Source organism: Candidatus Hydrogenedentota bacterium, from assembly GCA_013359265.1.
Classification (GTDB): Bacteria; Hydrogenedentota; Hydrogenedentia; order Hydrogenedentales; family SLHB01; genus JABWCD01.
In genome coordinates this window covers 57226-114896 of record JABWCD010000011.1, presented here as the reverse complement: position 1 = coordinate 114896, position 57671 = coordinate 57226, and the positions used below count along the sequence as shown (strand labels likewise).

Sequence of the window (57671 nt, the reverse complement as noted above, 5' to 3'; positions counted from 1 at the left end):
AAGAAGTTCAAGGGCGTGATTCGTGGAGTCGTTGACGGCGCGGTGAGCGTCGAGTGTGATGGACAGGTATACGCCATCGCGTTTGAGAATGTGCAACGAGCGAACCTGGACCGGTAACGGCCGGGAGCGAGGTAAGTGCCGTGGACCCGAAAGAGTTGAACCTGCAGGCGATTTTGCAGCAGCTCCAGGCGGAGAAAAGCGTGGATCGCGCCACGCTGCTCGAGGCAATCCGCAGCGCGATCGAAACCGCCGCGCGCAAAAGCTTTCCGCCGACGGCGTCCATCGCAGTCGATATCGATCCGAAGACGCTCGCGTGGAAGGTGTTCGAGCTTCGCACGATCGTCGAGACTATCGAGGACCCGGCAAAGGAAATGTCGTTGGCCGAAGGCCAGCAAATGAATCCCGCGGCGCAAGTGGGCGACACGTTGAAGGTGCCCGCGGAAGCGAAGGACTTTGGCCGCATCGCCGCGCAGACGGCGAAGCAGGTGATTATTCAAAAGTTGAAGGACGCCGAGCGCGAAAACGTCTATGACGAGTTTAAGAAGCGCGAGGGCGAGTTGGTTACCGGCATCGTGAAGCGCGTGAGCCACGGAAACGTGATCGTGACCGTGGGCAAGGCGGAGGCGATTCTGCCGCAGAGCCAGCAGTCGCCGCGCGAGAATTTCAAGCCGGGCGACCGCGTGCGCGCGTATCTGCACGAGGTGGACAAGAACGCGCGCGGCCCGCAGGTGGTGCTGTCGCGCACGTCGCCGGAACTGGTGCGCGCGTTGTTCGACATGGAAGTGCCGGAGATTTACGACGGTACGGTCGAGATTCGTGCAATCGCGCGCGAGGCGGGCAGCCGCACGAAGATTGCCGTCGCGTCGAAGGACGCGAACGTCGATCCCGTGGGCGCGTGCGTGGGCATGAAAGGGTCGCGCGTGCGCGCGGTGGTCGAGGAATTGTGCGGCGAGAAGATCGACATCGTGCGCTGGAGCGACGATCCGGTCGAGATGTGCGGCAACGCGCTGAACCCGGCGGACATTCTCGACATCACCGTAGACGAAGAGACGAAGACGATTCTCGTGATTGTCCCCCACGATCAGCTTTCGCTCGCAATCGGCAAGCGCGGGCAGAACGCGCGGCTTGCGTCGCGGCTGATGGGATGGAGCATCGATATCAAGAGCGACGTCGAATTGACCGGCGTCGAAGTGGATGAAAGCGGCGCGCCCGTTGCCGGAGGGGCAGAGGGCGGCGCCGCAACCAGCGAGGCGGAGTGAACCATGCGTTCGCGATGCGCGCGCAAGTGAGTAACCGGGGTCTCGGGAGTAGGACTGAATGCAGACCGTTTCCAGCCTGTGCGATCGGCTCGGCATGTCGCCGGAGTGGGCCGTCGAACAGCTGCGCTACATGTTCATCGAAGTCGATGGACCTGAGTCCAAGATCGACGATGAATCGTGCGATCTGCTGATCGAAGTCTCCGACGACCCTAAGGTCGCGGAAAACATCCGAAAGAAAAAACTCGGCGAGGCGGACAAAGAGAAAGCGAAGGAAGAGAAGCGGCGGGCAGCCGCCAAGAAGGGCGCCGAAACCCGCAAGGCGAAAGCCGAAAAAGAACGCGCCGACAAAAAGGCGGCCGCCGAAGCCGCCAAGGCCCAGGAAGAAGAGCATCACCCCGTCGTCGAGATTGTTCGCGGCGACGCGGCGAACGCGGGCATAGTCCTTCCCGAAGTTAAGGTCCCCGTCGTCAAGAAGCCCGTCGCCAAGCCGGTGCCCGCCCCGAAGAAGAAAGTCGTCGAAAAACCCAAGGGCCCGGAAATCATCATCGGTAGCGCGGTCGATCGCGCGGAACCCGTGGTTGAAATCGTCCGCGCGGACGGAACGCACGTGAAGGTCGACGAGGCGGTCGTCGAGGAAATCCCCACCGGCCCGGTCATTGAAGAGGAAGAGGAAGAAGTCAGCGACGTCCTGGCGGAAGCCGAACGCGTCCAAGAAGAGGAAGAAGAGCGCAAGCTCAAGGCGGCGGCGAAGCCGCTCGCAAAGCCGGACCCCGCGGTCGTCGCGGAGGTGCAACGCAAGGCCGCCGAACTGATGGCCAAGCGCCTCGCGCAGCGCCAACAGGAAGCGCGGCGCGCGGGCACCGGCAAGACGGCGCGCAAGAAGCAGAAACGCGCGGAGAAGCAGCGTGGCGCGGATACCATCCAGCGCGACGCGGCCGCCGCGGTCAGCCAGTACCTTTCGGGCAGCCAGTTCGGCGTGGGCCCGCGCAAACGCAAACGCAAGAAGTTCCGGGCGGACACGGGGGAATACGAAATCGTAGAGGAATTGACCGAGTCGAACGTGATCGAAGTCGAGGAGACCATGTCGGTCGAGGAACTCGCCAACGCCATGGGCGCCGGCGTGAACGATCTGATCCTCGATCTGATGGACCTCAACATCATGGCGACCAAGAACCAGGAACTCGGACTGGACGTAATCAGGAAACTGGCGGAGCCAAAGGGCTTCGAAGTGCAGTCCGTCATTCCCGAGGAAACGGAACTTCTCATCGAGGAGCCGGACAAACCGGAGGACCTGCAGCCGCGCGCGCCGGTCATCACCGTGATGGGCCACGTGGACCACGGCAAGACGACCTTCCTCGATCGCGTGCGCAGCGCCAACGTCGCCGCGGGCGAAGCGGGCGGCATCACGCAGCACATCGCCGCGTACGATGTCCCCATCGGCAATGGCCGCGTCGTGTTTCTCGATACGCCGGGTCACGAAGCCTTTACCGCCATGCGCGCACGCGGCGCACAATGCACGGACATTGTCGTGCTGGTAGTCGCCGCGGACGACGGCGTCATGCCGCAAACGGTCGAGGCCATCGACCACGCAAAGGCCGCGGAAGTGCCCATCGTGGTCGCCGTCAACAAGATCGACAAGCCCGACGCGCAGCCCGACCGCATCCGCCAGGAACTCATCAAGTACGAGTTGACGGACGAAGCGTGGGGCGGCAAGACCATCATGAAGGATATTTCCGCGAAGCAGGGCGTCGGCGTGGACGATCTGCTCGAGCTGCTCGTGCTCCAGGCGGAAATGCTCGAGTTGAAAGCCAATCCGAACAAGAAAGCGCGCGGAACGATTATCGAATCGGAAATCTCGCGCGGGCAGGGCCCCGTGGCGTGGGTGCTGGTGCAGTCCGGCACGCTGCGCGTCGGCGATGTGTTCCTCGCGGGCGAATCGTACGGGCGCGTGCGCTCGATTCACACCGCGCGCGGCCAAAACGTCCTGGAAGCCGGACCGTCGACGCCGGTCGTCGTTACCGGGTTTAGCACGCCGCCGAACGCCGGCGATGCGTTTATCGCCGTCGCGGACGAACGCACCGCGCGCGCCATCGCCGAGAAACGCGCGGACTACGCGCGCCGCAAACAGGGCGCAGGCGCCAAGCGCATCACGCTCGAGGATTTCGCCGAGCAGATGATGGCGGGCGAAAAGAACGTGCTCAACGTCGTGCTGAAGGCGGACGTGCAAGGTTCGGTAGACGTGTTCGAGTCGAGCCTGGCGAAGATCGGTTCGAGCGAAGTGCAGGTGAAAGTCGTGCACAGCGGCGTCGGCGCAATCAACGAATCCGACGTGATGCTCGCCAGCGCGAGCGACGCGGTCATCATCGGCTTCCACGTGGCCGCGAGCCCGAAAGCGCAGAAACTCGCCGAGCAGCACGGCGTCGACATTCGCACCTACCGCATCATTTACGAAGCGATCGAGGAAGTCCGCCTCGCGCTCGAGGGTATGCTTGCGCCTGAATCGAAGGAAGTGGTGACCGGCCACGTCGAAATCCGCCAGGTGTTCCGCTCGTCGGCGCTCGGCAACATTGCCGGGTGCTACGTGCTCGATGGCGAGATCGCGCGCACATCGCTCGTGCGCCTGACGCGCGACGGCGTCGTCGTACACGAAGGCAAGCTGGGATCGCTCAAGCGCATGAAGGACGACGCGCGATCGGTCGCGGCGGGCTTCGAATGCGGCATCAAGCTCGACAACTACGAAGACATCAAGCCCGGCGACGTGATCGAGGCCTACCGCGTGGAGGCCGTGAAACGCACGCTGGAGTAAGGCGCGCGCAGTGACGATCGGTCTACTCACGCTCGACTTGTCGGTCCCCGGGTCCCGCTCGCTGAAGGACAAACGCCGCGTCGTCAAGGGGCTGAAAGAAAAACTGCGGAACCGGTACAATTGTTCCGTGTCGGAAGTCGGCGACAACAAGGACCATTGGGTCTATTGCCAACTCGCCGTATGCGTGGTCGGCGACGACAGCCGGTTTGTGAACACGCAACTCAATGAAATTGCGCACTACGCCGAGAACAATGCAAACGCGATTGTGACCGGCGTGAATATCGAGATGATGTGATGCCCCACGGTAGACCCACCCGCGTCGCGGAAGAGATACGAAAGCTCGTCGCCGAGTTGCTTACGAAGGGCGTGAAAGACCCGCGCATCGGCTTTGTGTCTGTCATGGGGGTGAAGATGTCACCCGATCTCGCGTACGCGGACGTGTTCGTGAGCCTGTTCGGATCGGACCAGGAGAAGAAGAGCTCCCTCGTGGGGTTGCGGCAGGCGTCGGGGTGGATGCGCCGGGAAATCGGCAAGCAGTTGCGCATGCGCGTTACGCCCGAATTGCGATTCACCGAGGACACGACGCTCGACGACGCGTACCGCCTCGAAGAGAAGTTCAAAGAGATTCACGCGGAGCAGAGCGGCCATGACCATCTCGACGCATGAGGCCGAACACGTTATCGGGGCGCTCCGGCAGGGTTCGCGCTTTCTCGTCACCAGCCACATCAGCCCCGACGGCGACGCGATAGGCAGTGTCCTTGCTTTGGCCCACTTGCTGCACGGCATGGGCAAGAGCAGCGTGACATGCGTGCTGGAAGACCCGGTGCCCCGCGTATACACGTGGCTTGACGGCGCCAGCGGGATCGTCGCTCCCGGCGCTGTCGTGGATTCGTACGATACGGCTGTCCTCATCGACGCGCATACCGCGGACCGCAGCGGAAAAGTCGCTCCGCTCCTTGCAAAGGCCGAGCGCTTTGTCGTTGTCGATCATCACCTTGTCGAAAGCGCGGACGGCGTCGTGAAATGGATCGATCCGACGTACGCGGCCGCGGGCGAGATGGTGTACGACCTTTTCATGCGGGGCGGCGTGCCGCTCACGCGGTCCGCGGCGGAGTGCATCTACACCGCGCAGACGACGGACACCGGCAGCTTCCGCTACTCGAACACCACCGCGCGGTCGCACCGCATCGCGTCCGTGCTGATGGACGCCGGAATCAACATTCGCGCGATTACCGAACGCGTGATTGACACGATGTCACGCGGCAAATACGGCCTGTTGCAGCGCGTGCTGGGCCGCATCCAATTTCTCGCGAACGGTACCGTTGCGTTTGCGGACATCTTATCCAACGATCTTGCGGAGACCGGCGCGTTGCCGGAAGACACGGACGGCCTCATCAACTATCTCCGCAACATCGAAGGTGTGCGTGTCGCGATGCTTTTCCGCGAAACCAATGGCGGCAAGACGAAAGTCAGCTTTCGTACGCAGCCGGAATTGAACGCCGCGGAACTGTGCCGCGCGTTTGGCGGGGGCGGTCACGCGGTGGCCGCGGGCGCGACGCTCGAGTGTTCGATCGATGACGCCCGCAAAACGGTGCTCGCGCATCTCCGATCGCATTCCGGTCTCGACCTATGAACGGCATCCTGCTGGTGGACAAACCGGCCGGCATGACATCGCACGATGTCGTCGACCGGATTCGTAAGGCCGCGAAAATGCGGCGCATCGGCCACACCGGCACCCTCGACCCCGCCGCGACGGGCCTGCTCATTCTCTGCCTCGGCAACGCGACGCGCCTGTCCGAATTTCTTACCGGACTCGATAAGGTATACGAAGGCACGATGCGCTTTGGGGTAATCACCGATTCGTACGATTTTGACGGCAAAGTGGTCGAAGAACGCCCTGTACCACCGTTGACGTCCGGCCAGATTCAACAAGCGTTCGACGAATTGACGGGCGATATCATGCAGGTGCCGCCGATGGTCAGCGCGGTCAAGGTGGGCGGCGAACGCCTTTACAAGCTCGCGCGCAAGGGCGAGACGATCGAGCGCGAACCGCGCAAGGTGACAGTCAAAGAATTCACGTTGCTCTCCTATGCCGAGCCGGACGCGGCGTTTCGCGTGCGGTGCACGCGCGGCACCTACGCGCGCACGTTGTGCTACGACGTAGGCGAGAAGCTCGGCTGCGGTGCGACGCTCGCCTCGTTGCGGCGCACGGCCGTGGGCAAGCACACGATCGAGCGGGCGAAACCCGTCGACGCGTTCCAATCGCCGGACGACGTGGCCGCGGCGCTGTTGCCGGTCAACGACGCGCTCGACCTTCCTGCTGTGTGCGTCCGCAATGCGAGCCGCGCCACCGTCGAAACGGGCGGCGCCCTCGAGCGGCGCGATCTGCGCAGCGATTGTCCGGCGGACAGTGGTTGGGTCCAGGTGAAGGCGGAAAACGGCGACCTCCTCGCGCTCGGCGAAGTGCAGTCGAATCTCGGCGTCGTGCGCATTCTGCCGAAACGGGTGTTGAGCGCGCGGTGATGCGCGTCATTCACGACATCCGCGCAACGCGCCTGGACGACTCGAATCCTGTCCTGACGATCGGCAGTTTCGACGGGGTCCACCTCGGCCACCGGGCGATCCTGGATGCGGTTGTCGCGCGTGCGAACGCGAACGGCGGCACCGCCGCAGTGTTGACGCTGCGTCCGCACCCGCGCGAGTTCTTCTCGCCCGGCCACGCGCCAAGCCTGCTTACGCACACCGCGAAAAAGCTCGAACTGTTCGAGCAAGCGGGCATCGAAGCCGTCGTAGTATTAAGGTTCGATGCGGACGTTGCCGCGCTGGAGCCGGAGGACTTCGTCCGCGAGATCATTGCCGATCGCTGCCGCGCGAAAGCCGTAGTCGTCGGCCACGACTTCCGCTTCGGGCGCAACGCGCGCGGCGATTTCGATCTGCTGCGGGAGCTGTCGCAACGGCACGGGTTCGACGTCGAACAGGTTCCGCCGCTACTGATGGACGGCGAGCGCGTGAGCAGCACGCTCATCCGCGAACGTTTGCTGCTCGGCGATCTCGAGAAAGCCGAAGCATTTCTCGGCCGCCCGTACTCGCTGGTCGGCCGGATTGTGCCTGGGCGGCACATTGGATCGACCATCGGCTTTCCCACCGCAAACATCCAGCCGCACCACAGCGCCATCCCCGCGCAGGGCGTCTACATCTGCGAGGCGAAACTCGCCGGCGCGCAATACCCCGCCGCGGTAAACATCGGCGTCGCCCCAACCATTCGCAACGAAGACCTCACCATCGAAGCCTTCCTCCTCGACTTCTCCGGCAACATCGACGGCAGCGAAATCGAACTCGTCTTCCGCCAACGCCTCCGCAGCGAAATCAAGTTCCCCACCGTGCAGGACCTCATCGCCCAAATTCACAAGGACGTCGAAGCGACGCGGGCATTTTTCGTTTCCGCCAGGGCATGATGGAACCGGGCCGTCCTGGAACCGAATACAGCGCACCGTGTTTGACCATAAACGGGCCGTGTGGTAACTTCATTGTGTCTATGGTCTTGGTACAAAACGGGTTCAGAAGTCCATGAAGAAGCGCTGCGTCAATGCACCAAAAGCCCCCGCCGCGGTGGGCCCATATTGTCATGCGACGGTAGCGGGCAACCTCATCTTTTTGTCCGGCCAGGGGCCCATGGCGCCTGACGGCAGCGGCCCGCGCCGGGACTCGTTCGAGGTGGAAGTGCGGCAGACGTTGGACAATATCCGGGCAGTGCTCGAAGGCGCGGGTTCCGGCCTTGAACATGTCGTGAAAACCAACGTCTATTTGTCCGACATGAACAACTTCGCCGAGATGAACGGCATCTACAAAGAGTATTTTCCGAGCGAACCGCCCGCGCGCACGACGATTCAGGCGGGCCGTCTTCCCTTGGATTTTCGAATCGAAATCGACGCCATCGCCATCCTCCCCGAATAGCACGCATGCGGACGTTATCGCCAAGTTGTTTTTGTATTGCCGCGGTCGTGGCGGCAACGATTATCGTTGCCGTGTCGCCCGCGTTCGCGGAATCGTCCGCGGCGGAATACAATGCGCAAGGCGTGCAGGCGTACAACGCGAAGGACTGGGAATCGGCGATCCACTCGTTCGAAAGCGCGTACCGGATGGAGCGCGCGAACCCGACTGTCCGCCGCAATCTGTGCAACGCGCTTCAGGCGCAGGCGAACGAATACGCGCGCGCGGAGGATTTCGACACGGCGACGAAGCTGCTCGCGCAGGCCATCACTGTCGATCCGGAAAATGCGTCGCCGCTGATCCAGTTGGGTTCGTACTATCTTCACGTCGACATGAACGCCGACGCCGCCGCGCGGCTTGCGGAGGCGGTCGAACTCGATCCGGCCAATCTCGACGCGCAGGAGTTGTTGGGCGACGCGTACTACAAACAGAACAACGTCGCCGACGCGGTCGCGCAGTGGGAATACGTGCGCGAAACCGATCCGGGCCGCCGCGGGCTCGACGCGAAGCTCGAGAAGGCGCAGCGCGAAGCGAGCGTCGAGAACTCGTTCAGCAAGTCGGCGTCGTCGCACTTCGAGTACCTGCACAAGCCGAATATTAACGGCGTCGACCTGAACAAGGTGTTGCGCATTCTCGAACGCGCGTACCGCGAGATCGGCGTGAAGACCGGCATGTATCCGCCCGCGCCGATTCAGGTGAGCGTGTACGACGCCGAGGACTTCGAACGTGCAACGCTGCTCGGCGATCACGTCGGCGCGGTGTACGACGGAAAAATCCGCGTGCCGATCCGCGACAAGGCCGGCAACGTCCTGGCGGAAGATGAACTGACGCGCCGCCTGTATCACGAGTACACGCACGTCGTCGTGCGGACGTGGGCGGGAAACAAGGTGCCGTGGTGGTACAACGAAGGCCTCGCCGAAACGTTTTCGAACGACCTCAGCGCGGCGGATTCGGCGCTTCTGCGCGAAGCCAACGCGCAAGGCCTGCTCTTCCCGCTCGCCGATCTCGAACAGGCGCAATTGAAGAAACTCGATCCCGACGCGCTGAACCTCGCATACCGGCAAGCGCACGCGACCGTCGATTTTCTCTGGAAGAAATACGGCGCCCGGGGCATGTCCGCGATGTTGGAAAGTTTGCGCGCAGGCGCCAGTGCGGAGGAATCGCTGATCGAAAGCCACCGCCTCAATTACGACCTGTTGCAGCGCGAAGTCGTGCAAACGATTGGTACCGAACTGGCCCAGCGGTAAGCCACTTCACGTTCCGTAATGTGAGATCTCGTGCTCGTAATCGTAGTCGAGTATTGGGTCCCAGGAATTTCGAGCTAACGCTACTATCTACACGATGAAATCCTTCTGCGATACTATTTCCAACTTCGATTCTCGATCGCGATTACACAAACGATTACGATTGCGAATGAATGCAATTGTCCCGACACTTCTTATTCCCGTCGCGATTCTTCCCATTAGCTGCGCAACCACACCCGATCCAAAGCCCATCGACCTCGCGACGCTCGAATCCGCGCGCGAGGCGGGCGGCGGCGTTGCGGGACCGTGGACTCCGCTCGAGGACGGGATTACCAACCTTGTCCCGGATGGTGTCGAAATCGCGGAAGGCCAAGTGCGCGACGGCACCGGTGTGAGCATCGGCTTGCTGAAGGGGTTCAATGCGCGCAACCTCGCCATCGAGGCGAACGTGAACTACAGCGGCGGCGGCGCGCCGGGATTGATCTTTCGCGCGCAGGAGAAGGACGGCGTGATCACGGACATGTACGCCGCAACGCTTTTCGCGAACGGCGCAAACGTGTGGCGGTTCAGCGGCGGGCGGTGGATGCTGATGTTGACCGAGGCGGCGAAGATTACCCCGCGTGTGCCGCACGCGTTGCGTGTCGAAGCGAAGGGCGATAGAATCCAGGTGTACGTGGACGGCCAACCGCTGTCGGAACTGCGGGACGACAGCCTTACCGCCGCGGGGCGCGCGGGCATCCGTGCGCTCGAGGGTCCCTGCAAGTTTTCCGGTCTGCGCGCGAGCGAACGATAAGCGCCCCGCGCCGCCAGGAGTCAATCACGTGACGCGAGTATCTGCTGCGATCCTGTTGTGTCCCTTTTGGGCCTTCGCGGCAGCCCTGTCCGGCCAGGTCACCGCCCCGGGAAATCAGGGCGTTGCGAACGCGCGCGTGTGGGTCGAGGCGGGCCTCGGCGCGGCGCTGCTGGAAACGCGCACGGATGCAACCGGTTCGTTTTCGTTTGACTCGCTGCCCGCGGGATTGCTGGGCGTGTTCGCATATGCGGATGGTTATGCGTTCAACGGCGCCAGCGTCAACGCGGGGCCCGCCGACGACATCAAGGACGTGCGCATTACGATGCTCGCTCCAGGCACGGTCGGCGGGCGCGTGGTGGACACACGCGGCAAACCGGTCGCGGGCGCGCGCATCACCCGCGTGTTGCTGCAAGGCGACGCAACGGTCGGTGTGCCCTGCGCCAAGCTGGCGCAGTTCGGTTTCGAGGAGCCGGCTTCCGACGCGGAGGGCCGGTTTACGGTTCCCTTGCTCCCTACGGGCGCGAAGGTTGCCTTGAAAGTGGGACATCCCTCGTACGCACAGCAGAGCGTCGGCGATCTCACCGTCGGCGAAACGGCGGCGCGCGTGCAACTGTACGAAGGCGTGCTGCTGCGGGGCAGCGTGCGTTCGCGCAACGGCGGCGCGGCCGTGTCGAACGCGACCATCGTGATCAGCACGGCGCGCGAACCGATCACGACAACCCTCGCGAAGAGCGACATTAGTGGAAACTTCATGGTGCGGCTCAACCCGGGCGCGTACCTGTATCAGTCCGCGAGCATGGAACTGCGCAGTCCCGGTTGGGAGAAGCTGACCGTTTCCGGACAGGAACCCACGCAGGAGGTGGTGCTGCGCGTAGCGGGAACGGGGACCATTCGCGGCGACGTGCGCGACGCCGTCACCTCGTCGCCCATCGCGGGTGCGCGCGTGGCGTTGTCGGCGTTCGGATCGCGCGCGGCCATTGTCACAACAGGCGCATCCGGCACCTTCGAGTTCACCGCGGTCGAAGGCGAAAACACCGTCGAGGTCAAACCCGCGGCGGGATATGTCAAGCCGGAGCGGCCCTACGTTACGCTCAGCGTCAAGCAGGGCGAAACCGCGGTCTTGCCAACGTACTGGCTAAGACCCTTGCCGGCATACCGCGTGGTCGTGGTGGACGCCGATCAGAAACCGGTCCCCGGCGTCATCGTTCGATTGATTCGCCCGATGCAATACCGATGGTACGTGACCGACGACGCCGGAAGCGTTTCGCTCAACGTCGCGAGCGTGCCCGCGAGCGGCAAGATCGTCGGCATGGCCGAACACCCGCAGCGCCGCGAAGGCGCGTTGTTCTCGCTTGATGCGGGCACGGCGAAGGACGCGAAGGTGCAGTTGCTCGCGCTGGGCGCCGTGTCGGGCACCGTCGTCACCGCGAAAGACAAACCGATCGAAGGCGCGATTGTCGGCGGCCTGTTCCAGAGCGACGCGGACGACGAACCCCTGCCGTTGTGGCGTACCACGACCGGCGCGGACGGCCGGTTCGTCTGGAACAATGCAGTGCCGCTGGTTCCCGCGGCGTGCCTCGCGAACGCGGGCAACGACCTGTTTGGCCGATCGATTCCGTTCAACATCGCACCGGCCGCCACACAGGACGTTGGCCGCATCGTCATACGCGAACCAGACGACGCTAAGGACAAGCGCGTTGTAAAGTCCAAAGGATTGGCCGGCAAGAAGCTGGAGTGGTATACCGGCAAGACGGTCTCGGGGACTTTGCCCTCGCCCGACGAATTGCGCGTGGGCCGTGCCGCCGTCGTCGTGTACACCGCGCCCGGCGAAGCCGCGATGGTGATCGATGCACTGTCGTCCGCGCACAGGACGTTGCGCAACTCCGACCTGTTGTGCGTCGCCGTAGTGGACGGTGTGTACTCGGGTGCGGCGCCGGACAACGTCTTGGTCATGCAGGGCAAGTCGCCCGGTCCCGCGACGACATACGTGCTCGATTCAACGGGCCGCGTTGCGGTCGAGACATTGGGCATGCCGCCGGCATCCGCGTTCGTGCCGGCAGGATGATCCAGCAACTCATTTTGGATTTTGGATTTTGAATCTTGGATTAGGTGACAAATCAGCGCATGGCGGTCCAGGGTTTCGGGACCATCGTTTGCGCTTTGTGCTGCGTTCACAACGTATCCAGGCGCCGGCGGCTCGCATTTCAATCCAGAATCCAGAATCCAGAATCCAAAATCTTCCGTCTCGCGCCGCCGCTTACGTCGCGTACCTTTGCCTCAGCCTCGCGCTTACTCTTTCCGTCCCTGCCTACACAATTTCCGGCACGGTCATAGACAACCAGGCGAAACCTGTTCCAAATGCTCTGGTCTGGCTCAATCAGGACCGCACACCCAAAAAAGCGGAGTGTGACGCGAACGGCGCATTTACGTTTCAGGATGTAGCGGTCGGCCCCGTCGAGATCGTCGCGTGGAAGGACGGCTATTCGTGCGGCGGTCTCGACGCCTTGGTGGCGGGCGACGCGGCGATTTCCATTGCGCTTGGCGAGCCGGACACGATCTCAGCGCGCATCATCGAGCGGCGGATCGATCCGCGTACGGCCGCGTCTACTCCTCCATCTCCAATCGTTGGCGCAAGCGTATTGACGATGTACGTTAACGATGCGTTTCACGTCTCGGTCGAGGACCTCTCACGGCTCGGCTTTCCAAACCCGCGCAGCGATGAAACCGGCGAACTGCAAATCGCAATGCTGCCCAAGGGCAGCTACGTGAGCTTCACGATCACGCACCGCGAGTTTGCGGAGCATCGCGTGCCCAGCTATCCCGCCGGCGGGAAGCCGCTGACCCTGCCAATGGTAAAAGGCATCGCGCTTTCCGGCCGCGTGACGAACGATGCGAAGGAAGGTGTCGCGAAGGCGCGCGTATCCATCCTTCGGTCCGGCCCGCCGCCACTGAAGGAATACAAGGAAACGCGCACGGACGCGGACGGGTTCTATCGCGCGCTGGTGGAACCCGGCGACTATTTTGTTGTCGCTCGCTACACGGGTTACGCGAGCGTGACGCCCAAACGCGTCAGCGTCGCACGGGATACGGAAGAAACCGAGTGCGACGTTTCGCTTACAGTTGGCTACCGCATCGCGGGACGCGTGACGGGGAAGGACGACAGTCCGGTCGGCGGCGTGACGGTCCAGTATGTCGCCGAGGACACGGTCTACGATGAATCGATTACCAGCGCGGACGGAGCGTTTACCCTCACGGCGGGCGCGGGCGCGGGCAAAGTACACGTCCAGGCGCCGGAAGGGTACATCGCCGAAAAGGGCACGGACATCGAGATCAAGGTGTTGAGCCAGGACATTACGCTGGCGAACCCGATACGTATCACCGAATTGCCGGAAATCACGGGCACGGTCGTCGACGAAACCGGCGCGCCGCAATCGAACGTCATCGTCTCGTCCATCGATCTCGATCCGCAGGCGTGGACTGTGTCCGGCGCCGACGGAGCGTTTTCGGTGCGGCTCGACGAAGCGCCGCGCGGCGGTACGGCCACGTTCCGCGCGGAGCACACGCGGCGGTTCACGCGCAAAGATTTTACAGTAATGTTTGCCGATCTCCAGCCACAACGGATTGCGTTGGAGGAATTCGAGCCGAACCTCGCGCCGTGCAATCCCGCGCGCGTGACGAACAAACTCGACGGGTTCCGCAATGTTGACGCGCCCGAAATCGACTGCAAGCAGTGGTTCAATCTGGCGTCCGAAGGCGGCGCACCGCCGAAACTCACGATGGAATCGCTGAAAGGCAGTGTCGTCGTGCTGATCTTTTGGGGCGGGTTCGATACGACACCGAAGGGATTATTGCGTCTCACGCAGATGAATACGCTCTACGAGGCCTTTCGCGACGCGGGCGACGTAAAGTTCATCGGCATTCACGACAGCGGCAGCGACTCGAAAGACGTGACCGAGTACATCGGCGCGTACCATGTCGCGTATCCCGTCGGCATCGACAACGAAACAGTAACCTTCGACCTCTACGATATCTTCGCAATCCCGCAGATCGTGCTCATCGACAAGAAAGGTATCCTCCGCTATTACGATGTGGACGGAAGATTGCTCGAACTCATCAAGAGCCTGCGCCGCGAAGCCGGATAGCCGGTACTAGAGAACAGTCTGCTGCGTCTGACCGGTTAGACACGCTCGCGCAATTCAAGTTTGAGCACACTGTCTGTTTCGTGCTCCTGCTCGTGAGTCGTCATCGTACTCGCACTCGATACTCGAAAAGATCGAGTACGATGACGAGCAGGATCCTCCTTCGCCCGATCAGCTTCAGAGGATTAGTCACGAGCACGCGGTGCAGTCGACCTCGAAACGCTCTCGACGCGTGCATTCATCCCCCTTTTGAAGGGGGTGGTCCGCGGTAGCGGACCGGGGGATGTCACTCCCGCTGTTCCTTGATCGCTTCCTTCAACTCAGCCAGCACGGGCAACGTCGCGGCCGGGTCCTCGAAATAGCCCTCGATCCACTTCACCATCGTCTCGACCACGTGCGCGCGCCACCGCACCGCGGGCCGCGCCAACTCGTCGCGCAGATACAGTACGTCGCGCAGGAGACACTTCCGTTCTTCTCCGTCAAGCGGCGAGAAATCCGCTTCCTGCACCAGGCGCTCCATGAGCGACGGCACGTTCGCAAACGTTTCCTCGATGTCTCCCGGCGCGGGCGGGTACTGCAGGTTGAACTCGAACCGGTTCTCGACAAGGTCGATGCCCTTCGCGGTGATGCGCGTTGCCGCGAACCACGGCGGGTTGTACCCCATCATCAGTTCGACGTACCCCTTGTCGCTCAGATAATGAATGTTCGCGAGCAGATCTTCCCGCGGCACCATGCTGTCCGCCAACACGTCCTCCGGCGTCAGCATCTCGAGCGGGTCTTTCAAATAATGTTCGTACAGCACGGTCAACAGCCTGCGCCGCACGGATTTGGGATGAGCAGACATCATGCTCCAAGTATACCAGCGAAACTGGAACGGCGCGCAAAACGCTGCACACCCACCTTCGCGTAGATTTAGTTCTGCCGTCCGGGAGGTGTAAACTGTATGAAGGGTCATGACCAGTACTTATGGGTAAAACCTTACGGAAGGACCACACATAATGAGTCACAAAGCGATAGCCGCTACACTCGTATTGCTCATCTCTCTTGGCCTGGGCTGCGCGACCTCAGGCACGACCGGCGCCTGGATTACTTTGTTCGACGGCAAAACCTTGAACGGGTGGATTCAGAAGAACGGCCTGGCAACGTACCGCGTCGAAGACGGGACGATCGTGGGCCGATCCGAGAAGAACAGCCCGAATTCGTTCCTGTGCACCGAGAAGGACTACGGCGACTTCGAGCTGATGTTCGACGTAAAACTGTTCAACCCCGAACTCAATTCCGGCGTGCAAATTCGCTCGCAGACCAAAGCGCCGGAAGGCGGCGAGAAATTCGGACGCGTGAACGGCCCGCAGGTGGAAATCGCCGCGGGCGGTGCGGACGGCTCCGATTCCGGCTACGTTTACGGCGAAGCGTGCGGCGGATGGATGTCGCCGGACGGCACGCGCGATCTGCACAAGGCCTTCAAAGTAGGCGAATGGAACAGCTACCGCGTCGTCGCGCAGGGCCCGCGCATCCAAACCTGGATTAACGGCCAGCAGATAGAAGACCTCGTCGACGAAGCGAAACTCGCGTCGCACCCGAAAGGCTTCATCGGCCTCCAGGTCCACGGCGTCGGCGACAAGGGGCCCTACGAAGTCGCCTGGCGCAACATCAAAATTAAACCGTTATAGACACAGCATTCGCATTCAATCGAAACGGACGGCGTGACCGCTCTATCGTGCTCGTGCGTTACCAAGTTTCCACCTACATTCTCGTTACCAAATTTCCAATTGGTAACGCGCTCTTGAAAAGCTCTGCTTTGATCCCTCAGGAAATGATCTCCACACTATCACCCACTTGCACCCTACCCCCGTCAACAACCGTCGCGTAGATGCCGAAATTCTGCGCGGCATCGCGGACGATCGATCGCAATATCGACGGGTCCTTCGGCAACCCGTCCTGCGCGTGCATCGTCATCCCGCAACGCACCGTCGGAATTGTGCACTGCAACTCGACGCCGCCGATACGAATCGTGCGGCCGCCCCACTCACGCTCGACAAGCCCCTCAATCCCCGGCGCGGTCTCGATCAATAAATTCGGACGGAACCGGCGGGCGTCCCACGCCGCTTCCGGGTTCACCTTCCTCATCGCATCGAGTGACGCCGTCGTCAGCAGGTGAATCGGAAACGCGTCGAAATACGTCCCCGGCGGCGTTGCAAACTCGAAGAGTTCGCCGGGCAATTCGGCCAAGTCCGGAATCGGTTCGTCCGCTTCCCGGCTGAACTCACCGCGCAACTGCGCGTTCAGCGGCGTATACGGCGCGACCGCCTGCAACACGCGCCGGAACGTCTTCGACCTGCCCATCCATCCCACAACCGACGCGCCCGGCTGTCTGCGCCGGTAATGCGCCTTATCGCTCGCAGGCTGCACCGGCCACAATGACACCCGCGCACCGAGAAACTCCGACAGACGGTCATTCGCGTTTGCATCATCGCTGGCGATCACCGACCCATCCGGAAAGCGAATCGAAACATGATTACTCATGGGGACTGACGCCGACTTTTGCGAAGGCTCTGCGGGCACGGGGACTGACACCGACTTTCGCGGAGGCTCGGCGGGCACGGGGACTGACACCGACTTCTGCGAAGGCTCTGCGGGCACGGGGACTGACACCGACTTTTGCGGAGGCTCGGCGGAGCGAAACTCGGTGTCTGTCCCTTCCACAACGCCTTCCACAACGGAGACCATCACCGCTTCGGTGTCTGTCCCTCCCCCGACGTACCCTGCCTGGCACTGCATCAGCGCCGGCCATTTCTTCCCCCCGCGAATCTCCCGCGATGCCTCATCCCGCAACGCCCATCCCCTATCACCGGCCAATCCGCTTTGCGTGACTTCGCACGCTTCCATCCTCTCGCCACCCATCGACTTCACCGGGTAACGCCACACCTCTCGAACAATGCCCACGTTCATTGGATTCGACCCGCCTCGTGCATATCGCCGCCTCGCTCGGGGCTGAGTATAGCGAACAACTGCAACCTGAGCCTACACTCTGGTTACGATGACATCCGCCCGCCCGCTTTTGTTCGTCTGCGGGATACTCTTTGTAAGTAAACTCCGATTCGGGTTACCAATACATTTGGAACGAGGTGCTGCGTTGCGCGACGAAGACCAAAAGGCCCTGTTCATGAACTGGCTCAACGAACATGGCCCCTCCGTCATGAAGGTCGCGCGCGCCTACACCCTCACCGCCGAGGACTGCCAGGACCTGGCGCAGGAGATTCTGCTCCAGGCGTGGCGCTCCTTACCGACGTTCGAGCACCGCGCAAGCGCGGCGACATGGTTCTATCGCATCGCATTGAACACCGCGATGAATTGGCACAGAAAAGACAAGCCGCGGCGCCTGACTCAGCAACCACTTCTCGAAGTGCACTCGGCAACGGTGGGGTCCAACAGCGCCGATCAAGTTCAGCATCGAGATACCGTCGAGCAGCTCTACAAAGCAATACACCAGCTACCAAAGGCCGATGCTGCGCTGGTGCTGCTGTACCTCGATGACCTGAGTTATCGGGAGATGGCCGAAATATTGGGCATCTCGGAAAGCAACGTCGGGGTGAAGCTGAATCGCGCGAAAAAGGCGCTGAGCGATCTGATGAAGGAGAGCGCACATGTCCCCGGATGAATTTCAGCAGGCCTGGCAGGCGGGAACATCTAAAACGCGCATCAATTTTGATGCCGATACGTTGCTGAAGGAAGTGCAGCGCTCCCAACGCGAATTCCGGACGGCGATCTTGATACGAGACTATCGCGAGGTCGGCGTCGCACTCGTCATGCTGCCGGCATGGGTCATCATGGGTTACGCGCTTTCGCTTCCCTGGACATGGTACCTCGTCATGATCGGAATTGTGTGGGGCATTGTGTTCATCCTCGTGGACCGCTGGCGCCACAAGCACAAACTCCCCGGGCCAAACGAACCCCTGCTCATCAGTGCAAAGGAATCCCTGACGCAGGTCGAGCATCAGATTTGGCTACTCCGAAATATTGTGTGGTGGTATTTGCTGCCTTATGCCCTCCCGATGTTCGTGTTCTTCGTCGATGCATGCAGGTCTACCGGCATGAGTTGGCCGCCTGCGCTCGTGGTTGCGTCGCTTCCGTCGCTCTTTGTAGCACTCCTCTATGCGTTTCTTTATGTTCTGAATCAACGTGAAGTGCGGAAACGTCTGGAACCGCGCCGCCAAGAACTGCTCTCGCTTATTGCCAGCCTCACCGATGAAACGACAGGCGAAGTCAGCGGCGCATATCCGATATTGACGGGCAAGTCTTCCTATAAATCGATTTCGCCGCGCCGGACAATCATCGCAACATTAGTAGCGTTGATACTTTTGGCGATCGGAATTGGCGGCATCTTTGTTTTCGCCAACCTCGACGACGATAGTTATGAGAAGCTCGCGCCCTTTACCGATGTGCGGTGGGCGGAAGACGCTCCCGTGGTCGAAATTGACGGCGAGTGGCATCTGCTTTTTTCCATCGATGGGACGGATGTCAAGGATATCGTGGCTTTCTGCCAGCGCACGTATGGAGACAAGTGGCAGAAACGATTCGGGGAAGACTTGGTTCAGGTCTTGACCGAGATGGGCCAAAAGCCGCGCGACACCGTGAAGTTGGATGTATTGTCAACCGCAACGCCCGTGGCGCGAACTACGAAAGACGTCGCCATGACCTCGGCCAACCGCCGCGCCGTCAGGGCCGCGGCCGAGAAACGTGAGTTTAGTGAGCAACAACTGGAGGAGTTCCGCGCAAAATCCCGCAACGAACCGTTCGTCCCGCTCGCGAAACTAATCCCCACTCTTCGACAAGAAAACAAACTCGTCGGCCTCGCCGCAATGGTCGTAGTCGATGGGAAACTTGTCGGTTCCGCGGTGGACGGGGATCGCAAGGCGCGAAGCGGCGTGCAGCTTTCGATCGGCGATCAATGGCACCTCGGATCCATCACCAAATCGATCACAGCGACCATGATCGCGCGATTGGTCGAAGCGGGCAAGATGCAATGGACCGACACCGTCGGCGCATGTTTTCCGAATGAAGTCATTCACGACGACTGGAAACTGGTCACGCTGCGGCAACTGCTGACGCACACCTCGGGCGCGCCGGCGAACTTCTCCGTGAGCGTCCGCCGGAAGAAACCTGCACTCGGTCCCGAATGCACGCAGGCGCGGCGGGAGGCGGTGCTGAACGTAATGGCCGGGAAACCGGAACACGCGCCGGGCACGGAGTTTGCCTACTCGAACGTCGGCTTCACTATCGCGGGCGCCATGGCTGAGCAGGCGACCGGCGAAACCTGGGAAGACCTCGTAAAACGAGAAGTCTTCGAACCGCTGGCGCTCGAGAGCGCCGGCTTCGGCCCGCCAAAGAGTCTGGACAAAAAACTCGAACAACCGCAGGGCCACACGACGGCATTCGGGTGGAAAGTAGCCGCGGGCGAGGACGCCGACAACACATTCATCATCGGCCCCGCCGGGATCGTGCACATGACGCTCGAAGACCTCTGCACCTACGCAACCGAACACCTGCGCGGCGAACTCGGCCAGGGCACCCTGCTCTCCGCCGAAACCTACAAACTGCTGCACACGCCCGAACTCGACGACTACGCGTGCGGCTGGGTGAAGAAAGGACCCACCGCGAATATCCCGTACGACGTCTACTGGCACAACGGATCGAACACCATGTGGTACGCACTCGTCGCGTTCATCCCCGAAACGAAAACCGTCGTCGCCGTCACCTCAAACGACGGCGACATCGCAAGGGCCGAAGCCGCCGCGTGGCGAATCGTGCAAAACAGCGCGAGGTCCAGCAAGGATGCCGAACAACGGCAGACGAGCAATCCGAGCTAGGCTGTGCCTTGGAGTGCGCCATGACAGCGGCGCTTTTGTTCGATGTGCGCTGTTTACTTCTTAATTAAGCGTGATTGCTCTGGCGGCATTCCCAAGCAGGATCCAGAAACGAGGCCGGGAGCGCGGCGCGACGGCTTCATGCTAGACTTATGCAATGAACACGGACGATACGATTCAGCGGGCGGATAGCCGATCGAAATTGAGCTATGTCGACCGCAAGTATTTGGAAGCCCTTGATCAGCGCCCGCCCTACTTTGCGTTGCTGCAAGTGCAGGACATGATCGACTCGGTCAAGGCGATGTACGCCCTTCAACTTCGTCAGGAAAGCCCATCGTTGAGCGGAAAGGCGCTCCGCATTGCCGTCGCCCGGCGCTTTTACGCGGCTGACCCCGCGGCCCTGCGCATGCTCGATCGGATCGAAGCTGCCGATGGACGACAATAAGATCGGCAAGACGATCCTTCGTATTTCGTCCGCCTTACGCCGTTTGTCGATCAAACATCACGTGACGGGCGGCGTAGTTTCGTCTTACTACGGCGTACCGAGACTCACCATCGACGTTGATTTCTCCGTCATGCTGCCATCCGGTCATCGCGATTTACCCGCCATTGTGGCGGAACTGGAAGACTCGTTCGACATCGATCTCGAATCATCGCGCGGGGCGCTCGCGTCCCATGGAATGTTTCAAGCGCTCGATAAGCAAACGTATTTCAAAGTGGACTTCCACGCAAAGCAGATCGTGCCCGGTGAATTGGAGCGCTGTGTCAAACGGGAGATTTTCCCGGGAGTCGTCGTTCCCATTGCCTCGGTCGAAGATTGCATTATGTCGAAGCTGATCTGGTGGACAATGGGCAGCGAAAAATCGTGGCACGACGCCGTCCACGTACTGCAACGGCAGCGAACGGTTTCCTTGGATCTGCTTGGAGAATTGGCCACTCACCTCCAACTTTCAACCGAGCTAGATATGCTGCTCCAAGAGGCGCTCCGGTAGGTGCGGCAGCACCTCTCCGTTGTCTTGCCCTTCGGCTTCGTTGCCCGGGGTGCAGGTATGGATTGTGTTGGCTATACTGATGGCCAAGTGCGTCCGGGTGTGGACGCTGTGTAACGAGGCTGCGACCAACGATGCGAGTATTTTCAACGCTTGTTGCCGGTGTGTGGATGGTCTTGACGGCTGCCTGGGCGGCGGACGCGCCGCAGGCGAAGCTCGTCGAGGCGGGCAAGGACCACGGGACCGTGTTCGCGGGGACCAAGGTCAAGGGCACGTTCTACGTGGAGAATACGGGGACCGTGCCGTTCACGATTACGGACGCGAAGTCCACGTGCCAATGCACGACGGCGGTTCCCTCAAAGGACCCGATCGCGCCGGGGGCGCGCGGGGAAGTGACGTACGAGGTGTCCGGGACTAGCGCGGGCACGAGCAAGAAGAGCATTCGCATCGTGACGGATCCGCCGTTGGCGGAACCGTTGGTGTTTACGTCGTCGGTCACCTTCGCGCCGTATATCGAAGCGGCCGCCGAGGACCTGGCCGTGGAGATCGGGCAGGGCGACCCGCTCAATGCGCGGATTCCGTTGCGCATCGCCGCGGGGGTCGAAGGCTTAGAGGTGCTGGGCGTCAAAACGCGTACGCGCGATGTCTCTGTCGCGATCGAAGGGCCGGAGAACGGCGCCGACCACGTGTTGGTCGTGCAGTCGACAAACCCGCTGCCTGCGGGCAGGCGGCCCGTGCTCGCGGAGCTTGAATTCGAAAAGGACGGCAAAGGCGTTCAGAACCTGACGGTAACGGTAAACGTGATCCCTGCGATTCAAATCACGCCCGCGCCGATTACCGTAAAGTTCGATCCGGGCAAGGACGAAGCAACCGTGGCCATCACGTTGAAGAGCACCAAGGGCAATCCGTTCACGATCAAGTCGGTCACGCCGAAGGTGTGTACGATTCGCGATGTCGCGCTGCCGAAGGAACCGGCGGCGGAACAGACCTTGTCAGTCACGTTTGTGCGCTCCGCCGACCGGCTGACGATGCGCGGGTTCTTGTCGTTCGAGTTTGACGGAAATCTGGGCAAACAGACCGTGTTCACGATTTATCAGCGCGATTTGGGCGCGGCCAGCGCGGCCGCCGTCTCGAACATCGCCGCACCGTAAATCCATTCAAAACGCAAGGGGGCACGCATGGCGCGGAAGTATGTCTTGGGGTTGGATTATGGGACCGAATCGGCGCGCGCGCTGGTCGTCGCCGTGGACAACGGGGAAGAAGTCGCAACCGCGGTCGAGCGGTATCCCGATGTCGTGATTGACGACACGCTGCCGACCACAGGCAAGAAACTCCCGCCCGACTGGGCGTTGCAGAATCCGCGCGACTACCTCACCGTGATGGAGAAGGTGATTCCGCGCGCATTGAAGGAAGCGGGTGTCAGCGGGGACGACGTGATTGGCATCGGCACGGACTTTACGGCGTGTACGATGTTGCCGATCGACAAGGCTGGCACGCCGCTGTGCATGAAGAAGGAATGGGAGTCCAATCCGCATGCGTGGGTCAAGCTATGGAAACACCACGCCGCCCAGCCGGAAGCGGACAAGGTGAATGAGGTCGCGGCGCTGCGTGGCGAAGACTTCTTGGCGCGGTACGGCGGGAAGATTTCGAGCGAGTGGTTCTTCCCGAAGGCGTTGCAGATATTGGACGAGGCGCCCGAGGTCTACGCGGCAGCGGACCGTTTGATCGAAGCGGGCGACTGGATCGTCCTCCAACTCTGCGGCGAGGAAAAGCGTAACGCATGCGTCGCGGGGTACAAGGCGATGTGGGACGAAGGATACCCCGGCAACGAGTACTTCAAGGCGCTCGACCCGCGCTTCGAGAACATCGTCGCCGAGAAGTTGCGCAGCGACATTTATCCTGCGGGGGTCCGCGCGGGCGGCCTGCTGCCGGAAGTGGCGAAGAAGCTGGGATTGAAACCGGGGACAGCGGTCGCCACGGGTGGCGTCGATGCGCACGTCGCCGTGCCTGCAGCGACCGTTACCGAAGCGGGCAAGATGGTGATGATCATGGGCACGAGCCTGTGTCACATGGTCTGCGGCACGGAGAAGAAGATAGTCGAGGGCATGTGCGGCGTCGTGAAGGACGGAATCCTCCCCGGTTACTACGGATTCGAAGCGGGGCAGAGCGCCGTCGGCGATATCTTTGCGTGGTTTGTGGACAACTGCGTGCCTGCGAGCGTGTACGACGATGCGAAGAAAGCAGGACTCGACGTGCACGGTTACCTCGGCCGGGAAGCGGCGAAGCTGAAGGTTGGTGAGTCAGGCGTGGTGTGTCTCGACTGGTGGAACGGCAACCGCTGCATTCTCGTCGATGCGGATCTCAGCGGCCTGATGATCGGCATGACGCTATCGACAACACCCGCGGAAATGTACCGCGCCATTCTCGAGAGCACCGCGTTCGGCACCTACACGATCATCAAGCAACTCGAAGCCGGCGGCGTACCCATTACGGAGCTGTATGCATGCGGCGGATTGCCCGGAAAGAACCCGCTACTCATGCAGATCTTCGCGGACGTAACGAACCGAGAGATTAAGATCAGCGCAAGCGACCAAACAGTAGCGCTCGGCTCCGCGATGTGGGGCGCCGTGGCGGCCGGCGTCGAAGCCGGCGGTTACGCAGACATCACCGCCGCCGCTAAGAAAATGGCCCGCCTGCGCGACACCGTGTACAAACCCAACAAAGATGCACACGCAGCGTACGAGAAGATCTACGCCATCTACCGTCGCCTGCATGACCTCTTCGGCCTCAAAGGCGGAGACGCCGCGATGAAGGAATTGAAGGCGGTGCGGCACAGCGTGCATGGATGAACAGGTCGCATAGGACTCATCGTAGGTACCAGTCCTACACGTACTAAAGCAATTTGAGATACTACGTAGCTGCGTTTTCGTGCTCGTGCTCGTAATCGTGCTCGTAATCGTAATCGCACACTCGATTTGCACGGAAACCTACGGGACATACCTGCTACGGCATTTCTTAAATTACACTAGCCGTGCTGGTTACTGCGATGCCCATTGTTGAGGGCAGCAGCGACGCCATTTCGAAAATTGTATGTGGCCGCGCAATCGAGCGATCGCCGCAAATAAAGATGCCATTGTAATCATGGTTGGCGTCGTCGGGGCCGGTGTCGTTTTCATCGGCGTAGATGGAATCGTGTCCGACCGTGCCGATGGCGCGCCAGTTGAGATCGTCGGGATAGACAATGAGATCGGGCGCGATGCCGGTGACTTTTCGATAGACTTCCTCTGGTTTCAGCACGATGTTGTGAATCGGCCCGTCATTCTGTCCGGCAATCGAGCGAATGCCTGCCGCGATTTCATCGCGCAAGTTTTCGTAGTCCGATTGCGGGATGCATCCTTCCGGCTCGCGATCTATCACATTCAGGAAGATGCGCGCGTAGTAACCGCCGGAACTCCACGCGCGCGTGTTCGCCCAATCGATCGCGCAATCTTCGAGGCGCGTGCCAGGCGCAACAGGTCCCTTTAACCATAGATAGCCGTTGTCGATGAGCCATTGGTTAATGCGGAGTCCGCCGCGCATTGCCTTCGCGCCGTGATCGGAGACGACGATCGTCGTGACGTTCTCGCCCGCGACGGCGAGCAGTTGGCCGATTTGCGTGTCGACGGCGGAATAGAAATCACGGAACGCGTGTTCGAATGGATTGCCGGGGACGTGCTTCGGGTGCGATGGATCGCAGTACTTCCAGAAACCGTGGTGCAGGCGGTCGACGCCCATCTCGACCATCATGAAAAAATCCCACGGCCTGGCTTTCATCAGGTATCGCGCAACGGCGAAGCGGTTCTCCATAAGCGCGTAGATGCGCGCGAGTAGGCTTGACTTATCGTCGGTGCGGAAGTCGCGCACGTCCGGGATGTACTCGCCGCACGCGCGTTCGATCTCGCGCTTCAACGACTTTGGGTAGGTGTAGTCGACGGTGACGTCGGGCGTGTCGATGCCGGAGACGAGAAAGCCGTTCAACGGTTTGGGCGGATACGTTTGCGGCACGCCCAGGACGATGCACTGTTTGCCGTGCCGCGAGAGGTCGTCCCACACGCGCGGCTCGCGGATCGACGATCCGTTCGCGGTGACCATTTCGTTGTACGAACGATCGACGCGATTGCGAAACCCGTAGCAGCCAAGCTCGCCAGGGTCCCTGCCGGTGGTCATGCAAGCCCACGCAGGCACGGTGATCGGCGGGTGGCAGCTTTCGAGCGGGCCGCAGCAGCCGCGCTCCATGAGCGCGCGGAGGTTCGGGAGATCGAACGCGTCCGGCCCGAAGACAAATCGCGGCGCCGCGCAGTCAAGGCCGATGACAAGGACGCGGGGCGGCATCGTCGCGCTCAGTGCTTTTTCAGCGCCAACACGAAACGATACTCTTTCTCTAGCCCCGTCCAAATGTGGGCCGGAACCTTGAGAATGCTTTCCAGTAAGGCAGCGGTCTCGGCCTCGATTGGCGCACTACCCTCGACAAGCGCATCGAGTCTTGACACAGTCCATCCCATGCGCCGCGCGAGTTCGTGCTTCGTCATCCCCAAGTCACTCAACACTTCATCGACATATTCGCCGGGAGGAACCGCAAGATTGGAATGATACTCAATGTGTTTCATGTGTGAGCTACGCCTTGTTCGATCCGTACCGTCGCGAAAACTCAATACAGGCGAGTAAATCATATCGCTCAAGATCGGGAAAAGTAGCAAGATGAGTTTCGATCTCCTCGCCTCCGCTCAGGTACTCCATTATTGATTCAACGGGATAGCGCATGCCGCGAATACACGGCTTCCCGTGGCAGATTTCCGGGTTATAGGTGGTGCGTGATAACAAGTGCTCAGAAACCATAGAGGAATTTTACGCGCGCCGAGGTTTGCGAGCAATCGATTGCCGGGTATATTTGCGATCAAGGTCGGCTTGCTCAGGAAGAAAAGAAACGCCCGGCACGGAGGCCGGGCGCTACAAGGAGAAATCAGTGAATCGCGGTTACGTGCTCTGCGCCCACTTGATAAGCACCTTGGCGACTTCGGGGCGGCTGAACTCGACAGGGGGCATTTCGCCGGCCTTGAGCATCTCGCGCACCTTCGTGCCGCTGAGGTGCGTGTGATGTTCCTTGTCGTGCGGGCAGGTTTTGATCGATCCCATGTTGCCGCAGGCTTTGCAGTGGAACGTGTGGTCGAAAAACAATGGCGTGATGCCGAGTTCCTTCGCGTCGATCTCGTTGAAGATGTAGTGCGCGTCGTACGTGCCATAGAAGTTTCCGACGCCGGCGTGGTCGCGGCCCACGATGAAATGCGTGCACCCGTAATTCTTCCGGACAATCGCGTGCATGATCGCTTCCTTCGGTCCCGCGTAGCGCATGTTCACGGGCATGATCGACAGGAGCGTGTGCTTCTTCGGGTAATAGAGATCGACGATGGTCTTGTAGCATTCCATACGGACGTCGCCGGGGATGTCGTCGCTCTTGGTGGTGCCCATGAGCGGGTGAATGAGCAGGCCGTCGCACACTTCCAGCGCGCATTTCGTAAGGTACTCGTGCGCGCGGTGGATCGGGTTGCGCGTCTGGAACGCGACGATGCGTTTCCAGCCGTGATGTTCGAACGCCGCGCGGGTTTCCTTCGGCGTGAGGTTATATTCCTGGTGTTCGATGACGCGCGCCTTCAGCACGTCGATATCGCCCGCGAGAAACACGTCGCCGAGGCCGAGCGTGTACGCGACGCCGGGGTGCGATTCGTCCGTCGTGCGATAGACCTTTTCCGCGATCTCCCGGTGGTCTACGTGGAACTTCTCGCTCAGGTGCAGAATGGCGACGATGTCGCCTTCATCGTCCTCGATAGCGACATCCGACTTGACAGGCAGTTTGTCCGCAACTTCCGGCGTCACGGCCAACAGGATTGGAATAGTCCACGGAATTCCGGGGCGCAAGTGCATCGTGTCGATGACGCTTCGGACTTCCGCCTCGCCCATGAAGCCCGTCAGCGGGCTGAAAATGCCTTTTGCGATGCAGTCGATATCGAATGCGCAGTACGAATCCACCTTGATGCGCGGAAGGCCTTTGGCCGCTTCCTTCGCGGCATCGAGCGCGGCGCCAGTCAGAAAGCGGTCCACCAGAGTGCCGCCATGCGGGGGCAACGACATAGTATCTCTCCATCCAATTCCGTTGAGGGTTGCGCGCCCGCACGACGGGGCAAAATCCCACTGGGCACCCATGGGCGCAGAAACAAATAGTATAGAATTCGGCGGGTAGTGGACACAAATTTGGGTAGAGTAGCGAAAACTGAACCGGCCGGAACGGTATTCTGCCGTTCCGGCCGCAAAAAGAATCTGCGTCTATTGCGAGATTACACGCCTTCGACGTTTATACCCGTCGCGCGCCAGACGCCGTCCGCTTCCTTCTCGAGCTTGAATTCAATCGTGGCGGTGCCGAACGACGCGACCATTTCAACCGGATATACGGTCGCCACGCCGTTTTCGATCTTGAGCGTCGCCTTGCTGGCATCGATCTTTGTGCCATCGAGCGTGCCCTGCTCGAATTGCGACTTCAGGAACCCGAGCATCTGCTCCTTGTTGCCCCACTCATAGTGGTTGAACTTGTCGGAAATACCGGCGCCGAGCTTGGCGAGGTCCTTGCCCTCCATGCCGGTCTTCCAGTTTTCCAGCGCGGCCTTCACGCCGTCCTCGTCGCTCGGGCCCTTCTTCGCGGTCGATGCACCGCCGCTCGTGGCGCAACCCGCCAACGCCAACACCATCACCAGCGCACCGCAAATCGAAAATAATGCTGTCTTACGCACGACTCTACCCTCTTGTTCCTGTTTGCCTAAGGTCTTCCACCCAAAAATGTCCGCACCACTTGGGACGGTCGCGTAGTATATCCCTTGATCCGCCGCGCCGCAAGGGGTCCACGAGAATCGGGGTCCCCGGCCATTTAGGGTGCCGAAAACCTGTCGAGCCGGCAGATATTCAACGTGGCCGGAGTTTGGGTTCTCGCGACAGAGCGCCGCGCCGCCTGCCGCATCCCGCTGTACCCGAACCGGTTAGCTCGGTGGAACTCGCGGGCGTGGCTTCGGCACCGTTGTTGCTCATTTCCGGGGCATGGTTACCTGTGAGCACAAGATCGACGGAGAGCGGAACGCCACCATCCATTGGTTCTACACGATGGATCGCGAGGGCGAAACTCCCATGAGCCGCGCATTGAAGAGCGGGCACCGTGGCCTGCAGGAGGTGATGATCCGGCAGGAGTTGGCGGATGCGCCGGACCAGGCCGCCGGAGACACCCTTCTCCAGCGCGCGGCGTATTGGGGCATGGAGAACGCAGTACGAAAGTTGCTCGCGACCGGCGCGAACCCCGGGGAGCGGGACGTGACCGGCGAAACGCCGTTGCACAAGGCGGCGCGCCGCGGACACACAAATTCGGTTCGCGCGTTGATCGAAAACGGCGCAAACGTAAACGAGATGGACAGCCTGGGCATGTCGTGCCTGCATTGGGTTGCGCTGAACGGGCGGACGGACCTCGCAGAACTGTTGTTGAGCGCGGGCGCAGATGTGCACTCGCGCGATAATTCGTACACGAGCATGACGCCATTGGCGGTGGCGTCGATGATGGGCTACGACGAAGTGGCGGAACTGATTGGAGCGTACGGCGGAACGTATTAGTACCGTCTTACCTATAGAGAGCGGTGTTTTGATTAAGCCCGGCGCCCGGTTTCGGGGGCCGGGCTAGCGCAATTCAAGTTTGAGCACACTGTCTGTTTCGTGCTCCTGCTTGTGAGTCGTCATCGTACTCGCACTCGATACTCGAGAAGATCGAGTACGATGACGCGCAGGATCCTCCTTCGCCCGATCGGCTTCGGAGGACAAGTCACGAGCACGCGGTGCAGTCGACCTTGAAACGCTCTAATACTATTTTGGGCTTTCGATTTTGGATTCTTGATCGGTGCGCGCGGCGGTACGCAACGGATCAATCGGAAGGTCCTCGGCCGGACGGTCCGGCGGGGTTTCGGGCTTGATACGCTCCAACAGATCGTCGCGGTACGGGTCCGGCTGCTCCGACTTTACGTGCGGAACCTCGATTCCGCTGGTTGAACTCGCGCAGCCCGGTGCGCAATACAAAGCCAACGCCCCGGCAAGTGCGCCGATCAATATGCGATTCCGATTACGCCACACGCACCCGATCCACGTACTCGAGGTTTGCGTTGATTTCGCCGGGATCGAGCACGCCGATGTTGAGCGCGTCGACGACGCCCGAGGACAACACAAACTGTAGCGACTCCGGAATGCGGTCCTTTGCGGCGCCTTCGCCGGCGATCTTCATGCCGAGCACGCCAACGCCGTTGTCGCGCGCGCGTTTGAGCACGGCTACGACATCGAGCACTTCCTGTTCGTTGAGTACTTCCTTCGTCTTGCCGTCGGGCGTAAGGTTTTTCGCGTCCATTTTAATGCCGAAGGGATTGATGCGCGCGAGGAGCACATCGGTCCATGGCGAGTCCGCGGCGGTTTCCATTGCGCCGAAGTTGTGGCACGAGCAGCCGTGCGCACGGATGAGGCCTTTCGATTTCGCGTCGGCCAGCGCGTCCATGCACGGTTTCAGCTTTTCCGTCCACCCGGGTTCGGTGAGGCAATGCAACAAGACCACGTCGATATAGTCGGTGTCCAACTCGCGCCGGAACCGCTCGAGATCGGCCTTGATCAGGGTGGGATCGCGCGACACCGTCTTCGTGAGGAGCAGAACGTCTTCGCGCTTGACGGTGTTCTTCATTGCATCCTTCATGTAATCGTGCGCGCCATACATGTCGGCGAGATCGAAGTAGGTGACGCCGCTGGCGTGCGCGTGCTCGATAAGCGAGACAAACGCTTTGCGCCCTTTTCGGTTTTGCGCGGAACTGCCGTTCCACGCCTGGGTGCCGGTGCCCATACCAAGGAGTGAGCATTGCACGCCGCACCGGCCGAGCGTGCGTTTCATCGTGCCGGAGAATCTGGTTTCGGCCCCCCAGGCGGGACGCAGCCCCGCCATTGACAAACTCGCCGCGGTGGCCACTGCCGACCGCTTCATGAATTCACGCCGGGTTATCCATCGCATGGGAGAATCCTCCAGAATGCCTTTTCGCGTGGCCGCGGGCCCCTGATCGCCGTTGAAGCCCAACGCCGTCATTGTACACCATCGTTCCGATGACCGATAGATTCTGCTCCGCCCGATATCGAGATACGATTACGATGACGAGCGAGAGCACAAGCGCGAACGTGCAATAGCGATTAGTTTGCGCTTGAGAGTTTCGCGCCTTTCGCCACGCAATACACCCGCGCGGCGGTCCGCAGTATCAGCTTGTCTCCCACAATCGCGGGAGTCGCCATGCCCATATCGTCCTCGGCGAGTTTGTTCTCGCGAAGAATTTCAAACGTATCGCCCGCCTTCACAACATACGTCTTGCCGTCTTCATCAAGGCAGAACACTTTGTCGTTATACGCCCACGGCGAGGTCGTAAAGCCTCCGCCGCCGGGAAGCTTCTGGCGATCGTAGATGGGGGTGCCGTCCTTCGCGTTGTAACAGGACAACTGCGATCGGTCGTAGAGCACGTAGAGGCGATCGCCGTAGACCAGCGTCGAGGGGTTGTATGGAGCGGCGAGAGGCTGCGACCACGCAACGAACTCGTTCGCGGTCTGCCCGTCGGAGAGCGAAATGTCGCCGCTTGCGCCAGGTTTGATCGCATACACCGGCCGGCGCTTGTCCATCACGTAGCCGGAACTGATGTACAGCAGGCCGTGCGCCGCGTAGGGCGTGCCGATGGTGATGCTCGACATTCCGGTGAGCGACCACAGTTCCTTGCCGTCGAGACCGTACGAGCGGACCTGGCCGGAGCCGGGAGTGACGATTTCGGCGCGCTTCTCGTTCACCCACACGAAAGGTGTCGCCCAGTTGGTTTGTTCGTTGCGCGTCACGCGCCAGATTTCCTTGCCCGTCTTCTTGTCGAGCGCGACCAAGTAGGACTGCTCCTCGTTATCGTTGCAGATGTATAGCGCGTTGTCGTGCAGCGCCGGCGACGCGGCGGTGCCCCAGTTGTTGCCGGTTTTCTTCGGCTCGACCGGCACCTTCCAAAGTTCTCTGCCGTTATGATCGAAGCACCAGACGCCGAGATTTCCGAAAAACGCGTAGATGCGCTCGGCGTCGACGACGGGCGTCTCCGACGCATAACTGTTCTTGATATGGCGCGGCGTGACGGGCTTGCCTTCGTGGACCTGCTTTTCCCAAACCACTTTTCCGGATTCGAGATCGAGACAATAGACCTTCCACATGTGGACCATGTCGGGCGCGTTGTCGCGATTGCCGCCGAAGTAGAGGCCTTTCTTTGCGGCCTCGACTTCGCCCTGGCTCACGACGGTCGTAAAGAAGATGCGGTTGCCCCACACCACCGGAGACGACCAGCCGCGGCCGGGGATGTCCGTCTTCCACGCGATGTTTTCCGTTGTGGACCAGGTGTCGGGGAGGTTCGCGCCTTCGGCGACACCGCGGGCTTCCGGGCCGCGGAACTGCGGCCAGTTTGCGTCGGCGTTGGCGATCGAGATGATGAAGAAGACGAGCGCGAAAGATAGTGAACGGGTCGAGATCCTACTGAACATGTACTTGTACTCCCTGGATTACGTCGAGTATTCGATTACGATTACGATTACGATTACGAGCACGAGCACGAGCACGAAGACGTAGAGTCTTCGTGAATTAGCCCGGCAGCTCGAAGCACGCCATTTCCTCCGCGTTGCGCACGAAGAGTTTCCCGTTGGCGACTACCGGATGGTTCCACGTCTTGCCGGTGAGCGCCTGAAACCGCGCGATTTCCTCGAACTCACTCGGGTTCGTGCGCACGAGCGCGAGTTCACCCTTTTCGGACAGAACGATTAACACGTTTGAGTTCTCGATCAGCAGCAACTGCCCGCCATAGCGACCGCCCTTCCAGCGGCGATACCCCGTCGCGGAATCGATGCACATGAGCGTGTTTCCGTCAAATCCGTAGCAGTAGCCCTTGTGGAGGACGTAGTCGTTGAAGTACGGGCGAAACTCGCGCGTCGTCCATTTTTCCGTGACGTTCCATTTGGCCTCGTTTAGCGCGACTTGCAGATACCGTGTGCCTTTTCCTTCGGCCGTACCGACGAGCACGGCGCGGCCGCCATCGACGATCATGGGCTGCACGACGCGCGGGTTCATCCGAATGGGCCATTTGTTTTCCCACAGCAGTGCACCAGTTGTCGGGTCGAACGATTGCACGCCAAACCCGCTGGTCATAACAATCTGCTGCACGCCGCCGAGATCGGCGAGATGGGCCGACGAATACCCGGGCGCGCTTGCGCCACTGCACCACACTTTCGCGCCAGTGGATTTGTCGTACGCAATGACAGCGTCGTTTTCCGCTCCAAATTCCTGTCGGGAATCGCTGACGCCGCCGGTGTACATTACGACAAACTTGTCGGTGACGAGCGGTGAGCTCGAGAATCCCCACTCCGGCACGTTTGCGGTGGTGTCCTTGGCGACGTCCGCTTGCCAAACCTGCTCGCCTGTCGCGGCGTTAAGGCACTGCAGAATCCCCGTGGCGCCCTGCGTGTAGAGCTTGCCGCTGTCAAACGTCGGCGTTGCGCGCGGGCCGGAGCCGACCGCCTCGTCGAAACGCGCCTTCAATCCATTGATCCAAACCTCGTCGCCGCTACCGGCTTCGTAGCACACGACCACTTCGGTGTCACCGCGCTGTTCCTGGGTGAAGACATAGCCGCCAATCGCGCAGAAGGACGAGAAGCCGAGGCCGACGGGATTGCGCCACAGTTCTTTCGGTAGCTGTTCGTTCCAATTCGTCGCGATGGCGACCCCGCGCGCCACGCCGTCGCGTTGCGGGCCTCGGAACGCGGGCCAATCGAGCGGACCCGGCTTTTCGGGCAATGCCGCACTTCCGCCGGGATTGTCAACAGCCAGTTTCGGCGGCGCGCTCCATCGCCACGACATGTTCGGTGCGAGATTGCCGCCCACGTCGTCGATGCGAAACAACGGAAAGATGACGGCGCAGGCGATCATGTACAGCAGCGCTTTTGTGCGTTGCGCAGGCCACGCGGACCACATGGTCGCGGCAAGGACCGCGACGATTCCCGTTGTGAGGACGGGCAGCGAGACGGACAGAATTCTTGCTTGGTACTGCGGCTGCGTCACGACCGTCCACGCCACGACTGCAACGAAAATGCCCAAACCCGCGATTCGGTCGCGCCAGGGCGCGCGGCTAAACCCGAGCCACCAGATGGCGAGCAGCAGCGCCGCCAGGATCGGCATGACGACGATGCCGACCGCGTTCCCGAAGACCGTTGGCAACGTCACCGTGAACGCGAGCACAATCATGTGCGCGGCGACGATGATAACGGCGGGAACGACGTTCAGGCGCACGGGCGCTGATGGAGTCTCCGGGCCGGGTCCTCGCGCGGGCTCCTCCGCAGAGACAGATTCTTCGTGTTCGTCGGTCGGGTCGGACATTCGAGCATTCCTCGCCTTGCACTCGGGAAGCACCAAGATTGACCGTCAACAGCATACAGGACGGAGTTGTAAATAATCGATAAAGTGGTTCGCCAGGGAAAGCCGGGCGTTGATGTCGGAGCCGTTGCGTAGCGCGTTCGAGAGGGTCTTGTCGCGAACCGGTTTCATGGTGTAATACGGCGTTGCGCGGAAACGCCATGCAGTTGAATGGCAAGGATCCCCAAGTGGATCGAGCGTTCCTTGTCGAACATCGGCGTAGTATGCCGAATCGACTCCGGGGCCTGGACATGGGAGCGCGGTCTAGGACTCGCCCGCCTGATTTTCGATTCGGTAGAGGTGCGTCTTTGTGCGCAGGATGAGAGCGCCGCCCGCAACCGCGGGCGACGCCATGAATCCTTCGTCCAATGAGTTCGTCGCAACCACTTCGAGCGCGCGGCCTGCCTTGATCAAAGTCGTCTTGCCCTGCGTGCTGCAACAATAAAGCATGCCGTCGGCCAGAATCGGCGACGCGACGTAATTGCCGCCGATACGATCGGTCCAGATGACCTCGCCCTTCGCCGCGTCGAGACAGGTGACCGTGCCGTTGTTGCTCAAGAGGAAGAGCAGGCCATCAACGAGTACCGGCGAGGGTTCCGTCGGCAACTCCGGCCCCTCGTACTTCCACGCGCGGTGTGATTCGGTTACATCTCCGTTGCCATCCACGCGCACGGCGGACAAGCTTGCCTTGCCTCGGCCGGAAATGATGTAGGCGACGCCGTCCGCATAAACGGGCCGGGCCGCGGGGGTATACCCGTCGTACCGGAGCGCCCACAGTTCCTTGCCGGTCGCCGTGTCGTATGCGAAGGCGCATGCCGAGCCTGGGCTGAGCACTTGCGATTTCCCATTTACGTCAAAGACGATTGGCGTCGAGTAGCCTTTGCGAAAATCGCCTTCGCGGATTAAGTTTCCCTGTTCGTCGTAGTCGGTCCACTTCGTCGACCGATCGGTGCGCCAAACGGTTTCGCCAGTCTTCGTATCGAGTGCCGCCAGGTACTGCTGGTCCACACCGTCGAACGTAAGAAACAGTAGGTTCTTGAACACGATAGGCGACGACCCTGGCCCGCGAAAATGGCGGCATGGCAAGTCTTCCCGTTTCCAGACCGGCTTGCCGGTCGCGGTGTCGAGGCACGCGGTGCCATAGCTCCCAAAGTGCACGTATACGCGCCCGGGTTCGATTACCGGCGAAGGTGAGGCGTAACAGTTCACACCATTGTTGAGCGGCTCCGGATTGTCGCAGTGGAAGAGCTTCTCGTTAATGCGAATCTTCCCGGTCCCCACATCAACACAAATGGCAAAGAAGTCACGGCCATCTTCCGTCGCCGTTGTCAGCCAGATGTCGTTGCCCTGCACAACCGGCGTCGACCAACCGAACGGCGGGATTTCCACCTTCCACACTACGTTCTCGGTCTCGCTCCAGTGCGTCGGCAGGCCGACGGTGTCACCGGCGCCCGCCACGTAACCGTTTCCCCACGGTCCTCGAAATTCCGGCCACCCGGCGTCCGCACCCGCCGCCCAACCGGTCGCAGTAACGGAGATAGAGATGACTAGTGCGGCACATCTCACGCGTGCGTGTGTGCCCGCGCAAGCCATCGGAGCGCACGTACCCATATTGGATTCCTTCGTTGCCAAGACCTCTTGAGAGGATGTCATGTCCACTTGCCGCGCCGCAAGCTTCGCATCGCGTAATGTGCCGGAAGCTCTTCGGCGGAAATATTGTGGTTGCACAGTATCCAAGTTGATTTCCCCCCGACGGTACAATATATTGTGGGAAGCTCGGGTTTTTATTGTTTCGGCGCGATAGCACACTTGGGTCGCTTACGAATGCGTATCACATCGGCGGCGGTCGTCCTCTCCATATTGTTCGTCGGCGCGGCGCCTGTCATTGGTCCGAAAGGAAAAGGAAGCGTCAAAGTCACGCTCAAACCTGCGGACGCGGTCAATGCTGGGGCGCAGTGGCGTGTGGACGGTGGAAATTGGAGGGACAGCGGGGACAAGGTACGCAAGCTGTCGCCGGGCGATCACACGATTTCGTTCGCGCCCATCGATGGTTGGAAAAAGCCGAAGGACAAGACCGTAGCCGTTGTTGCCGGCGAGACCGTATCCGTGCGCGGAAAGTATGTGCAGACCGGCCCGCCGCCGCCGGTTGCGTCCGCGACACCAATGGCCGGGCCCGCGCCCCTCACCATTCAATTCTCCGGCGATGCGAACGATCCGAATATCGGCGCCGCCACGTTTTCGTGGACCTTTGGAGATGGCGGCACGTCATTCGACGAAGACCCGACGTATGCGTACCCGATTGGTACGCCGCCGGGCAATTACGATGTGACGTTCATCGTCACCGACAATGGCGGTGTCCAACGCGCGACGACGATTCCGATCACGATAACCGCGGGCGCGGTTTCCGCGGTTGAACAGGTCGAACCCTCTGAATCGGCCGAGATTGTCGTCACAGATGCAGGCAGCCCCATTGCAGACGCGTCGGTAGCCATTCCGAAAGGCGCGATTGACGAACCGCTGGTGATTACGATTGGCGAAGATATCACGACGCCATCGGACTGGCTGGGCCGAGAACCCCTGGTCGAACTGGGTCCGGAAGGTACGACATTCGACAAGGCGGTGACCGTGCGCGTGCCGGTCTCTCCGGCTGTCGCAAATCCGGAAAACGTGCGCATTATTGCGTATGACCCGTCGCGCGGCGCGTGGTCCACGGACGGCATTACCGATATCGTGTACATCGGAGGCGAGGACCGCGTCATTACGTTCAAGACGACGCACTTCACCTTCTTCTCGACATTGGACACGTGGACGATTCAAGACTTGGGCACGCTTGGCGGCGCCACGACGTATGCGTTCAGCATCAACGAAGATTCCCAAGTGACGGGATATTCGTATCCGTTTGTCGCTGCCAATTGGCGGCACGCCATGCTTTGGGAAAGTGGGAGCCCGCTCGAGGATATTCACGATTCGACCGACAAACACAGCTACGGGTTCTCTATCAACGCCGCCGCCACCGTGCAAATCGCGGGCTACACGCAGGTGGAGGATTTCGACGAGGATTTCACGGCATTCGTCTGGGACGCAACAAACGGAATGCAAGACCTCGGCACGCTGGGCGGGACGTCCGCGCAGGCGTGGGGCATCAACGATTCCGGTGTCGTGGCGGGCCAGAGCACGATTGCGACCGGCGAAACGCGCGCGTTTCGCTGGACCTCGGGCGGCGGGATGACCAGTCTGGGAACGCTTGGCGGCGACAACTCGATCGCGACGGCCGTCAACGGCGCAGGGCAAATTGTCGGTTGGTCTGAGGACAACGGAACAAACAAGGAAGCCGCGTTTCGCTGGACCTCCGGGGTGGGTATGGTCAAACTCCAGCAATTTTCGAGCGCGAAGTACAGTTTTGCGCTTTCAATCAATTCCAGCGGTAATTCGGCGGGTGAAGCGCAAATCGGAAACTCGAGTCCAATTCACGCGGCACTGTGGACGGGCACGACGCAGGTTACCGACCTCGGCACGCTCGGCGGTGCATCAAGTGTTGCGCGGGCGATAAATGACAACAACCAAGTCGTGGGCTCCTCGCTCACGAATACGGGGGTCACTCGCGCATTCGGTTGGGACGACACGGGCACAGCGACAATGACAAACCTGAACGATCTGCTGCCCGGTGGATCGGGGTGGGTGCTCGTGGAAGCGTGGGACATCAACAATTCCGGTGAGGTCGTCGGATACGGCACAAAAGACGGCCTCACGCGGGGGTTCTTGCTCAAAAAGGAATAATCATCATGGGTTCGTTCCACGTCCCGCCCGTTTGATGAAGTAGACGATCGCCAACCCGGCGAAGAGTCCATTCGAGATACCCATGATCCCGCCAACAAGGAACGACCGTTGGATCATGATCCGCGCCCATTCCACGTTCGTTGAACTAATCAACAGCATTAGGGGACACACCGCAGCGGTAATCGAGCCAACGATTGCGCCAAGTATCGCGCCACCGAGCGCGCCGCGCAGATAAGTCGGTTTGCCGGCGATGCGCAGTCCCAAGTTGGTTGCTGCGGCAGCGAGAACGCCGCCGACGCCCAAGCCCAGCACGTTGCCCAGCACAAGGCGCAAGAAGTAGACGGCGCGAAACGTTTGCTCGCCCGGCGGCTCGAGCGGAGGCATTCCCCACGTCGCGACCACAACGATCGTCAATACATACGGGGGCATGAGGCCGAAGAAGATGCCCGCGATACCGGCCCACATCAGGATTTTCTCGTGCAATTCCCGCGGTGCGAGCGAGTCCTTCATGATGCAATCTCCTCCGGGTTGGCTGCGGCAGCGAAGCGGCGAACCAGTGTTTCAACGGACCAGAAGTACACGCACGAAATGCCGATCATAATCGCAAGGTAGGCGAGGTGACTCGAGATATACCGATCCATGCCGTTTGGCGTGGCAAACGCGAGGTTGACGTTCGAGCGCGCCGGCGTGATCAGGCGGCTCAGCACAATCAGCGCAAGCATTATTGCGGCTGCAATCCACCACGCCCCACGGTAGATGCCAAATCGCCAAATTGACCAGAGACCGATTGCCAGACCGAGCACGTGGGTGCCCAGCGAGGTGGGCAGAAATTCGCCACCCTGCGACAAATCGAACAGCCACAGCGGCGTACCGAGAGCGAGGTGAAGCGCACCGACGCTCAATAGTAGTTGCGTCCCCGCCAGCAATCCCACACCGACAAACGCTGCGGCAAGGTGACACACCCAGATAGCATGTTCCGGTTCACCGCGAGACACGTGGTACATGGCGTGTACGGCGTACCCCGCGAGCGCCGCCACACCCAGTAACCGTGCACGACCCGACACCCGCATTCGAGTCACCCTCCGATTCGGCGATTCAGTATCATACGGACAAACCCCATCGATTGGAACGAGAAATGCCCTACTTCAAAGAGATTCAGCTACTGGCCGAGCAGGTGTCGCTATGGGCCGATTTGCGCCACGAACAGGGCGCGGACATCGGGAAAGAAGTGCGCCGCGTTACCCGTGAACTCGATGCGGCGCGCAAGCGGTTGCAGCGTGTCGCGGCGGTGGATCGTGAACGTGAGCCGGATGCGTTGCATGCCATTCGAAGGCTTCGGCCAAGAGGACCGCGTAAGCTGGCGAACCCGGCGCTGCGCGGCGATTTTGCGAATCGCCTTCGCGGCGCGTGGCTGGGCCGCGCGGCGGGATGTACGCTCGGAGTGCCGGTGGAGTCGTGGTCCGTCGAAGACATGGAGGAACTGGCGAAACTCGGGTCGCAGCCGTTTCCGCCGGAGGATTACTGGGCCATTCACCCGAAACAGAACGTCGTTCATCACAAAGTAAAGCGGATTAAGGACTATCTCCGCGGCCACATAGCCGAAGTGCCCGTCGATGACGACCTCGCGTACACGCAGTTGGGCCTGCTGATTCTCGAACGATATGGTTTAGGCTTCACGACGGCGAATGTCGCGGAGATGTGGCTCAGACATATTCCGCTCGCCTGGACGGCAGAAGAAGTGACATTGCGCAATCTCCGCGCGGGCATCGTGCCGGAAGAATCGGGCGGCGTCAACAACCCGTATCAGGAATGGATCGGCGCGGACATTCGGAGCGATCCCTGGGGCTACGCGTGCGCGGGGTGGCCGGAACGCGCGGCAGAGTTGGCGTATCGCGACGCATACCTGTCGCATCGCGGCAATGGTGTGTATGGCGCGATGCTTTTCGCCGCGGCGATTGCCGCCGCATTTGCCGTCGACGATCCGATCGATGCGATCAGGGTTGGGCTGACTGAAATTCCTCGCGACTGCCGGCTCGCGCGCGATGTCAGGTGGGCGTTGCGCTACGCGCCAAAACTCAAAACGTTTCGAGAGGCGCGCGCGGCGGTCGAGAAGCGGTTTGCAGGCATGCACCATGTACACACGAACAACAATGCGTGTCTTACGGTCTTCGGACTCCAACTGGGCCGCGGCGATTTTACGAAGACGATTGGCGCATGTGTTGCGATGGGGTACGACAACGACTGCACGGCGGCGACGGCCGGGTCCATTCTTGGCGCGGTCATCGGTATTCGCAGAATTCCCGAGCGATGGTGGAAACCGTTCGGCAATCGGGCGTCTACGTATCTCAAGGGCGTGCAAGCGTTTCGGAACGATGAAATGGTGCGCCGCTTTGCTGCGTTTACTCGGCAAGTCTGGGAAAGCGGATAATCGGTTTCTCGTGTAGAATGAAAGTGTCCTTCAATTACATCCGCGGCAAAGGTTTCAGGCATATGGACCCCATTAAGCATGCTCGCCGATTAGCTGTCACGGTGATAGGTTCTACCGTCCTGTTGGTCGGTCTTGCATTGCTCGTGCTGCCGGGGCCGGCGTTCGTAGTAATTCCAATTGGACTCGCCATTTTGAGCACGGAATTCGTCTGGGCGGCACGACTGCTCAAGCACGTGAAGGAAAACGCCGCGTACGCGGCACAGACCGTTATCGGCAGCGGCAAGAATTCGGGGGCGTCCTCGTATTGGTCGCGCCTGATCGCTTGGCTGAGGCCGGCGCGGACCGCCCCGAACGAATAAGTCAGAATCCGTTCGCGGGGTTCGCGAGCGGCTCCCATGTCAATACCGTCGCCGGCGTGCTCGCCTTTCGCAGTTCAAGGCGATCCCCTTCGCGCAGGTTCAAATACTTCGGTGTGTTGTCGTACGCGAGTACGGCGGGGCCGCGCGTAATCTGTGCGCGCACAACGACCGAGTCGGGCACAATGACGTGACTCGTCAGTTCGGTCGTGTTTTTGAACGCGATGCCGAGGCCAGTATGAAAGACGCCGCGTGTGATCTGGTTGAAGTACGCGGTACTGCCGAATGGCGTGCTGACGATAAACCCGTCGCCGAGGATTTCGATGCCGTTCGCGAAAGGCTCGTTGTCCAACCAGATTCGGAAGCGCACCGCCAGGTTGATGTGCCCCATGTGCACGTTGCACTCGTTCATTGCCGTGACCGAGTGCTTCGGTATTTTTGCGCCATCGTCGAACACGTCGCACGCGATTTTCACGAACTCGGTGCGGGTGAGACGGTCTTTCACCAGACGTTCGATCACCTTCGCGGGCGGATGCGGGATGCAGCGGTGCCCGCGGCGGCTGTTGCGGATCGGCACCTTGGGGACGCCGGGCCACTTGAGTTCGGCGGAAAGCAGGGTGCCGTCGCCGCCAAAGCAAATGACGATGTCCGGAGACTTCTCGACCACCTCGATCTGGGGGAACTTCTCGAGTTGTGGCAGCAGCGCCTGCGCTTCCGCGCCGTACACAATGGCCTTGATCGGCTTGCCCACGCGCAATCCTTCCAGTTTGGACGGGCAGAAACCCGCCCGGCACGATGAATTCTACGCGTACGCCGCGCAAAAGCGAAGTTGAGCCGAAATTCGGTTTGGCGTGACGCAAGTAGAATGGGAAGTGTACGTGGGTATATCGTTTCCGCATTGGTGCAAATCGTCAAGGGGGTAGTCAATGTCATCGCGCGTAACCATTGCATGCACGGTCTTTCTATTTGTGGCGTTCCATGCGGCGGCAGCCGGGCCTCTCATGGCCGGCGTCGCCACGTCGAACATTACGCCGGACACAAAGGAGTACCACGTACCGCTCGGCGGTTACGGCGAGCGGCAGAATGCGCCGGCGACGGGCGTTCACGACAACACGTTGTGCAAGGCGCTTTTGTTGAAACAAGACGATCGCAAGTACGCGTACGTAACCGTCGATCTCGTGGGCATTCCGCGATCGTTGCGCGACGAAACGGTAAAGCGCATCGGCGCCACAGGTATCACGTCGGACACGCTGATGCTCGTCGCAAGCCACAGCCACGGCTCGGTCGAAATGAACGCAATGAACAACAAGAACGTGTTCGAGAATAAGGCGATCGGCATCTACGACGAAAAGCTGCTAATGTTTACGGCGGACCGCATCGCCGAGGCCATCGTGAACGCGGACACACAGTATCAGCCGGTGAAAGCAGGAACGGCGTCGATGAAGTTGGATGGCATGAATCGAAACCGGCGCGATTCGCCGATCATCGACAACGAACTCACCGTCACGCGGATCGACGGGGCCGAGGGGAAGCCCATCGCCGTGTTGGTCAATTGGACGGCGCACCCGACATTTTCCGGACCGCAGACGATGGAAGTGACGGCGGATTGGCCCGGGTACTTGCAGCGCGAGATAGAAGGTTTTCTTCCCGGAGCGACCTGCCTCTACTCGAACGGCGCGGAGGGCGACATCTCGACGGCGGGCGCTCAGGGGCCCAGCGAATTCGCGCGAATGGAAGACTACGGGCGCAAATTGGCCGTAAAGGCCCTCGACCTGGTGTCGACCATCGAGACGACTCCCAACCCCGCATTCGATTTTTCGATGACCACGCTACGTCTGCCGGAACACGTTGTCCCCGCGGCGCTGAAGGACGCAGCGGGACCGGAATACGGCCTTACACCCGAGAACCTGCCTGCGCTGCTCGAGGCGATTTCGCCTAAATCGTCGTACCTCGGCGTGCTCCGGGTCGGCGACTTGCTTGCGGTGTCGATTCCGGGGGAGATGGCCTCGTCGCTCGGCATCGAGATTAAGGACGCATTGCGCGGCGCCGGCGCGAAATACCCGGTCATCGCGGGCCTCGCGAACGAATGGATCAGCTACATGCTGCCGCCGGACGAGTACTACAAAGGAGGTTACGAGCCAGGTGTGTCGTTCTATGGCGAAACGCTGGGACCGACCGTAGTGAAACAGGCGATCGCGGCGGGCGAGGCGGTATTGCCGAAGGCATCGGCTGCCAAGTAGTACACGGAAACGATGGCAGACCACGCGGCTTAAATTGATCCTGCTCGCCGTCGGACTCGTGAATCGTTTACCCGGTTTGTCGAGAATCGATTACGACGACGAGCAGGAGCTCGAGCAGGAAAGTAGGCAAGGTACAAGCCCACTTGCCGGTGTGCCGGCTTATAACATCCGTGACGAAAACCTGCGCGAGATCACATACGTCGTGGCGACAAGAATCATCAACAGTACGCTGTAGGCGAACGCCGAACCGATTCCCGAACCGCGCCATTCGCTGTTGATCTGCACGGCGATGGGAATGTTTGCGGGGACCCACAACAACACCGATGCCACAAACTCTCCGAGGCACGTCGCGAACACAAGCGCGAGTCCAGCGCCGATTGCGGGCGCTACAAGCGGCAAAACAATGCGCCGGAAGCAGTATGCGGGCGACGCGCCGAGCGAGCGCCCGGCCTCGATGAGCGACGCGTCGAACGGTTCGATGGCGGACGCGCAGAAGCGCGTCATGAGCGGGACGTTGCGCACGAAATACGCGAGCGGGACCATCCAGACCGTGCCGACGAGCGGGAGCCAGTTGTCGTTGAACGCCACGATGAGGTTGATGGCGATAACTGTGCCCGGCAATGCCCACGGCACCATCACGAGCGCATTCACCCATGGGCCGCCGCGCTTGCGGCGGGCGATGAGATAGGCCGCGGGCAGCGCGGCGATCAAGGCGCCAATCGCCGCGACGGCACTCATCCACAGGCTGTTGCGAATGGGGCGAAACGCCGACGGATCGCGAAAGATGGCCGCGTAGTTCTCGAAAGTCCACACCGTAGGGAACACTTCCGAATACCATTTCCGGTGATCGACAAACGAGAGCCAGAGAATCGTGATGTGCGGCGCGAGCAATACGGCGATGACGGCCATTGCGCACGCAAACGCGGCCCAACGTCCCGCGGCGCTGCGAATCGATTTGCGCGCGCCCTTGCTCGCGCCCGAACGTGATGCGCGCGACGAGCGAAGCACGAGCACGCCCAGGAGCGACACCGCGGCAAGCACGATCGTAAGCGTTTGCGCGTGGGCGTCGTTGTGCGCGTTCTGCTCTTCGTAAATGCGGACGCTCAACATGGGGTAGTCGTTGCCGAAAATGAGCGGCGCGCTGAACGAGGCGCCGGAGGACATAAACGTGAGTAGCGCCGCGCCGACCAACGCGGGGCGCAGCAACGGCAGGGTCACACGCGTCAATACGCGCCAGCGCGACGCGCCCAGAGTCCGTGCGGCCTCGACGAGCGACGCATCCATCGTTTCCAGCGATGCCGAGACCATCGCATAAAAGAACACGAAGAACGAGTAGGTGTGGATCAACAGAATCGCGCCGGGGCCTTCGAGCGCGGCATGTTCCCAGCCGAGCGCATGCTCCAGGAATCGCGGCACAAACCCGTCCCTGCCGATGATGTAGTAGAAACTCACGACGCCGACGAGCGGCGGCAACGTGAACGGCAGATATGCGAGCGCGGCGACGACGCGTCTGCCGGGGAAACTAAACCGCGCGAGCGCGAGCGCCAGGCCCGTGCCGATAGTACCTGCGCACACCACCGAAAGAGCGGAGATCAGCGCGGTGTTGCGAACCGCGGTCCAACCGCCCTTGCGTGCAAGCGCGTCCGGCTGCCAGCCGGACAACGCCTCGATCAGCAGCCGTGCCGTGGGATAGGCGATCGTGGCGCCGAGCACGAGAAGACAGACCACGAGGAGCGCGCTCTCGAACGCGGATTGCCGCGGGCTCTTGCTCGTCATCGAACCTGACGCACCGGGCTATTGCGCGAGTCGCGCAAGAAAAGCTAGTCCCCGCTGTTTCCGTTGGCGATGTCGCTCTCGACGAAGGCGTGAATCGCGTCGCGGTCGTCGTCGCCGATCTTCGTGTATAGAATTGCCACTTTGAAATGATCGTCGCCCACGTCGTGCGGTTGGCATCGGACGACAATGCCTTCGCATTCGATTCGCCGCAGATTCGGGCGCGGCAGTTCGAGCGCCATACTCATTTTTGTCATGAGCGGAATCGGCTTTACCGTGTGGCACAACACGCCGTTCGCGCTGATGTTGTCGATGTGATTGAGGACGCCGGGGCCTCCGTCGTCCACCACCGCGGGAAACCCGCGCCGGCTGCGCGCGTAGCGCCTGCGTTCCTGGCCCGAATAACGCACAGATGCTTCCCCCTCTCCCTAAGTGACACGCGGTGTAGTTACTGTCTTAATACTAACCGCTCTACGAATGGTATGCAATCGGTTCAGCGGTGTTGCATGAACGATGGACGGGTCAGGAGGCGCCGATCGCTTCTGCGTCTTTTCGATCCGCTGTGCCGAGCGAACGAGCGAGAAAATCGAGTACGCGCCGTTCGTACTCAGTTTGCGCGAAACTCCATATGTTGTCATGTCTCGCGCCCGGCACGGCCCAAAATTCTTTTGGTTCACGCGCTCGATCGAAGATGCGTTTCGATTCGGCAATGGTCGTGTGGCGGTCTTCGGCGCCCGCGATGATAAACACCGGCGCATTCAGATCGGAAATGCGCTCTATCGGCCGAAGTTCGGACGGCCAAAACCCAAGTCGCGGCTTAGACTGAACCAGCAACACCCACGAAAACAATGGGCCAGCGGAACCGAGACTCATTCGCATCCGGTTGTCGACAGCTTCAGCAAGCGTCCCGTACATCGTTTCAAGTATTACGGCATCCGCGCCAAGGAGATCGTCGCCCAGGACCGCAGCTGCGGCGCCCATGGAAATGCCAATGACGGCGACCTTCTTTCCTGGGTACTTTTCGCGCATCCATCTAACCGATGCGCGTGCATCGCGGCTTTCAAGATATCCAAACGTGATGTGGTCGCCGGGACTTTCTCCGTGTGCCTGAAAATCGATGGTGAGAACGGAGTAGCCCGCCGCGCGAAGAAACGGAACGCGATGCACCGGCCCCCAGCGATTGGAGCGCACGCCATGCAGCAACACGACGCAGGCAGTTGCATTGTCGACGGGGAAATGCCATGCGGAGATCGTGCTTCCGGAACTGCTCGAGAAATACGCATCTTCATACGGAAAGTCGAACGGAGGCTCGCCCGCGGACGCAGGCGTTGGCCTCGAGAAGCTTTCGCCAATTCGGATCGCAACGAAGCAGGCGGCGATCAGTCCTACAATTGCCACTGTGAAAAAATAGCGCCAAACCCGCTTGTTAATGTGCGAATTCATGCCTGTTACTCTGCCATCCAAGCGTGATCGGTTGTCAACAAAGCGGCCTTGCCGCATGTCGAAGCGCTGTGATACGGTCGAAGCATGGATCGGTTCGTGGCATCCGCGGCGCTTGTGTGTGCCGCATTTTTCTTGGCCGGATGCGGTAACACCGATTCGTCGAACGCCCGTTCCTCGCAGGTCGATACCATTGCCGCGGTCAACAACCGGGCGCCAGCGCCGCCTTCAGTTCAGCGTCTAACGGTGCAACGATTCGCGGCGCAACCGTCCGATCCCGCTGCGCCAAAAGGGCCAACACGGGCCACGATTCGCGGCGTGACCATGGAGACGCTCGAACTTCCGAAGTACGAATGGGACGTAACAGTTCCAACGCAAGCCTTCTTCACAGCGCACGTGGGACTGCGCGGCGAAAGTCCCGAGCCACCTGCTGGAGCCGCGGCCCATTTTTCCGTCACCGCCGAGCAGCCGGGGGCGCCTGCTGTCACGCTGGTTGATGTCGAGGTCACGGCCGCCGACAAAGGTTGGGTCGAGGTGCGCGCCGACTTGGGGCCCTACGCGGGGGAGCAATTGCGCCTCGTGCTCACTTCGACAATCGCCCCGGCGGAAGGACCCATCCGCGCGCTCTGGGGCAACCCAACAGTCGCGTCAAGCGCTCGGCGCGAAGGCGTTCCTGTCGTGCTGATATCGTGCGATACACTGCGCGCCGACCACCTTGGGTGTTATGGCTATGCGCGCGACACATCGCCAAACATCGATGCATTCGCCAAGGAGTCGGTACTATTCGAGGACGCGGTCACACCCGAGACGTGGACGCTAACCGCCCACCTCAGCATGTTGACAGGGCTGGACCCGCGTCGCCACCGCGTGACCGCGAACACGAATCTCGCGGAGGAGATTGTCACGCTCCCCGAAATCCTCCGCGACGCGGGGTACGCCACCGGCGGTTTTACCGGGTACGGTATTTGGCTGAACCCGGCGCGCGGATTTGCGCAGGGATTCGACCGCTATTCCACTCCGCCAATTACACGTCATTTGTTCAAGACGCTCGATCATGTGTACCAGTGGTTAGACGCCAACGCGCACGCGCCTTTCTTCCTCTTCTTTCACAATTACGACAGCCACAGCAAGTTCAAGGAATCCGATTGCGTCGGCTGCGACTTGCCGTACTATCCGCCGCGCCCCAGGTTCCTCAAGTATGCGAGCGAACTGACCGAACCGCCCAGCTTGCGCGCCGCCGGAAGGTTGCAGGCGACAGACCTGCTATTCGCCGCAATCGAAGGTAAGGAGTCGCTGAGCAAGGAAGAAATCGAATACATGATCGCGCTGTACGACGATGCAATACGCGGTGTAGACGAGGGCGTAGGCAAATTGTTCGATGCGCTTAAGGAACGCGGCGTGTACGACGACGCGATCATCATCGTCACCTCGGACCATGGCGAGAATTTCGGCGAGAACGGACAGTTCCTGCACGAGCACGTGTACGAAGGGTCGGCAAGAGTGCCGCTCATCATTCGGTTTCCGAACGGCAAACATAGCGGCAAACGGGTGCCGAAGATGGTACAACTGACCGACCTTGCGCCGACAGTCCTCGATCTATTGGGATTGCAGGGGCCGGCGATGGACGGGGAAAGCCTGATGCCCATCGTTCGCGGCGAGAGAGAGCCTCGGCAAAATGCGTTCATCACCCGATTGGAGTACGCATCGGTCCGCACGAACGAATGGAAATTGATTCGCAATACCGAGACCAAATCCGAGGAACTGTACCGTATCGAAAGCGATCCCGCGGAAACCGTGGACCTGATTGCGTCGGCCCCGCCGGAACTCGCCGCGCTGCGCGCCGACCTCGACCGCTCGCTCAGCGAAGTGCCGCAGACCCCCGTCGGCAGTCCGACGCGGCCGTTGACGCAGGAGGAGATCGAAGCGCTGCGAAATCTGGGATACGCCGCAGATATCGAATAAGGAAGCCCCATGGCTGAAGTAACCACCGACTTTGAAGAGGTATCGAAGGGCTTGCCCCGGCTCGATGCGCCATCTCCGCTTGCCGCCATCGCGCGCCAAGACGCGGTCGCGGCGTGCCTGCTGTTGTTGGGCGCGGGTGCGGCGCTTGTCCTTGCGAACACCGCCGCGTCAGAGTGGTATCACCACCTTTGGCATATCACGTTTGGCTTGTCGTTCGGCGGCGCCGAACTGAAACAATCGTTGCATGTCTGGATCAACGATGGTCTGATGGCGATCTTCTTCTTCGTCGTTGGCCTGGAAATCAAGCGCGAATTGCTGGTCGGCGAACTTGCGTCGTTCCGCAAGGCGCTGCTGCCGGCGGTCGCCGCGCTCGGCGGCATGGTCTGCCCCGCGCTGATCTTTCTCGCGATCAACTGGGGCACGCCTTCCGCGCGCGGCTGGGGTATCCCCATGGCCACGGATATCGCGTTTGCAACGGGCGGTCTCGCACTGTTGGGCAAGCGCGCGCACCCTGCGCTGAGCGTGTTTCTCGTTGCCCTCGCCATTGTGGACGACCTCGGCGCGGTGCTGGTTATCGCTGTCTTCTACACGCAGCAGATAGCGATGTTGCCGCTGATTGTCGGGGCCGTGCTCGTGTCGATTTCGTTCGGCCTCAATTTGCTGGGCGTGCGGCGCGTCTGGCCGTATGCGCTCATCGGCGCGATTGTGTGGTGGGCGTTCCTGCAATCCGGCGTTCATGCGACTATTGCCGGCGTGCTCCTCGCGTTCACCGTTCCCGCACATGCGCGATACGAGACACCGCATTTCAACACACGCATGGGCGCGTTGTTGCGCAAGTTCGCCGCCGCGGAGGACAACGTCAACCCGTTGCAGGTCAATCACCAGCAACAAGAGATTATCCGGTTCATGCAACGGGAGCACGTGCTTGTCGAGCCGCCGCTACAACGAATCGAGTTCGCGCTGCATCCGGCGTGCGTCCTGTTCATACTCCCGCTGTTTGCGTTCTCGAACGCGGGCGTCACGCTCGAATTCGGCAGCATCGGCGGAATGCTGATCGAACGCACCACGCTCGGCGTGTTTTTCGGCCTCGTGCTCGGCAAACAGATCGGCGTCACGCTGTTCTCGTGGCTCGCGGTGAAGCTGCGTCTCGCGGACCTTCCCGAAGGCATGAAATGGATTCATGTATATGGCCTGTCGTGGCTCGCAGGCATCGGGTTTACGATGGCGCTGTTCATTAACGAACTCGCGTTCAAACCGCTCCCCGGCGAAGATGCCGAGGTCCTGGGGCGGTTCCTCGCGGAAGGCAAGATCGCGGTGTTCATGGCGAGTTTCGTCGCCGGCGCCATTGGTCTGTTTGTACTGCGGCTCGCTGCAAAGGTCCCCATAACCGAATAGTGGTATGTGCTACGCGTACCAGACGAGGTACACGCAGTTGGGCCCCCGACACATCAATGCGTCGCGTTCGCGCTCAACCGTTTGTATTGAGTTATCGTATGTCGGCTTCGTTCTTGTCGAACCCTTGTGCGCCAATTGCATCGGCGAATTTGGCGACTGCGCCCTCAGAAAACGTGCCTGATACGAAAATTGGGTATTCGCAAAACGCGTCATGCCACTGCAACAACACCCGCGTCCCATCATGGACGTAGATATGGATCGATGGAGTTGTGATTCTATGTTTATCCGCCAATTTTGCCGCTACCTCCATTAGGTCTGATCGCAGAGGGACGTGAAACCAGTCCGATCTTGGCCAGATCGTGCCCGCCGCGATTTTCAAGGGTGCCTGGATCGCGTGCGCCGATAACCACGTCGAAAATCGACGTTCGGTCGTTCCTTCAAAGCACACGTACGCGGTTTCCGGGAATAGCACGGGGAGGCCGCGGAGAAAGGTCGCAGCATTGCGGGTCCCGGAAACCTCCCAATACATAGTGTCTTGGAGCGTTACGCCTGCTGCGGCTTCGAGTAACCTGCCGCGATACTTGTACAGCCGCGAACGAACTAACAGCCGAATTCTTTGAAGAAAGCCCATCGGTCACCAAACTGAGCCGTGAAGTGATTCGTCAATTCTTGCGTTTTCGGAAGAACACCCTGTACGGCACTTTCTCCATCGGTGCGCCGTCGATCTCCGCGTACGGGTAGATGAACTTGTTCAGCGGGGGGCCGGCTTGTTTGGGCGCGAGCGTGATGTCGCGGCCGTGGGTAAACTTGAAGAGGTCGGCGGATTGCGACCCGAAGTTGTAGTCGCGGAGTTCGGGATGTTTGTCAGCCTCGGAAATGTCGAGCGGTATCCAGCCGACGCCTTCCACGTAAAAGCGCGGCCAACAATGGTAGAAAAGAATTCTGCCCTCGGTCCCCTTTGTCCGAATGGGAAACCCGAATTCGTGATCGGCCGGGATACCTTGATTGCGCATGACCGCGATGAACATGGAGGTGTAATCGCTGCAATCGCCCGTCTTCGAGTCGCACGCCCAGCGCACGTCGCCGATGCCCGCGCCCTTTGCGCCGAAATCGTACTTGAATTGATCGATGAGCCAATCGTACATCTTACGCGCGGCGACAATGGGAGGATCGGCATCGAGTTTCAACTCCCGTGCGATGGCGTTGATGGGTTCAGTTGCGACGGGAATGAGCCTGTTCTCTTCCAGGTACGCTGTCAGTTTTGGGTCTGCCTTTGGGTTCGTTGCGAGCGATTTCGATTCCGGCGCCACGATCTCGGTCCGCTGAATCTCGAACTTGATTTCCGCACTCAATTTGCCGTCGCGCAAATCGTCCTCGAACGGCGCCTCGAAGCGCTTGTACCACATCTTATTGCCGTATCTCGGCTCGGTGTCGATCACGCCGCCGGCGGGATGGCTCACCGTAACCGAAGACACGACTTGGCCATCGGTGTCCTGCGCGACGGGAATCCACAGGTCGATAACCGACGCGCCCTCCGGGATGGGATCGACGGCGGCGAACAGCGTAAGTTCGACGTTGCGCTGCGCGGGCGGATCGGCGTACGCGCCAACAAATGGTATGACTGTGAGCATTGGCGCCAGCAGTGGTGCAAGCGCGGAACATGCGTTCATAATGAATTGCCCTTTTTACCCGATGCGCGATCGTGCCACGCCGGACGTGGGCAATCAATCGCCATTGGTTGGCGCAGAGTAGTCCCCAATCGAAAATACTCCTTTACAAACCGTTAGATTTGTGTTAGCGTAACACTGCGGTCTGAGGAGGTGTCTGAGTCGAAAGGTGAGGCACAATCACGTCTGCGTTGGAGTCTTCGCTGTCAAAAGGTTGGAGTCGCTATCGCATTAAGTGTTGGAGTGTTGAGAGCACCGGAAACTCACCGATCCCCGTGCTGCAACGAAAAATGTCGACCTCAGGGTAAAGGGCCTGTCAGAGATGACTAGCCGACAGGGGTAGGCCGGGGCCCCTCCGCCCCCTTAAAAGGGCAACGCGCGCACACGCGCGTGGGTATACGTTTGGATTGTGCGTATGAAGGTGAAAAAGGTTACCAGGCGGGCTTTTCTGTCTTCTACCGCTGTCGCCGGTGCAACGGTGACAATGGGGTGTCCGCGCCCCAACCTCACGAACGGCGTGAAGGTGTTCAAACGTTCCGCGCGCGGTATTCATGTGTCGAACGCGGCGAAGAAGAACAATTTCAACAAGTTGTACAAGACGTTCTTGGCCGCGAAGCGCGGGCGTGCGCACAAGGGTGATCATTCCTACGTTGTGCAACTCATCATCAGCAGGCAGCTATTCGATACGCTCTTCCCGAATGGCAATCTTGTTGCCGATCTTCGCCACGATCTTTAGTCTCCACCGATTGTTGCAGCGGCGCCCGTTTTCCTCCTTGGCACACCCCATTGGGTTCATGCTGCTACTGCTTCCAGTCGACGCCGGCCGCGCGGAGGCGGACTACACTGTGCAGGTCACGCGCGATGCCACCTACGGCGTGGGGACGGTACGTGACGCAAATGGCAACCCCGCGCGCCAGCCCCTTCTGGTCGATGTCTATGCTCCGGCGAATTGCGACGACACTCATAAGCCGGCTTTGATCCTCGTCCACGGCGGGGGCTTTCGGCAGGGAGACAAGGGCGACAAGAACATGGTGAACTTCGCGCAGTATTTCGCGGCGCGCGGTTTCGTCTGCTTCTCGATCAACTATCGCATGCAGCGCGACAATCCGCCAGAGACGGCAGCATTCACGGGTGACGACCGGGCGCGCGCCGCGGCGATTCACGCGGCGTTTGTCGATGCGAAGACGGCGGTGCGGTGGGTGCGGAGCAACGCGACGGCGTTCGGCATCGACCCCGATCGTTTAAGCGCATTGGGCGGGTCGGCGGGCGCTATTACGGTGCTTGCGGTGGCGTTTACGGATGAGACGCGGTTTATGTCGGACGTCCCGGGCCAAACGATCGCGCGCGAAAACCATCCTGGCGTGTCGTCGCGGATCAATGCATGCGCGTCGTGTTGGGGTTCCGCGGCGCTGTTCTCTGACGCGATTGACAAGAACGATCCACCCGTTCTGCTCTTTCATGGACAGGAAGACAAGAACGTAAATACGCCACCGTCCGCGTCCGAGTTCGTGAGCGAGAAGTGCAGAGCGGCGGGCGTACCGGTTGAACTGCACATCCTGCCGGGGTTCGGTCACGGTGCGTGGGCGGCGACAGTCGACGGCAAATCGCTGGTCGAAGTGACGTGGGACTTCATGCAGCGCCACCTCACGGGCCGCAGATGAAGCGCAGCCGACGCCACGCCACGCTTTGATTCGTCGCGCGCGTGGCCGCTATCATGGCGGTCTATGCATTTTTCGGCCATTTTCCACCTGTTTTTATGGGCGCGGTTACTCCGCGACAGGGTGTAGCCTGCCGTGCCGTTGCGAGTTGAAGACCAGCGCGTCCCGCCGGTTCGCGGCCTAATGACGCTCCACAACCAATGGGGTAAGCCGTTTGGCGATATCGATCTCCGGCGCTGGTTGCGGCTGAACCGGCTTGTTTTCAATGTCGAGAAAGTGGACGCGCTGGCGCACGGCAACTCGGCGGAGCGCGTCGCCGATTTCATCGAAGCGGCGCGGGAGTGGGACTTGCGCTTGTCGTTGCGCACGGACTGCGCGACGCCGCCGCCCGACCTCGCCAAGCTCAAGGACGATGGACTGCTCGACGCGTTTCTTGTGCCCGCGAATGCGGACGCGCCAAACCTGAATGCCTGGCTGGCGGCCTGCACGAAAGCGGGTCTGCCCGCGCGCCTGCAATTGCCCGCGCATGTTTCGGATGCGAATGCTGTCGTCGCGCGCGCAATCGAGCACCGCATTGTGTCCGTGAACGTCGCCGCGTTCGACCCATTTACACCGCCCGCGCGCGGCGGCAGCGGCGCGCAGAGTCGAGCGTCCATCGGCGCGATGCAGACGCTCGCGCTCGAGCTCGAATCCGCCGGTATCGAGTGCAACTTGCTTCGCGTGCCGTTTTGCCAGTTCGACGAACAGCGCCGCGCGAATGTGTTGAACGCGCGGCAGTTTCATCTCGATCACCAACAGTACACAAAGGCGTCCTACGAACAGGCGCTGAACATCTACCGCAACGCGCCCGCCGCGGTAAGCAAGATCATGTTGATTCTGCTTGCGCGGTCGACGTTTCAGCGGTCGTTTGTGGATGCCGTGTTGCTGCGCCTGCTGCTGCAAATGCGTCTCGTCTATGGTTGGTCCGCGGCGCTGCACAAACTGACGCGGCACCTCCGCAACCGCTACCTGAAGCCGAAAGTCAGCGGGCAAACCATCGAGCAGATTGCGCGCGAAATCGAGAAAGTCCGCGCGCACGAGACTAAGACGCTCGGACCGAATTGCTCGAAGTGCAGCTTGCGGCGCATCTGCGACCGGGACACGCCCGAGTTCAAGCGGGCGCTGCCGGGCCTCGATCTCAACGCAGTTGGCGGCGAGCTTGTAGTGTCGCCGATGCACTTCGCGTTGGCGCAACCGAAGTACTACGACGCGATTGACGAACAGCGATTGAAGCGTACCGCCGGAGAGGAAGCACTCGTCAAGGAGGCGAACGCCGTCGTCGAAAACCGTGCGCCGGACCGCCAGATCATGCCGTACGAATATACGGTGGTCGGCGCGCCGTGGGAACATCTCGAGGGCGGCGTGCGCTGGCATTCCATCACGAACACCGAAAAGCAGAGTACGCAACTCGAATACGTCGAACCGCCGTTCACGATCAGCGTAACGTTCGGCGGCGGCATCGCGGAGTACATCGGGCTCAGTTTCGGGCGGCACTGCAAGTTGCTCTGTCCGATGGAGGGGTACCGGCACACGGTCGTGCTGCACGTCGCGGCGGACGGGCACTATGTGTTGCTGCGCGACGGAAAGCCGGTCCGGCCCGTGGAATTCGAGGGCATGTTCTACGTCCCGATGCGGCTCGGCGGACGGCTGGACCCCCGCATTGCCGCGTGGAACATCGACGCGCAGATTGTCACGCAATTCGTGAAGATATGGCGCGGCGAGCACACGCACGTCCCGCATGCGGAGGGCATAAAGTATTCGATCATCGTGGTGAACTCGCGGTATGCGCGGCGGTTGCAGGCGATGCTGCGCGCCATTGCCCACCAGCGCGACATAGACTTGGGCAAGATCGAAGTCATCATCGCGTACATTCCGGGACTGGACGCAACGGACGATCTCATCGACAGCATGCGCCTGACCTATCCCGGCCTGCGCATTGTGCGGTCGCCGTTCCCCGCGCAGAACGCCAACGCGAAAGGCTTTATGATCAACGAGTCGGCGAGCATGGCGTCCGGCGAGTGGATCGTCTTGATGGACGCCGACATCGTAATCGCGCCGACAATGTTCGCGCGAATCGACGAAGTGTCGGACTCTGCCAATTTTGTGGCGGGTGACGGCCGTTTGATGTTGAGCAAGGAAACCACGGCGAAGATTCTCACCGGCGAGATTCGGCCGTGGGACGAGTGGGACCAACTCGTGAACAGCGGGGGCGAATACCGCTATCGAGAAGCGCACGGCGTGCCGGTCGGTTTTTTTCAATGTTTCAAGCGCGAATTTTTCGACGAAGTGAAATACGCGGAGCTCGATCATTTCGAAGGCGCCGATATGTGGTTTGGCATGGCGCTCCAGGGAAAGTACGGCAAGGAAGTGCGCCTGTCCGGCCTGCCGGTGCTGCACCTCGATCACGGCGGCAGCCAGTGGTACGGAACAACGAAGCACTTTTAGCGGGGTCGAGGAGACACGACGGCCGCCGGCGCGATATGATGTTTTGAAGCGGATCGCCGCATTAGCATGATGCCGGGGGGCCGCAAGCGATGGCAGAAGCACTGAGGAGACTGACCGGCCGAATAACCCCGCCACGCCTGCTTGTAATGTCGTTTTCGGGCGCAATCGGGGTAGGCGCGTGCCTGTTGTATGCCGCTCGCACGTGGGACGATGAGGACATCGCGACGTCGATTGTTGACGCGCTGTTTACCGCGGCTTCGGCGATATGCGTCACCGGCCTCGCGGTGCGGGACATCGATGCGTCGTTTTCGCCGATTGGCCAGGCGGTAATACTCATTCTGATTCAACTTGGCGGAATCGGAATTCTCACGTTCTCCAATTTCATGCTCTACGTTCAGACGGGGCGGATGACGGCGCAACAGCGGCAACTTGTGCAAGAGTCGCTTGGCGCGCTGCCGTCCATTTCCGCGCCACGGCTATTGGTGCGCGTCGTCGCATACGCGGCGGCGATCGAAGGGATCGGCACGGCGGCGTTGACGTATCGGTTTATGACGGAACATTCCTTTCCGCGTGCGCTGTGGTTGGGCGCGTTTCACGCTGTTTCCGCGTTCTGCAACGCGGGCCTTAGCCTGTTCCCCGACAATCTCGAGCAGTACCGCACGGACGCATTCGTTAGTGTCGTCATGATGATATTGATTGTGGCGGGTGGGCTTGGTTTTCTGGTGTTGACGGACGTTGGCGGGTGGATCAGTGCGGGGTTCCGGGGCACGCGACGGCGCTTGCTGTACCACAGCCGTGTCGTTCTTGTCACTTCCGCCATGCTCATTGTGGCAGGCGCACTCGCAGTCTTGTTGCTCGAGGCCGGCGGAGTTGCTTCGTCCGGAAGCATCGCGCAGCGCACCGTGGACAGCCTCTTTCTATCCATCACGTCGCGCACGGCGGGATTCAGCACAATCTCCACAGGGCATCTCACGAACGGCACGCTTTTGGTTGTCATCATATTGATGGCGGTCGGCGGCTCGCCGGGGTCGACCGCCGGCGGGGTGAAGACGACAACGCTGGCGACGATGTCAGCGCTGCTGGCTTCGCGAGTGAGGAACCGCGATCGCGTTGAACTGCTGAAACGTACGATACCCGAGGAAACGGTCGCGAAGGCCATGATTGTGTTGGCGGCTTTTCTGGTGGCTACGGCGGCCGCCACGACAATCCTCCAAGTCAGCGAACTTTCCGGACCGGAACACCATCTCAATCGCGCGCGGTTTCTCGAGTGTCTCTTTGAAGTCGTCTCCGCGCTGTGCACAGTCGGCCTTTCGACCGGCGTGACGCCCGATCTCACAATCATCGGCAAGCTTGTCATTATCGCGTGCATGTTCGTAGGGCGGCTGGGGCCGCTGATGCTCGCCACGTCGCTGATTGGCCCGACACGTCCTTCGGAATTAACGTACCCGGAAGACAATTTGAATATCGGATGATTGGGAGTACCCACAATGAAACGCACCTTTGCCGTAGTCGGCCTAGGCACGCTTGGCGCGCAGCTTGTACGATCGCTGTACGAAGGCGGCGCCGATGTAATCGCGCTCGACAAAGACGAGGACGCTGTCAGCCGCGTGAAGGACACGTCGACGCAGGCGATTTGCGTTGACGTCGCCAATGAACAGGCGTTGGACGATGCGGGCGTATTCGAGGTGGACGTGGCGATTCTTGCATTGCGGCGGAATTTCGAGATAACGGTACTGGGCGCGTTTATGTGCAAGAAGCGCGGAGTCCAGGAGATCATCGTGCACGTCGATTCGGACCTCGAAGCGCAGGTGGTCCGCGCGATCGGCGCGACATCCGTCGTGTTTCCGGAACGCGATCTAGCGCGGTATCTCGCGGAAAAACTGCTACACCCCAAACTCACCGACCACGTGTCGCTCGGCCACGATGTCGATATTGCCGAACTGCAATGTCCCCAACGCTGGGTGGGAAAGACGCTCGCTGACTTGCGTATCCGAAAGAAACACGACGTTGTCGTGGTCGCCATTCGCCAGGACGATGCTAATCAGGACGTCCAGATCGTTCCGTCGCCCGATGAACCGCTGCGGGCAGGAAATGTACTCGTGGTATTGGGCAGGTCGAAGGCGCTTGACGCGTTTGTTTCGAGTTTCGGCGAGTAGGAAAGTGGGGACTCATTGTGACACGCGGTATGACGAAGAGCCGAAATCAAATAGCTGGGGGGCGCCGAGAATCGCCGAGAATCGCATCGCAGTCTTGTGCTGCGCGCTGTATCTCTTACCGGGACACGACTGGGACCGTTCCTTATTGGGGGGCCTAAAAAGGAGTAAGTCCAACGGCTATTCTAAGGGCTTCCTCAATCTCTTGCATGATGCTCGAGCCGACCTTTCCGTACTTCCCGACAATTCTTCGTTTATCAATCGATCGGATTTGCATGAGCAAAACTTTGGACCGAATCTTCAGGCCCGCTTGCCCTGCTTCAATTCGAACCTCAGACGGATGCACGCGATCGGTCTTTTTGCTGGTTACCGAAGCCACGATAACTACGGGTGAGTGGTGGTTTATGAGGTCGGGCGAGAGAATTATCGCGGGACGCTGCCCTGCTTGTTCGGACCCTTCCACCGGGTCCAGTCGGACGCGGACGACGTCACCGCGTTTTTGGGCTTCGCGCGGCGCTTCTTGCCACGTGTTAACTCCTCCTCCAACGGATGGAATTCACGCTCGACCTCGAGGTACACATCCGCCATATCCCTGCAGCCTTCGACGACGGCACGCGCAAGCTTCGATCGCCGCCGCCGTTCCACCCATTCGTCCAGAAGTCTCGCCAACATCGCACTTCGCTGACCCGGCTTCACTG

General features: G+C 60.7%; 53 protein-coding genes (2 of these 53 only partly in view). 32 read left to right on the top strand and 21 right to left on the bottom strand.

Annotated elements, in window-relative coordinates:
- The 13 genes from HUU46_11870 to HUU46_11810 all read left to right on the top strand — a co-directional run.
- Positions 1-117 carry the 3' portion of a ribosome maturation factor RimP gene (locus HUU46_11870; GenBank protein ID NUM54334.1) on the top strand. 339 nt of this gene lie to the left of the window's left edge, so 117 of the gene's 456 nt are visible here — the last part of the coding sequence; its start codon lies beyond the left edge, outside the window; its stop codon occupies positions 115-117.
- Positions 118-155: 38 nt separating this feature from the next.
- Positions 156-1259, top strand: a complete 1104-nt coding sequence (gene nusA / locus HUU46_11865; GenBank protein NUM54333.1) for a transcription termination/antitermination protein NusA — start codon at positions 156-158, stop codon at positions 1257-1259.
- Between the two features lie 58 nt (positions 1260-1317).
- Complete coding sequence (gene infB / locus HUU46_11860; protein NUM54332.1) at positions 1318-4065, top strand: translation initiation factor IF-2; 2748 nt, start codon at positions 1318-1320, stop codon at positions 4063-4065.
- 10 nt (positions 4066-4075) lie between these two features.
- Entirely contained in the window at positions 4076-4360 is a 285-nt protein-coding gene (locus HUU46_11855; GenBank protein ID NUM54331.1) for a DUF503 domain-containing protein, read from the top strand.
- Positions 4360-4731 carry a 30S ribosome-binding factor RbfA gene (gene rbfA / locus HUU46_11850; protein NUM54330.1) on the top strand — a complete coding sequence of 124 codons (372 nt, stop codon included), beginning with the start codon at positions 4360-4362 and terminating at the stop codon, positions 4729-4731. The genes HUU46_11855 and rbfA overlap by 1 nt, the downstream gene beginning before the upstream one ends.
- Positions 4712-5698, top strand: coding sequence for a bifunctional oligoribonuclease/PAP phosphatase NrnA (locus tag HUU46_11845; protein NUM54329.1), 987 nt, complete (start codon positions 4712-4714; stop codon positions 5696-5698). The genes rbfA and HUU46_11845 overlap by 20 nt, the downstream gene beginning before the upstream one ends.
- Positions 5695-6588 carry a tRNA pseudouridine(55) synthase TruB gene (truB, locus tag HUU46_11840; protein NUM54328.1) on the top strand — a complete coding sequence of 298 codons (894 nt, stop codon included), beginning with the start codon at positions 5695-5697 and terminating at the stop codon, positions 6586-6588. Before HUU46_11845 ends, truB begins: the two co-directional genes overlap by 4 nt.
- A complete protein-coding gene (locus tag HUU46_11835; GenBank protein ID NUM54327.1) occupies positions 6588-7520 on the top strand; it encodes a bifunctional riboflavin kinase/FAD synthetase in 933 nt (310 codons plus the stop codon). The genes truB and HUU46_11835 overlap by 1 nt, the downstream gene beginning before the upstream one ends.
- A 112-nt stretch (positions 7521-7632) precedes the next feature.
- On the top strand, positions 7633-8019 hold the full coding sequence (locus tag HUU46_11830; protein ID NUM54326.1) for a RidA family protein: 387 nt from the start codon (positions 7633-7635) through the stop codon (positions 8017-8019).
- 5 nt (positions 8020-8024) lie between these two features.
- Positions 8025-9302 carry a tetratricopeptide repeat protein gene (locus HUU46_11825; protein ID NUM54325.1) on the top strand — a complete coding sequence of 426 codons (1278 nt, stop codon included), beginning with the start codon at positions 8025-8027 and terminating at the stop codon, positions 9300-9302.
- Positions 9303-9468: 166 nt separating this feature from the next.
- Positions 9469-10092, top strand: coding sequence for a hypothetical protein (locus tag HUU46_11820; GenBank protein NUM54324.1), 624 nt, complete (start codon positions 9469-9471; stop codon positions 10090-10092).
- Between the two features lie 28 nt (positions 10093-10120).
- Positions 10121-12157 carry a carboxypeptidase regulatory-like domain-containing protein gene (locus HUU46_11815; protein ID NUM54323.1) on the top strand — a complete coding sequence of 679 codons (2037 nt, stop codon included), beginning with the start codon at positions 10121-10123 and terminating at the stop codon, positions 12155-12157.
- 97 nt (positions 12158-12254) lie between these two features.
- Positions 12255-14234, top strand: coding sequence for a carboxypeptidase regulatory-like domain-containing protein (locus HUU46_11810; GenBank protein NUM54322.1), 1980 nt, complete (start codon positions 12255-12257; stop codon positions 14232-14234).
- Positions 14235-14517: 283 nt separating this feature from the next.
- On the opposite strand, the gene HUU46_11805 is transcribed toward HUU46_11810, so the two are convergent.
- Positions 14518-15078, bottom strand: a complete 561-nt coding sequence (locus tag HUU46_11805; GenBank protein NUM54321.1) for a hypothetical protein — start codon at positions 15076-15078, stop codon at positions 14518-14520.
- 151 nt (positions 15079-15229) lie between these two features.
- Between HUU46_11805 and HUU46_11800 the strand changes: the two genes are divergently transcribed.
- Positions 15230-15901 (top strand): DUF1080 domain-containing protein, encoded by a 672-nt coding sequence (locus HUU46_11800; GenBank protein NUM54320.1) that lies wholly within the window; start codon positions 15230-15232, stop codon positions 15899-15901.
- A 136-nt stretch (positions 15902-16037) separates the two neighbouring features.
- Here HUU46_11800 and HUU46_11795 read toward each other — a convergent pair whose 3' ends face one another.
- Entirely contained in the window at positions 16038-17180 is a 1143-nt protein-coding gene (locus HUU46_11795) for an MOSC domain-containing protein (protein ID NUM54319.1), read from the bottom strand.
- A gap of 184 nt (positions 17181-17364) precedes the next feature.
- On the opposite strand from HUU46_11795, the gene HUU46_11790 reads away from it, so the two are divergent.
- From HUU46_11790 to HUU46_11765, 6 genes are all read left to right on the top strand, one after another.
- Complete coding sequence (locus HUU46_11790) at positions 17365-17889, top strand: RNA polymerase sigma factor (protein NUM54318.1); 525 nt, start codon at positions 17365-17367, stop codon at positions 17887-17889.
- Complete coding sequence (locus HUU46_11785; protein NUM54317.1) at positions 17876-20098, top strand: beta-lactamase family protein; 2223 nt, start codon at positions 17876-17878, stop codon at positions 20096-20098. The genes HUU46_11790 and HUU46_11785 overlap by 14 nt, the downstream gene beginning before the upstream one ends.
- A gap of 154 nt (positions 20099-20252) precedes the next feature.
- A complete protein-coding gene (locus HUU46_11780; protein ID NUM54316.1) occupies positions 20253-20540 on the top strand; it encodes a hypothetical protein in 288 nt (95 codons plus the stop codon).
- Entirely contained in the window at positions 20527-21087 is a 561-nt protein-coding gene (locus tag HUU46_11775; GenBank protein NUM54315.1) for a nucleotidyl transferase AbiEii/AbiGii toxin family protein, read from the top strand. Before HUU46_11780 ends, HUU46_11775 begins: the two co-directional genes overlap by 14 nt.
- Positions 21088-21218: 131 nt before the next feature.
- Positions 21219-22235, top strand: coding sequence for a DUF1573 domain-containing protein (locus HUU46_11770; GenBank protein NUM54314.1), 1017 nt, complete (start codon positions 21219-21221; stop codon positions 22233-22235).
- 27 nt (positions 22236-22262) lie between these two features.
- Complete coding sequence (locus HUU46_11765; protein ID NUM54313.1) at positions 22263-23933, top strand: ribulokinase; 1671 nt, start codon at positions 22263-22265, stop codon at positions 23931-23933.
- A gap of 166 nt (positions 23934-24099) precedes the next feature.
- Here the strand turns inward: HUU46_11765 and HUU46_11760 are convergent, their stop codons facing one another.
- From HUU46_11760 to HUU46_11740, 5 genes are all read right to left on the bottom strand, one after another.
- Positions 24100-25455 (bottom strand): alkaline phosphatase family protein, encoded by a 1356-nt coding sequence (locus tag HUU46_11760; GenBank protein ID NUM54312.1) that lies wholly within the window; start codon positions 25453-25455, stop codon positions 24100-24102.
- A gap of 8 nt (positions 25456-25463) precedes the next feature.
- Entirely contained in the window at positions 25464-25730 is a 267-nt protein-coding gene (locus tag HUU46_11755) for a helix-turn-helix domain-containing protein (GenBank protein ID NUM54311.1), read from the bottom strand.
- A gap of 7 nt (positions 25731-25737) precedes the next feature.
- Positions 25738-25959, bottom strand: a complete 222-nt coding sequence (locus HUU46_11750) for a DUF433 domain-containing protein (protein NUM54310.1) — start codon at positions 25957-25959, stop codon at positions 25738-25740.
- A gap of 138 nt (positions 25960-26097) precedes the next feature.
- Entirely contained in the window at positions 26098-27249 is a 1152-nt protein-coding gene (sat, locus tag HUU46_11745; GenBank protein NUM54309.1) for a sulfate adenylyltransferase, read from the bottom strand.
- A gap of 203 nt (positions 27250-27452) precedes the next feature.
- Positions 27453-27902, bottom strand: a complete 450-nt coding sequence (locus tag HUU46_11740; GenBank protein NUM54308.1) for a hypothetical protein — start codon at positions 27900-27902, stop codon at positions 27453-27455.
- Between the two features lie 301 nt (positions 27903-28203).
- On the opposite strand from HUU46_11740, the gene HUU46_11735 reads away from it, so the two are divergent.
- A complete protein-coding gene (locus tag HUU46_11735) occupies positions 28204-28764 on the top strand; it encodes an ankyrin repeat domain-containing protein (GenBank protein NUM54307.1) in 561 nt (186 codons plus the stop codon).
- A 246-nt stretch (positions 28765-29010) separates the two neighbouring features.
- Here the strand turns inward: HUU46_11735 and HUU46_11730 are convergent, their stop codons facing one another.
- The 5 genes from HUU46_11730 to HUU46_11710 all read right to left on the bottom strand — a co-directional run bounded on the left by HUU46_11730 (position 29011) and on the right by HUU46_11710 (position 35098).
- A complete protein-coding gene (locus HUU46_11730; GenBank protein ID NUM54306.1) occupies positions 29011-29250 on the bottom strand; it encodes a hypothetical protein in 240 nt (79 codons plus the stop codon).
- A gap of 13 nt (positions 29251-29263) precedes the next feature.
- Positions 29264-30259, bottom strand: coding sequence for an aldo/keto reductase (locus tag HUU46_11725; protein ID NUM54305.1), 996 nt, complete (start codon positions 30257-30259; stop codon positions 29264-29266).
- Between the two features lie 101 nt (positions 30260-30360).
- Positions 30361-31722 carry a PQQ-binding-like beta-propeller repeat protein gene (locus tag HUU46_11720; GenBank protein NUM54304.1) on the bottom strand — a complete coding sequence of 454 codons (1362 nt, stop codon included), beginning with the start codon at positions 31720-31722 and terminating at the stop codon, positions 30361-30363.
- A gap of 97 nt (positions 31723-31819) precedes the next feature.
- Positions 31820-33604 (bottom strand): PQQ-like beta-propeller repeat protein, encoded by a 1785-nt coding sequence (locus HUU46_11715; protein NUM54303.1) that lies wholly within the window; start codon positions 33602-33604, stop codon positions 31820-31822.
- Between the two features lie 300 nt (positions 33605-33904).
- Positions 33905-35098, bottom strand: a complete 1194-nt coding sequence (locus HUU46_11710; GenBank protein NUM54302.1) for a PQQ-binding-like beta-propeller repeat protein — start codon at positions 35096-35098, stop codon at positions 33905-33907.
- A 366-nt stretch (positions 35099-35464) separates the two neighbouring features.
- Here HUU46_11710 and HUU46_11705 point away from each other — a divergent pair, with 366 nt between their 5' ends.
- Complete coding sequence (locus HUU46_11705) at positions 35465-37417, top strand: PKD domain-containing protein (protein NUM54301.1); 1953 nt, start codon at positions 35465-35467, stop codon at positions 37415-37417.
- Between the two features lie 3 nt (positions 37418-37420).
- On the opposite strand, the gene HUU46_11700 is transcribed toward HUU46_11705, so the two are convergent.
- Complete coding sequence (locus tag HUU46_11700) at positions 37421-37927, bottom strand: hypothetical protein (protein NUM54300.1); 507 nt, start codon at positions 37925-37927, stop codon at positions 37421-37423.
- Positions 37924-38487: a hypothetical protein gene (locus tag HUU46_11695; GenBank protein ID NUM54299.1), complete on the bottom strand. Its 564-nt coding sequence runs from the start codon at positions 38485-38487 to the stop codon at positions 37924-37926. Before HUU46_11695 ends, HUU46_11700 begins: the two co-directional genes overlap by 4 nt.
- Positions 38488-38552: 65 nt before the next feature.
- Here HUU46_11695 and HUU46_11690 point away from each other — a divergent pair, with 65 nt between their 5' ends.
- A complete protein-coding gene (locus HUU46_11690; GenBank protein NUM54298.1) occupies positions 38553-39845 on the top strand; it encodes an ADP-ribosylglycohydrolase family protein in 1293 nt (430 codons plus the stop codon).
- A 17-nt stretch (positions 39846-39862) separates the two neighbouring features.
- Positions 39863-40204: a PGPGW domain-containing protein gene (locus tag HUU46_11685; protein ID NUM54297.1), complete on the top strand. Its 342-nt coding sequence runs from the start codon at positions 39863-39865 to the stop codon at positions 40202-40204.
- A 1-nt stretch (position 40205) separates the two neighbouring features.
- Here the strand turns inward: HUU46_11685 and HUU46_11680 are convergent, their stop codons facing one another.
- Positions 40206-40952 carry an NAD(+)/NADH kinase gene (locus HUU46_11680; protein ID NUM54296.1) on the bottom strand — a complete coding sequence of 249 codons (747 nt, stop codon included), beginning with the start codon at positions 40950-40952 and terminating at the stop codon, positions 40206-40208.
- A 175-nt stretch (positions 40953-41127) separates the two neighbouring features.
- Between HUU46_11680 and HUU46_11675 the strand changes: the two genes are divergently transcribed.
- Positions 41128-42441: a neutral/alkaline non-lysosomal ceramidase N-terminal domain-containing protein gene (locus tag HUU46_11675; protein ID NUM54295.1), complete on the top strand. Its 1314-nt coding sequence runs from the start codon at positions 41128-41130 to the stop codon at positions 42439-42441.
- Between the two features lie 159 nt (positions 42442-42600).
- On the opposite strand, the gene HUU46_11670 is transcribed toward HUU46_11675, so the two are convergent.
- The 3 genes from HUU46_11670 to HUU46_11660 form a co-directional block, all read right to left on the bottom strand.
- Positions 42601-44217, bottom strand: a complete 1617-nt coding sequence (locus HUU46_11670) for an iron ABC transporter permease (GenBank protein NUM54294.1) — start codon at positions 44215-44217, stop codon at positions 42601-42603.
- Between the two features lie 44 nt (positions 44218-44261).
- Positions 44262-44624 carry a PilZ domain-containing protein gene (locus tag HUU46_11665; GenBank protein NUM54293.1) on the bottom strand — a complete coding sequence of 121 codons (363 nt, stop codon included), beginning with the start codon at positions 44622-44624 and terminating at the stop codon, positions 44262-44264.
- A 112-nt stretch (positions 44625-44736) separates the two neighbouring features.
- Positions 44737-45657: an alpha/beta fold hydrolase gene (locus HUU46_11660; GenBank protein ID NUM54292.1), complete on the bottom strand. Its 921-nt coding sequence runs from the start codon at positions 45655-45657 to the stop codon at positions 44737-44739.
- A gap of 84 nt (positions 45658-45741) precedes the next feature.
- Here HUU46_11660 and HUU46_11655 point away from each other — a divergent pair, with 84 nt between their 5' ends.
- A complete protein-coding gene (locus tag HUU46_11655) occupies positions 45742-47616 on the top strand; it encodes a sulfatase (GenBank protein NUM54291.1) in 1875 nt (624 codons plus the stop codon).
- Between the two features lie 9 nt (positions 47617-47625).
- Positions 47626-49011 carry a Na+/H+ antiporter NhaA gene (gene nhaA / locus HUU46_11650; protein NUM54290.1) on the top strand — a complete coding sequence of 462 codons (1386 nt, stop codon included), beginning with the start codon at positions 47626-47628 and terminating at the stop codon, positions 49009-49011.
- A gap of 662 nt (positions 49012-49673) precedes the next feature.
- Here the strand turns inward: nhaA and HUU46_11645 are convergent.
- Positions 49674-50681, bottom strand: a complete 1008-nt coding sequence (locus HUU46_11645) for a transglutaminase domain-containing protein (GenBank protein NUM54289.1) — start codon at positions 50679-50681, stop codon at positions 49674-49676.
- Between the two features lie 412 nt (positions 50682-51093).
- Here HUU46_11645 and HUU46_11640 point away from each other — a divergent pair, with 412 nt between their 5' ends.
- From HUU46_11640 to HUU46_11620, 5 genes are all read left to right on the top strand, one after another.
- Positions 51094-51414 carry a twin-arginine translocation signal domain-containing protein gene (locus HUU46_11640; protein ID NUM54288.1) on the top strand — a complete coding sequence of 107 codons (321 nt, stop codon included), beginning with the start codon at positions 51094-51096 and terminating at the stop codon, positions 51412-51414.
- A complete protein-coding gene (locus HUU46_11635; GenBank protein ID NUM54287.1) occupies positions 51377-52339 on the top strand; it encodes an alpha/beta hydrolase in 963 nt (320 codons plus the stop codon). The genes HUU46_11640 and HUU46_11635 overlap by 38 nt, the downstream gene beginning before the upstream one ends.
- Before the next feature lie 132 nt (positions 52340-52471).
- Positions 52472-54820 carry a glycosyltransferase gene (locus HUU46_11630; protein NUM54286.1) on the top strand — a complete coding sequence of 783 codons (2349 nt, stop codon included), beginning with the start codon at positions 52472-52474 and terminating at the stop codon, positions 54818-54820.
- Positions 54821-54909: 89 nt separating this feature from the next.
- Positions 54910-56292 carry a hypothetical protein gene (locus HUU46_11625; protein ID NUM54285.1) on the top strand — a complete coding sequence of 461 codons (1383 nt, stop codon included), beginning with the start codon at positions 54910-54912 and terminating at the stop codon, positions 56290-56292.
- A 15-nt stretch (positions 56293-56307) separates the two neighbouring features.
- Positions 56308-56976: a TrkA family potassium uptake protein gene (locus tag HUU46_11620; protein ID NUM54284.1), complete on the top strand. Its 669-nt coding sequence runs from the start codon at positions 56308-56310 to the stop codon at positions 56974-56976.
- 154 nt (positions 56977-57130) lie between these two features.
- On the opposite strand, the gene HUU46_11615 is transcribed toward HUU46_11620, so the two are convergent.
- Both HUU46_11615 and HUU46_11610 read right to left on the bottom strand, forming a co-directional pair.
- Positions 57131-57436 (bottom strand): type II toxin-antitoxin system PemK/MazF family toxin, encoded by a 306-nt coding sequence (locus HUU46_11615; GenBank protein NUM54283.1) that lies wholly within the window; start codon positions 57434-57436, stop codon positions 57131-57133.
- Positions 57397-57671 carry the 3' portion of a hypothetical protein gene (locus HUU46_11610; GenBank protein NUM54282.1) on the bottom strand. Its footprint extends 61 nt past the window's final position, so the window shows 275 of its 336 coding nt (coding positions 62-336); its start codon lies off the right edge, out of view — the gene reads right to left on this strand; it ends in the stop codon at positions 57397-57399. Before HUU46_11610 ends, HUU46_11615 begins: the two co-directional genes overlap by 40 nt.

Coding starts and splice junctions, on each gene's coding strand:
- infB (NUM54332.1), top strand. CDS start 1,318: ATGCAGACCGTTTCCAGCCTGTGCGATCGGCTCGGCATGTCGCCGGAG.
- rbfA (NUM54330.1), top strand. CDS start 4,360: ATGCCCCACGGTAGACCCACCCGCGTCGCGGAAGAGATACGAAAGCTC.
- HUU46_11845 (NUM54329.1), top strand. CDS start 4,712: ATGACCATCTCGACGCATGAGGCCGAACACGTTATCGGGGCGCTCCGG.
- truB (NUM54328.1), top strand. CDS start 5,695: ATGAACGGCATCCTGCTGGTGGACAAACCGGCCGGCATGACATCGCAC.
- HUU46_11835 (NUM54327.1), top strand. CDS start 6,588: ATGCGCGTCATTCACGACATCCGCGCAACGCGCCTGGACGACTCGAAT.
- HUU46_11830 (NUM54326.1), top strand. CDS start 7,633: ATGAAGAAGCGCTGCGTCAATGCACCAAAAGCCCCCGCCGCGGTGGGC.
- HUU46_11825 (NUM54325.1), top strand. CDS start 8,025: ATGCGGACGTTATCGCCAAGTTGTTTTTGTATTGCCGCGGTCGTGGCG.
- HUU46_11820 (NUM54324.1), top strand. CDS start 9,469: ATGAATGCAATTGTCCCGACACTTCTTATTCCCGTCGCGATTCTTCCC.
- HUU46_11805 (NUM54321.1), bottom strand. CDS start 15,078: ATGATGTCTGCTCATCCCAAATCCGTGCGGCGCAGGCTGTTGACCGTG.
- HUU46_11800 (NUM54320.1), top strand. CDS start 15,230: ATGAGTCACAAAGCGATAGCCGCTACACTCGTATTGCTCATCTCTCTT.
- HUU46_11795 (NUM54319.1), bottom strand. CDS start 17,180: ATGAACGTGGGCATTGTTCGAGAGGTGTGGCGTTACCCGGTGAAGTCG.
- HUU46_11785 (NUM54317.1), top strand. CDS start 17,876: ATGTCCCCGGATGAATTTCAGCAGGCCTGGCAGGCGGGAACATCTAAA.
- HUU46_11780 (NUM54316.1), top strand. CDS start 20,253: ATGAACACGGACGATACGATTCAGCGGGCGGATAGCCGATCGAAATTG.
- HUU46_11775 (NUM54315.1), top strand. CDS start 20,527: ATGGACGACAATAAGATCGGCAAGACGATCCTTCGTATTTCGTCCGCC.
- HUU46_11770 (NUM54314.1), top strand. CDS start 21,219: ATGCGAGTATTTTCAACGCTTGTTGCCGGTGTGTGGATGGTCTTGACG.
- HUU46_11765 (NUM54313.1), top strand. CDS start 22,263: ATGGCGCGGAAGTATGTCTTGGGGTTGGATTATGGGACCGAATCGGCG.
- HUU46_11760 (NUM54312.1), bottom strand. CDS start 25,455: ATGCCGCCCCGCGTCCTTGTCATCGGCCTTGACTGCGCGGCGCCGCGA.
- HUU46_11755 (NUM54311.1), bottom strand. CDS start 25,730: ATGAAACACATTGAGTATCATTCCAATCTTGCGGTTCCTCCCGGCGAA.
- HUU46_11750 (NUM54310.1), bottom strand. CDS start 25,959: ATGGTTTCTGAGCACTTGTTATCACGCACCACCTATAACCCGGAAATC.
- sat (NUM54309.1), bottom strand. CDS start 27,249: ATGTCGTTGCCCCCGCATGGCGGCACTCTGGTGGACCGCTTTCTGACT.
- HUU46_11735 (NUM54307.1), top strand. CDS start 28,204: ATGGTTACCTGTGAGCACAAGATCGACGGAGAGCGGAACGCCACCATC.
- HUU46_11725 (NUM54305.1), bottom strand. CDS start 30,259: ATGACGGCGTTGGGCTTCAACGGCGATCAGGGGCCCGCGGCCACGCGA.
- HUU46_11720 (NUM54304.1), bottom strand. CDS start 31,722: ATGTTCAGTAGGATCTCGACCCGTTCACTATCTTTCGCGCTCGTCTTC.
- HUU46_11715 (NUM54303.1), bottom strand. CDS start 33,604: ATGTCCGACCCGACCGACGAACACGAAGAATCTGTCTCTGCGGAGGAG.
- HUU46_11705 (NUM54301.1), top strand. CDS start 35,465: ATGCGTATCACATCGGCGGCGGTCGTCCTCTCCATATTGTTCGTCGGC.
- HUU46_11700 (NUM54300.1), bottom strand. CDS start 37,927: ATGAAGGACTCGCTCGCACCGCGGGAATTGCACGAGAAAATCCTGATG.
- HUU46_11695 (NUM54299.1), bottom strand. CDS start 38,487: ATGCGGGTGTCGGGTCGTGCACGGTTACTGGGTGTGGCGGCGCTCGCG.
- HUU46_11690 (NUM54298.1), top strand. CDS start 38,553: ATGCCCTACTTCAAAGAGATTCAGCTACTGGCCGAGCAGGTGTCGCTA.
- HUU46_11685 (NUM54297.1), top strand. CDS start 39,863: ATGAAAGTGTCCTTCAATTACATCCGCGGCAAAGGTTTCAGGCATATG.
- HUU46_11675 (NUM54295.1), top strand. CDS start 41,128: ATGTCATCGCGCGTAACCATTGCATGCACGGTCTTTCTATTTGTGGCG.
- HUU46_11670 (NUM54294.1), bottom strand. CDS start 44,217: ATGACGAGCAAGAGCCCGCGGCAATCCGCGTTCGAGAGCGCGCTCCTC.
- HUU46_11660 (NUM54292.1), bottom strand. CDS start 45,657: ATGAATTCGCACATTAACAAGCGGGTTTGGCGCTATTTTTTCACAGTG.
- HUU46_11655 (NUM54291.1), top strand. CDS start 45,742: ATGGATCGGTTCGTGGCATCCGCGGCGCTTGTGTGTGCCGCATTTTTC.
- nhaA (NUM54290.1), top strand. CDS start 47,626: ATGGCTGAAGTAACCACCGACTTTGAAGAGGTATCGAAGGGCTTGCCC.
- HUU46_11645 (NUM54289.1), bottom strand. CDS start 50,681: ATGAACGCATGTTCCGCGCTTGCACCACTGCTGGCGCCAATGCTCACA.
- HUU46_11640 (NUM54288.1), top strand. CDS start 51,094: ATGAAGGTGAAAAAGGTTACCAGGCGGGCTTTTCTGTCTTCTACCGCT.
- HUU46_11635 (NUM54287.1), top strand. CDS start 51,377: ATGGCAATCTTGTTGCCGATCTTCGCCACGATCTTTAGTCTCCACCGA.
- HUU46_11625 (NUM54285.1), top strand. CDS start 54,910: ATGGCAGAAGCACTGAGGAGACTGACCGGCCGAATAACCCCGCCACGC.
- HUU46_11620 (NUM54284.1), top strand. CDS start 56,308: ATGAAACGCACCTTTGCCGTAGTCGGCCTAGGCACGCTTGGCGCGCAG.